Annotated in this window: 56 protein-coding genes (1 of these 56 running past the window's edge); 29 read left to right on the top strand and 27 right to left on the bottom strand. The window is 67.5% G+C overall.

Annotated elements, in window-relative coordinates; translation table 11 throughout:
• The 6 genes from P3H15_RS15255 to P3H15_RS15230 all read left to right on the top strand — a co-directional run.
• Positions 1-1,216, top strand: partial view of an MFS transporter gene (locus tag P3H15_RS15255; RefSeq protein ID WP_276138012.1) — the 3' portion only. 134 nt of this gene lie to the left of the window's left edge; the window shows 1,216 of its 1,350 coding nt (coding positions 135-1,350); its start codon lies off the left edge, out of view; its stop codon occupies positions 1,214-1,216.
• Positions 1,217-1,305: 89 nt separating this feature from the next.
• Positions 1,306-2,061: an SDR family oxidoreductase gene (locus P3H15_RS15250; RefSeq protein ID WP_276138011.1), complete on the top strand. Its 756-nt coding sequence runs from the start codon at positions 1,306-1,308 to the stop codon at positions 2,059-2,061.
• 8 nt (positions 2,062-2,069) lie between these two features.
• Positions 2,070-3,134 carry an L-idonate 5-dehydrogenase gene (locus tag P3H15_RS15245; protein WP_276138010.1) on the top strand — a complete coding sequence of 355 codons (1,065 nt, stop codon included), beginning with the start codon at positions 2,070-2,072 and terminating at the stop codon, positions 3,132-3,134.
• Positions 3,135-3,274: 140 nt separating this feature from the next.
• Positions 3,275-4,483, top strand: coding sequence for an aspartate transaminase (locus tag P3H15_RS15240; protein WP_276138009.1), 1,209 nt, complete (start codon positions 3,275-3,277; stop codon positions 4,481-4,483).
• A gap of 33 nt (positions 4,484-4,516) precedes the next feature.
• A complete protein-coding gene (locus P3H15_RS15235) occupies positions 4,517-5,188 on the top strand; it encodes a 4-carboxy-4-hydroxy-2-oxoadipate aldolase/oxaloacetate decarboxylase (protein WP_276138008.1) in 672 nt (223 codons plus the stop codon).
• Between the two features lie 56 nt (positions 5,189-5,244).
• Positions 5,245-6,540 (top strand): Glu/Leu/Phe/Val dehydrogenase, encoded by a 1,296-nt coding sequence (locus tag P3H15_RS15230; protein ID WP_276138007.1) that lies wholly within the window; start codon positions 5,245-5,247, stop codon positions 6,538-6,540.
• A gap of 48 nt (positions 6,541-6,588) precedes the next feature.
• Here the strand turns inward: P3H15_RS15230 and P3H15_RS15225 are convergent, their stop codons facing one another.
• From P3H15_RS15225 to P3H15_RS15210, 4 genes are all read right to left on the bottom strand, one after another.
• On the bottom strand, positions 6,589-6,756 hold the full coding sequence (locus P3H15_RS15225; protein WP_276138006.1) for a hypothetical protein: 168 nt from the start codon (positions 6,754-6,756) through the stop codon (positions 6,589-6,591).
• Positions 6,757-6,893: 137 nt separating this feature from the next.
• Positions 6,894-7,190: a putative quinol monooxygenase gene (locus P3H15_RS15220; RefSeq protein WP_276138005.1), complete on the bottom strand. Its 297-nt coding sequence runs from the start codon at positions 7,188-7,190 to the stop codon at positions 6,894-6,896.
• Complete coding sequence (locus P3H15_RS15215) at positions 7,187-7,552, bottom strand: hypothetical protein (protein ID WP_276138004.1); 366 nt, start codon at positions 7,550-7,552, stop codon at positions 7,187-7,189. The genes P3H15_RS15220 and P3H15_RS15215 overlap by 4 nt, the downstream gene beginning before the upstream one ends.
• On the bottom strand, positions 7,549-9,096 hold the full coding sequence (locus P3H15_RS15210; protein WP_276138003.1) for an amidase: 1,548 nt from the start codon (positions 9,094-9,096) through the stop codon (positions 7,549-7,551). The genes P3H15_RS15215 and P3H15_RS15210 overlap by 4 nt, the downstream gene beginning before the upstream one ends.
• Before the next feature lie 281 nt (positions 9,097-9,377).
• Here P3H15_RS15210 and P3H15_RS15205 point away from each other — a divergent pair, with 281 nt between their 5' ends.
• The 10 genes from P3H15_RS15205 to P3H15_RS15160 all read left to right on the top strand — a co-directional run bounded on the left by P3H15_RS15205 (position 9,378) and on the right by P3H15_RS15160 (position 20,283).
• Positions 9,378-10,340 carry a helix-turn-helix domain-containing protein gene (locus P3H15_RS15205; RefSeq protein ID WP_276138002.1) on the top strand — a complete coding sequence of 321 codons (963 nt, stop codon included), beginning with the start codon at positions 9,378-9,380 and terminating at the stop codon, positions 10,338-10,340.
• Between the two features lie 79 nt (positions 10,341-10,419).
• Complete coding sequence (locus P3H15_RS15200) at positions 10,420-11,352, top strand: helix-turn-helix domain-containing protein (protein WP_276138001.1); 933 nt, start codon at positions 10,420-10,422, stop codon at positions 11,350-11,352.
• Between the two features lie 153 nt (positions 11,353-11,505).
• Complete coding sequence (locus P3H15_RS15195; RefSeq protein ID WP_276138000.1) at positions 11,506-12,561, top strand: phenylacetaldoxime dehydratase family protein; 1,056 nt, start codon at positions 11,506-11,508, stop codon at positions 12,559-12,561.
• A gap of 40 nt (positions 12,562-12,601) precedes the next feature.
• Entirely contained in the window at positions 12,602-13,225 is a 624-nt protein-coding gene (gene nthA / locus P3H15_RS15190) for a nitrile hydratase subunit alpha (protein WP_276137999.1), read from the top strand.
• 25 nt (positions 13,226-13,250) lie between these two features.
• Complete coding sequence (gene nthB / locus P3H15_RS15185) at positions 13,251-13,892, top strand: nitrile hydratase subunit beta (RefSeq protein ID WP_072944370.1); 642 nt, start codon at positions 13,251-13,253, stop codon at positions 13,890-13,892.
• 105 nt (positions 13,893-13,997) lie between these two features.
• The gene (locus P3H15_RS15180) at positions 13,998-15,224 is read left to right on the top strand and encodes a GTP-binding protein (protein WP_276137998.1); all 1,227 of its coding nucleotides are present in this window, start codon (positions 13,998-14,000) and stop codon (positions 15,222-15,224) included.
• 167 nt (positions 15,225-15,391) lie between these two features.
• The gene (locus P3H15_RS15175; protein WP_276137997.1) at positions 15,392-16,501 is read left to right on the top strand and encodes a ring-opening amidohydrolase; all 1,110 of its coding nucleotides are present in this window, start codon (positions 15,392-15,394) and stop codon (positions 16,499-16,501) included.
• Positions 16,502-16,601: 100 nt separating this feature from the next.
• Positions 16,602-18,107, top strand: a complete 1,506-nt coding sequence (locus P3H15_RS15170) for an amidase (RefSeq protein ID WP_276137996.1) — start codon at positions 16,602-16,604, stop codon at positions 18,105-18,107.
• A 9-nt stretch (positions 18,108-18,116) separates the two neighbouring features.
• A complete protein-coding gene (locus P3H15_RS15165) occupies positions 18,117-19,811 on the top strand; it encodes a PucR family transcriptional regulator (RefSeq protein WP_276137995.1) in 1,695 nt (564 codons plus the stop codon).
• Positions 19,812-20,010: 199 nt separating this feature from the next.
• Positions 20,011-20,283: a hypothetical protein gene (locus tag P3H15_RS15160; RefSeq protein WP_276137994.1), complete on the top strand. Its 273-nt coding sequence runs from the start codon at positions 20,011-20,013 to the stop codon at positions 20,281-20,283.
• Positions 20,284-20,299: 16 nt separating this feature from the next.
• Here P3H15_RS15160 and P3H15_RS15155 read toward each other — a convergent pair whose 3' ends face one another.
• Both P3H15_RS15155 and P3H15_RS15150 read right to left on the bottom strand, forming a co-directional pair.
• Positions 20,300-20,458, bottom strand: coding sequence for a hypothetical protein (locus tag P3H15_RS15155; RefSeq protein ID WP_276137993.1), 159 nt, complete (start codon positions 20,456-20,458; stop codon positions 20,300-20,302).
• Positions 20,459-20,466: 8 nt separating this feature from the next.
• The gene (locus P3H15_RS15150; RefSeq protein ID WP_276137992.1) at positions 20,467-20,667 is read right to left on the bottom strand and encodes a hypothetical protein; all 201 of its coding nucleotides are present in this window, start codon (positions 20,665-20,667) and stop codon (positions 20,467-20,469) included.
• Between the two features lie 31 nt (positions 20,668-20,698).
• Between P3H15_RS15150 and P3H15_RS15145 the strand changes: the two genes are divergently transcribed.
• Positions 20,699-21,520, top strand: a complete 822-nt coding sequence (locus P3H15_RS15145) for a hypothetical protein (protein ID WP_276137991.1) — start codon at positions 20,699-20,701, stop codon at positions 21,518-21,520.
• Here the strand turns inward: P3H15_RS15145 and P3H15_RS15140 are convergent.
• The gene (locus P3H15_RS15140) at positions 21,495-21,908 is read right to left on the bottom strand and encodes a VOC family protein (RefSeq protein ID WP_276137990.1); all 414 of its coding nucleotides are present in this window, start codon (positions 21,906-21,908) and stop codon (positions 21,495-21,497) included. The two genes, P3H15_RS15145 and P3H15_RS15140, sit on opposite strands and share 26 nt — an antisense overlap.
• A gap of 135 nt (positions 21,909-22,043) precedes the next feature.
• Positions 22,044-23,276: a CHAT domain-containing protein gene (locus P3H15_RS15135; RefSeq protein ID WP_346348781.1), complete on the bottom strand. Its 1,233-nt coding sequence runs from the start codon at positions 23,274-23,276 to the stop codon at positions 22,044-22,046.
• A 189-nt stretch (positions 23,277-23,465) separates the two neighbouring features.
• On the opposite strand from P3H15_RS15135, the gene P3H15_RS15130 reads away from it, so the two are divergent.
• On the top strand, positions 23,466-23,942 hold the full coding sequence (locus tag P3H15_RS15130) for a hypothetical protein (protein WP_225858052.1): 477 nt from the start codon (positions 23,466-23,468) through the stop codon (positions 23,940-23,942).
• On the top strand, positions 23,939-24,301 hold the full coding sequence (locus P3H15_RS15125) for a hypothetical protein (RefSeq protein ID WP_276137988.1): 363 nt from the start codon (positions 23,939-23,941) through the stop codon (positions 24,299-24,301). The genes P3H15_RS15130 and P3H15_RS15125 overlap by 4 nt, the downstream gene beginning before the upstream one ends.
• Before the next feature lie 179 nt (positions 24,302-24,480).
• On the opposite strand, the gene ahpF is transcribed toward P3H15_RS15125, so the two are convergent.
• From ahpF to P3H15_RS15100, 5 genes are all read right to left on the bottom strand, one after another.
• On the bottom strand, positions 24,481-26,073 hold the full coding sequence (gene ahpF / locus P3H15_RS15120; RefSeq protein WP_276137987.1) for an alkyl hydroperoxide reductase subunit F: 1,593 nt from the start codon (positions 26,071-26,073) through the stop codon (positions 24,481-24,483).
• Between the two features lie 173 nt (positions 26,074-26,246).
• Positions 26,247-26,810 (bottom strand): alkyl hydroperoxide reductase subunit C, encoded by a 564-nt coding sequence (gene ahpC, locus P3H15_RS15115; RefSeq protein WP_072944388.1) that lies wholly within the window; start codon positions 26,808-26,810, stop codon positions 26,247-26,249.
• Positions 26,811-27,053: 243 nt separating this feature from the next.
• The gene (locus P3H15_RS15110; protein WP_276137986.1) at positions 27,054-28,568 is read right to left on the bottom strand and encodes a tetratricopeptide repeat protein; all 1,515 of its coding nucleotides are present in this window, start codon (positions 28,566-28,568) and stop codon (positions 27,054-27,056) included.
• 1 nt (position 28,569) lies between these two features.
• Complete coding sequence (locus tag P3H15_RS15105) at positions 28,570-29,604, bottom strand: hypothetical protein (RefSeq protein ID WP_276137985.1); 1,035 nt, start codon at positions 29,602-29,604, stop codon at positions 28,570-28,572.
• The gene (locus tag P3H15_RS15100; protein WP_276138093.1) at positions 29,601-30,926 is read right to left on the bottom strand and encodes a hypothetical protein; all 1,326 of its coding nucleotides are present in this window, start codon (positions 30,924-30,926) and stop codon (positions 29,601-29,603) included. Before P3H15_RS15100 ends, P3H15_RS15105 begins: the two co-directional genes overlap by 4 nt.
• A gap of 208 nt (positions 30,927-31,134) precedes the next feature.
• Here P3H15_RS15100 and P3H15_RS15095 point away from each other — a divergent pair, with 208 nt between their 5' ends.
• Positions 31,135-31,668, top strand: coding sequence for a lipoprotein LpqH (locus tag P3H15_RS15095; RefSeq protein ID WP_276137984.1), 534 nt, complete (start codon positions 31,135-31,137; stop codon positions 31,666-31,668).
• A gap of 103 nt (positions 31,669-31,771) precedes the next feature.
• Complete coding sequence (locus P3H15_RS15090) at positions 31,772-32,575, top strand: hypothetical protein (RefSeq protein ID WP_276137983.1); 804 nt, start codon at positions 31,772-31,774, stop codon at positions 32,573-32,575.
• Between the two features lie 16 nt (positions 32,576-32,591).
• Here P3H15_RS15090 and P3H15_RS15085 read toward each other — a convergent pair whose 3' ends face one another.
• Entirely contained in the window at positions 32,592-33,032 is a 441-nt protein-coding gene (locus P3H15_RS15085; protein ID WP_276137982.1) for a MarR family winged helix-turn-helix transcriptional regulator, read from the bottom strand.
• 99 nt (positions 33,033-33,131) lie between these two features.
• On the opposite strand from P3H15_RS15085, the gene P3H15_RS15080 reads away from it, so the two are divergent.
• The gene (locus P3H15_RS15080; protein ID WP_276137981.1) at positions 33,132-35,273 is read left to right on the top strand and encodes an MMPL family transporter; all 2,142 of its coding nucleotides are present in this window, start codon (positions 33,132-33,134) and stop codon (positions 35,271-35,273) included.
• A 34-nt stretch (positions 35,274-35,307) separates the two neighbouring features.
• Positions 35,308-35,814, top strand: a complete 507-nt coding sequence (locus P3H15_RS15075) for a DUF664 domain-containing protein (RefSeq protein WP_276137980.1) — start codon at positions 35,308-35,310, stop codon at positions 35,812-35,814.
• Here the strand turns inward: P3H15_RS15075 and P3H15_RS15070 are convergent.
• Positions 35,799-37,028: an oxygenase MpaB family protein gene (locus tag P3H15_RS15070; RefSeq protein WP_276137979.1), complete on the bottom strand. Its 1,230-nt coding sequence runs from the start codon at positions 37,026-37,028 to the stop codon at positions 35,799-35,801. The two genes, P3H15_RS15075 and P3H15_RS15070, sit on opposite strands and share 16 nt — an antisense overlap.
• Positions 37,029-37,167: 139 nt before the next feature.
• Here P3H15_RS15070 and P3H15_RS15065 point away from each other — a divergent pair, with 139 nt between their 5' ends.
• Complete coding sequence (locus tag P3H15_RS15065; protein ID WP_276137978.1) at positions 37,168-37,794, top strand: TetR/AcrR family transcriptional regulator; 627 nt, start codon at positions 37,168-37,170, stop codon at positions 37,792-37,794.
• A 99-nt stretch (positions 37,795-37,893) separates the two neighbouring features.
• Here the strand turns inward: P3H15_RS15065 and P3H15_RS15060 are convergent, their stop codons facing one another.
• The 7 genes from P3H15_RS15060 to P3H15_RS15030 form a co-directional block, all read right to left on the bottom strand.
• Entirely contained in the window at positions 37,894-40,194 is a 2,301-nt protein-coding gene (locus P3H15_RS15060) for a serine/threonine-protein kinase (RefSeq protein ID WP_276137977.1), read from the bottom strand.
• Positions 40,195-40,294: 100 nt separating this feature from the next.
• Entirely contained in the window at positions 40,295-41,569 is a 1,275-nt protein-coding gene (locus P3H15_RS15055) for a glycosyltransferase 87 family protein (RefSeq protein WP_276137976.1), read from the bottom strand.
• Between the two features lie 151 nt (positions 41,570-41,720).
• A complete protein-coding gene (locus tag P3H15_RS15050) occupies positions 41,721-42,530 on the bottom strand; it encodes a sugar phosphate isomerase/epimerase (protein ID WP_276137975.1) in 810 nt (269 codons plus the stop codon).
• A complete protein-coding gene (gene aroQ / locus P3H15_RS15045; RefSeq protein ID WP_276137974.1) occupies positions 42,527-42,994 on the bottom strand; it encodes a type II 3-dehydroquinate dehydratase in 468 nt (155 codons plus the stop codon). The genes P3H15_RS15050 and aroQ overlap by 4 nt, the downstream gene beginning before the upstream one ends.
• A gap of 43 nt (positions 42,995-43,037) precedes the next feature.
• Positions 43,038-44,129: a Gfo/Idh/MocA family protein gene (locus P3H15_RS15040; RefSeq protein ID WP_276137973.1), complete on the bottom strand. Its 1,092-nt coding sequence runs from the start codon at positions 44,127-44,129 to the stop codon at positions 43,038-43,040.
• Positions 44,130-44,176: 47 nt separating this feature from the next.
• Complete coding sequence (locus P3H15_RS15035) at positions 44,177-45,508, bottom strand: MFS transporter (RefSeq protein ID WP_276137972.1); 1,332 nt, start codon at positions 45,506-45,508, stop codon at positions 44,177-44,179.
• Positions 45,509-45,722: 214 nt separating this feature from the next.
• The gene (locus P3H15_RS15030; protein ID WP_276137971.1) at positions 45,723-46,409 is read right to left on the bottom strand and encodes a TetR/AcrR family transcriptional regulator; all 687 of its coding nucleotides are present in this window, start codon (positions 46,407-46,409) and stop codon (positions 45,723-45,725) included.
• 100 nt (positions 46,410-46,509) lie between these two features.
• On the opposite strand from P3H15_RS15030, the gene P3H15_RS15025 reads away from it, so the two are divergent.
• A complete protein-coding gene (locus P3H15_RS15025; RefSeq protein WP_072944441.1) occupies positions 46,510-46,842 on the top strand; it encodes a helix-turn-helix transcriptional regulator in 333 nt (110 codons plus the stop codon).
• On the top strand, positions 46,839-47,327 hold the full coding sequence (locus P3H15_RS15020; protein WP_276137970.1) for an SRPBCC family protein: 489 nt from the start codon (positions 46,839-46,841) through the stop codon (positions 47,325-47,327). The genes P3H15_RS15025 and P3H15_RS15020 overlap by 4 nt, the downstream gene beginning before the upstream one ends.
• 10 nt (positions 47,328-47,337) lie before the next feature.
• Here P3H15_RS15020 and P3H15_RS15015 read toward each other — a convergent pair whose 3' ends face one another.
• Positions 47,338-48,360: a LacI family DNA-binding transcriptional regulator gene (locus tag P3H15_RS15015; protein WP_276137969.1), complete on the bottom strand. Its 1,023-nt coding sequence runs from the start codon at positions 48,358-48,360 to the stop codon at positions 47,338-47,340.
• Between the two features lie 181 nt (positions 48,361-48,541).
• Here P3H15_RS15015 and P3H15_RS15010 point away from each other — a divergent pair, with 181 nt between their 5' ends.
• Both P3H15_RS15010 and P3H15_RS15005 read left to right on the top strand, forming a co-directional pair.
• Entirely contained in the window at positions 48,542-49,942 is a 1,401-nt protein-coding gene (locus P3H15_RS15010) for an adenylosuccinate lyase family protein (protein WP_276137968.1), read from the top strand.
• 1 nt (position 49,943) lies between these two features.
• Positions 49,944-51,485, top strand: a complete 1,542-nt coding sequence (locus P3H15_RS15005) for a DASS family sodium-coupled anion symporter (protein WP_276137967.1) — start codon at positions 49,944-49,946, stop codon at positions 51,483-51,485.
• 21 nt (positions 51,486-51,506) lie between these two features.
• Here the strand turns inward: P3H15_RS15005 and P3H15_RS15000 are convergent, their stop codons facing one another.
• The 3 genes from P3H15_RS15000 to P3H15_RS14990 form a co-directional block, all read right to left on the bottom strand.
• Positions 51,507-52,676 (bottom strand): NADH:flavin oxidoreductase, encoded by a 1,170-nt coding sequence (locus tag P3H15_RS15000; protein WP_276137966.1) that lies wholly within the window; start codon positions 52,674-52,676, stop codon positions 51,507-51,509.
• A gap of 135 nt (positions 52,677-52,811) precedes the next feature.
• Entirely contained in the window at positions 52,812-54,233 is a 1,422-nt protein-coding gene (locus P3H15_RS14995; RefSeq protein ID WP_276137965.1) for an amino acid permease, read from the bottom strand.
• 16 nt (positions 54,234-54,249) lie between these two features.
• A complete protein-coding gene (locus tag P3H15_RS14990) occupies positions 54,250-55,476 on the bottom strand; it encodes a Glu/Leu/Phe/Val dehydrogenase dimerization domain-containing protein (protein ID WP_276137964.1) in 1,227 nt (408 codons plus the stop codon).
• On the opposite strand from P3H15_RS14990, the gene P3H15_RS14985 reads away from it, so the two are divergent.
• A complete protein-coding gene (locus tag P3H15_RS14985) occupies positions 55,475-55,675 on the top strand; it encodes a hypothetical protein (RefSeq protein ID WP_276137963.1) in 201 nt (66 codons plus the stop codon). The two genes, P3H15_RS14990 and P3H15_RS14985, sit on opposite strands and share 2 nt — an antisense overlap.
• 8 nt (positions 55,676-55,683) lie before the next feature.
• Here the strand turns inward: P3H15_RS14985 and P3H15_RS14980 are convergent, their stop codons facing one another.
• Positions 55,684-56,211: an Lrp/AsnC family transcriptional regulator gene (locus tag P3H15_RS14980; RefSeq protein ID WP_276137962.1), complete on the bottom strand. Its 528-nt coding sequence runs from the start codon at positions 56,209-56,211 to the stop codon at positions 55,684-55,686.
• Positions 56,212-56,447: the final 236 nt, after the last annotated feature.

The following is a 56,447-nucleotide window of genomic DNA, read 5'->3' as shown; positions in this document are numbered from 1 at the left end:
CTTCATGGCGACCGCCCTGGCCATCGTCTTCTTCGACGTCTCCAAGTCGAGCGACGCGCTGATGCTCGTCTTCGCCGGTTACGCGATCTCGTTCTTCGTGCGACCGCTCGGCGCGGTCGTCTGCGGCATCCTGGGTGACAGGATCGGCAGGCAGAAGATGCTCGTCTTCGTGATCATGCTGATCAGCGTCGCCACCGCGGGCATCGGTGTTCTCCCGACATACGCCGCGATCGGCGTCGCCGCGCCCGCGCTGTTGATTCTCCTGCGCATCCTGCAGGGATTCTCCGTCGGCGGTGAGGCGGCGGGCGCCATGACCTTCCTCGCCGAGCACGCACCGGAGGGCAAGCGCGGACTGATCACCAGCTACGCACAGATCGCGTCGTTCCTGGCCCTGCTCACCGGCACGCTGGTCGCGTTCGCGATGTCGCCCTGGCTCAACGAGGCCGCGATCGAGGGCGGCGGACCGGCGAGCTGGGCGTGGCGCGTCCCGTTCCTCGTCGCGATCCCGATGGGCGTCATCGGCTGGTACATCCGTCGGGCGATCAGTGACACCCCGAACTTCGAGAAGCTCAAGTCCGAAGGCGGACTGTCCCGCAACCCGCTGAAGGAAGCGTTCGCGACTCCCGAACACCGCAAGGCGATGCTGCTCGCGCTGTTCATCCCGTTGATGAACGGCTCCGGCTATTACGTGCTCTTCTCCTACATGCCGACGTTCCTCAAGGGCGAGAACATCGGCTTCTCCACCGGCACCGCCCTGCTCGTGACCGCGGCGAGCCTGGTGGCGATCTGCTTCGCCATTCCCTTCATGGGCGCACTCTCCGACCGGGTCGGCCGCAAGAAGGTCATCGCCGGTGCGGCGATCGCCATGGCCGTCGGCGCCATCCCCTGTTACGCCCTGATCGCGACCGGCAACTTCGCGCTCGCGGTGCTCGGAGCCTGCGTGATGGCCGTGATCTTCGCCGGCCACACCGCCGTCATCCACATCCTCATCGTCGAACTCTTCCCCACCCGGGTGCGGTACTCGGCGTACGGGCTGGGCTACAACATCTCCTCGGCAGTGTTCGGCGGCACCGCGCCCCTGCTGATGACCTGGCTGATCCCGCAGTTCGGGATCTACGTCCCCGCGGTCTACGCCGTCGTCACCGCACTGGGAACCCTCATCGCCGTCAGCACCGTCACCGACCGGGCGCACGTGCCGCTCCGTGACACGCTCTGACGGATCCAGACTCGGCCCGGTGGTCTCCTGACCACTCGAAGACCACCGGGCTGCACCAACTTTCACCACCAGCAAGGCAAGGGAGCGTCATGCCATTCAACGACTACCGGACCGCACTCGTCACCGGCGCCAACACCGGAATGGGTGCCGCGGTCACCGAGATCCTCACCAAGCGGGGTCTCACCGTCTACGGCGTCGCCCGCAACAAGGAGCGGCTCGACGAGGTGGCGGAGAAGACGGGCATGATCCCGCTCGCCGTCGACATCACCGACATCGACGCCCTCAGCGCCGCCGTCGAGGGCCTCGAGATCGACGTGCTGATCAACAACGCGGGAGTCTCGGCCACCGGCAACATCCTGGATGCGTCCGCCGACTCGGTCGACGCCATGGTCGACGTCAACCTCCGTGCGGTGCTGCACCTGTGCCGGCTGCTCATGCCGGGAATGGTCGAGCGGGACCTCGGCCACATCGTCAACATCAGTTCCATCGCCGGCCTGTACAACTTCTACGGCCACACCGCGTACCACGCCACGAAGGCCGCGGTGCACCAGATCTCGCGGCAACTGCGCAACGACACCATCGGCAAGCGCATCCGCGTGACCGAGATCTGCCCGGGCCGGGTCGAAACCGAGATCTTCGGACGCAACCTCGGCGGCTCCCCGGAGGCGATGAAGGAGGCGTGGGAGACGTACTACGAAGGCTTCGAATCCATCACGACGAAAGACATCGCCGACACGATCGAGTTCGCGATCGACGCCCCGCGCCACGTCAACCTCGGCCTGATCGAGATCATGCCCACCTTCCAGGTCCCGGGCGGTCTCGACTTCGTCCGGCGCAACGACTGAGGCCGGCCGTGACTACGACGCCGCACGAATCCTCCGCCCCGCTGCCCACCGAGACGCTCGGGGTGGTGGCGCACGCCGCAGGCGACCTGCGTATCGAATCGGTTCCCCTCCGGCGGCCCGAACCGTCCGAGGCGGTCGTCGAGATCGCCTACGGCGGGATCTGCGGATCCGACCTGCACTATTGGACGCACGGCGCCGCCGGCGAGTCGATCCTGAAGGCGCCCATGCTGCTCGGCCACGAAGTGGTGGGAACGGTCGTGCAGGCCGCCGCAGACGGGACCGGCCCGGCCCCGGGTGACACGGTGGCCGTGCACCCCGCGACCCCCGGCGGTCGCGGCGCCAGGTTCCCCGAGGACCGCCCGAACCTCTCGCCGGGATGCACCTATCTCGGCAGCGCGGCGCAATTCCCGCACACCGAGGGGGCATTCGCGAAGTACGCGGTGCTGCCGTCGCGGATGCTGCGGCGACTGCCGGCGAACCTGCCGCTGCGCACCGCCGCCGTCGCGGAACCCGCCGCCGTGGCGTGGCACGCCGTGGCGCGCGCAGGCGACGTGGCAGGCAAGAGTGCGCTCGTCGTGGGGTGCGGCCCCATCGGCGCCCTCGTGGTGGCCGTCCTCCGCCGGGCCGGTGCGAGCGAGATCACCGCGGTCGACGTGCACGACTATCCCCGCACGGTCGCGAAGGCGCTCGGCGCGGACACGACGCTGGACGCCGTCGACGCCGCGAGCATCGCCGCCGTCGACGCCGACGTCGTAATCGAGTGCTCCGGCAACCGCTTCGGACTCGAATCGGCCATTCGCGGCGCGACGCGCGGCGGCAGGATCGTCATGCTCGGACTGCTCCCCACCGGGCTTCAGCCCGCGCCGCTGTCGCTCGTCATCACGCGGGAACTCGAACTCGTCGGTTCCTTCCGGTTCAACGACGAGATCGATGCGGTGCTCGAGGCCCTGGCGGACGGCAGCCTGAACGTCGAACCGGTGATCAGCCACGAGTTCGGCATCGAGGACGGCCTCGAGGCGTTCGCCGTCGCAAAGGACGCGTCCGCGTCCGCGAAGGTGTTGCTGGCGTTCTGATCTCAGCCATGCCGAACGGCTATCACGCGACACACAATCGGTCTTGTACAGGTCTGGTCCCCACCCGATAGCGTGGGTGTGGAGATACCGCCCCGACTTCCCGGATTCTTTCGTTCCCATGCCCTCTACCAGGAGGAACTATGTCCACCTTCGTTCCAGCAGCGCGAGTCGACCAGATGCGTGAATCACCGAGTGTGGCAGCCGCGCAACGGGTTCGCGAACTCCGGGCGTCGGGGCGGGAGATTCTCGACCTGACGGTCGGAGAGCCCGATTTCGACACCCCGGAGCACATCAAGGCCGCGGCCGTGGCAGCGATGGAGTCCGGTCTCACCAAGTACACCCCCGTCAACGGCATTCCCGAACTGCGGGAGGCGATCTCGAAGAAGATGCTGGACCGCACCGGGGTGGAGTTCGCGGACAACGAGATCACCGTCGGCGGAGGCGCCAAGCAGGTCATCTTCCTCGCGCTGATGGCGACGGTGGAGGAGGGCACCGAGGTGATCGTGCCCGCCCCGTACTGGGTGTCGTACCCCGACATGGTGACCGTGCACGGCGGGACACCCGTCGTCGTCGACTGCCCGGAATCCGACCGGTTCCTGCTCACCGCAGAGAAGCTCGAGGCTGCCATCACCCCGGCGACGAAGTGGGTCATCCTCAACGCGCCGTCGAACCCGACGGGCGCCGTGTACAGCGAGCACGAACTGGCGGAACTCGCGAAGGTCCTCGACCGGAACCCGCACGTGAACGTGCTCTGCGACGAGATCTACGACGAGATCGTGTTCACCGACTCGCCCGTTCCGAACCTGCTGTCGTCCGCGCCGCACCTGCGCGATCGGATCCTGGTCACCAACGGTGTGTCGAAGGCCTACGCGATGACCGGCTGGCGCCTGGGGTACGGCGTCGGGAACAAGGGCCTGATCGGCGCGATCAACAAGCTGCAGTCGCAGAGTTCGTCCTGCCCGTCGTCGATCAGTCAGGCCGCCGCCGCCGAAGCCCTCACCGGGGATCAGAGTTTCGTCACCACATCCGTCGCGAGCTATCGCGCCCGGCGTGATGTCACGTTCGAATTGTTCTCCGGCATCGACGGTCTCGAACCCGTACTGCCGCAGGGTGCCTTCTACCTGTTCGTCGGATGCGCAGGCCTCGTGGGCAAGCGAACCCCCGACGGCACGCTGCTCGAAAACGACCAGGACGTGGTGCTGTTCCTCCTCGACCACGCGTCGGTGGCCACCATCCAGGGCTCTGCGTACGGGGCCGAATCCTATTTCCGGGTCTCCTTCGCCACGTCCGAGGACGTGCTCAGGAATGCGGCAGCCGCGGTCGAGAAGGCCGTCGCCTCACTCAGCTGACCCCACCCGCCATCACAGAATCACGGAGACATCATGGTTCACGTCACTACCAAGATCGATCGCGCCGACAAGGCCGCCATCGACAGCCTGGGCGCCTTCTCGGCCGCCACCATCCACGAGGCGCAGGGCCGCAAGGGCGCACTGGATTCTGGGATCAAGCCCATCGACCGCGACATGTCGTTCTGCGGATCCGCCTTCACCGTCGTGTGCCATCCGCGCGACAACATCATGCTCCAGGTCGCCATCAGCTACGCGCAGCCCGGTGACGTGCTCATCGTGTCCTCCGGCGACCAGCCGGCGGGGCAGTTCGGTGACGTGCTCGCCAATGCGTGTGTGGCGCGGGGCATCAGCGCACTCGTCACGGACGGTGGCGTGCGAGATAGCCGGGAGATCCGCGAACTCGGGTTCCCCGTCTTCTCCAAGCACGTGTGCATCGAGGGAACGGTGAAGGAATCCCTCGGTCCCGTCAATCAGCCGCTGGTGTTCGGCGGCCAGATCATCTACCCCGGCGACGTCGTCAAGGGCGACTGCGACGGTGTGGTCGTGGTCCGGCGCGACGAGGTCCAGTTCGCCATCGACGCCTCCCGCGAGCGGGACGCCGCCGAGGCCGCCTACATCGAGCGGTACAAGAAGGGCGAAACCCCGATCCAGGTCAGCAACCTCGCCCAGGTGCTCGAGGCGAAGGGTCTCACCGTCGACCAGTGAGCCGGCCGCTCCCCGCCGCAGATGTCCATCGGAGTTCGACGACGAAGGCGTAGGTCATGACCGTTGAAGAATTGGCTCCACCCGTTTCGGCGCCGGATCGCGCCGCCCCGGGAGCGTTGGCTCACCGCGCCGCCCTGTCGCAATTGCGGGACGCGACCGGCATCCTCGGCCTCGACGAGGGCATGTACCGGCTGCTGGCCACACCGCGGCGATCGCTGACGGTGTCGGTGCCCCTGCGGCGCGAAAACGGAAGAGTGGAGGTCTATTCCGGCTACCGCGTTCAGCACAATCTCACGCGCGGGCCCGGCAAGGGCGGGGTGCGGTTCCATCCCGACAGCGACATCGACGAAGTGACCGCGCTCGCCATGTGGATGACGTGGAAGTGTGCGCTGCTCGGATTGCCCTACGGCGGCGCCAAGGGCGGCATCGCGATCGATCCGCGGGGGTTGACGCTGTCGGAGAAGGAACGGCTGACCCGGCGCTACACGCAGGAGATCCTCCCGTTCATCGGCCCGGACAAGGACATTCCCGCCCCGGACGTGAACACGGACGAATCGACCATGGCCTGGATGATGGACACCTACTCCGTCAACGCCGGGTACTCCGTCCACGGAGCCACGACCGGCAAACCGCTCACCGTCGGTGGGTCCAACGGCCGCGCAGGCGCGACGTCCCGCGGCGTCGTGCTCGCCGCACTCGACGCGATGCGGCACAGCCACCTCGATCCCACGGGACGCACGGTCGCGGTGCAGGGGTTCGGCAAGGTCGGTGCCGGTGCCGCGCGGTTCTTCGCCGACGAGGGCTGCCGCGTCGTCGCGGTGTCCGACATCAGCGGAGGGTGCTACCGGGCCGGTGGACTCGACATCCCGGAACTCGAGGCGTGGGTCGCAGGGGGCGAGTCGCTCGCGTCGTACCCGAACGCGGACGCCATCACGAACCGGGAACTGCTGGGCCTCGACGTCGACGTTCTGGTTCCCGCCGCGATGGACGGCGTCCTGACCGCGGACAACGCCGGCGACGTCCGCGCCCGCATGATCGTCGAAGGAGCCAACGGGCCGACCTCACCCGAGGCCGACGCGATCCTCCAGAGCAACGGCGTCACCGTCGTCCCCGACATTCTCGCGAACGCGGGCGGCGTGGTCGTGTCGTACCTCGAATGGGTCCAGAACCTGCAGGCGTTCTCCTGGACCGGTGCCGAGGTGGACCGGAAGCTCTGCGTGTTCATGCAGAACGCCTCGCGCAGCGTGTGGGCCCTCGCCGGGGAGAAGTCCCTGACCCTGCGGCGCGCCGCTCACGTCATCGGTGTCGGGCAGGTCGCCGAAGCGCACGAGGCGCGGGGACTGTTTCCCTGAGGACGCTGTCGGGTCCCTGAGGGCGGCGTCGGTTCCCTGAGGGCGGCGTCAGGGGGCCGTCACTCCGTGGACACCTGCTCCCGAGGGGACTTCGTGGAGTCGATGGTCGTCCTCGCCGGGTGTGTCCGATCCTCCGGTCAGTTCGTCGAGGAGGATGTAACCGCCGTAGCCGAGGCCGGCGACGGCGAGGACAGCGGCGTACAGCCGGTCGAGCATCAGTTTCTCCGTATCGTTTTCGGAAACCCCCGAGCCGGGCAAGTATGCCGCGGCGCGGACAGTCGGGGCCCTACCCGATCGGGTAGGTTTACGGGCAGGATTCGACTGACCGTACGGTAGGAAACCCGGCGGGCGCCCTACTTGACGGCGACCACGTCGACCGGACGAATGTCGGGGTCCCTGGCCAGCAGGTCGGGGCCGACGTTGGCCAGAGCGGCGGGGATCGCTCCGCTCAGGTGCGCCTGCCTGCCGTCCTCGTTCTCGAAGGTGTCGAAGATGCCGTACGTGGTGTCGCCGACCTTGAACGCGTACCAGGTGACGGTGCCTTCCTCCGCCGCGGCCAGGGCGCGCCCCTGCTCCAGGAACGCAGCCAGTTCCTCGCCCTTGCCCGGCTTCGCCTCGAGCAGGGCCAGAATTCCTCTGTCGATCGTCACGATGTCTCCTCCTCGTTCGTTCCGACTCGCGTACACCCACCTACGACGCTACGAGCGTCGAGCGGCTGACCACCACCCCTCTGACACAAGTTGCGACCGGACCGGTCGTCACCTGGTGGTGACTGTTTCGGTCTCAGGGCTGTCAGCATCGACGTCTCGAAGAATCGGTCGAGTCGTGCGGCGGTTCTCGCGTTCGAGGACTGCAGGTAACGGTCGATGGCGCGCGCCAGACGCACGCGATATTCGGCCGGTTCGACGCCGAAGTCGCGCTTGATCTTGTCGGCCGGTGGATCCCCGATGGGAAGCCACATGACGGCGAGATCGAGAATCTCGTCGTCCAGAGACAAGCGTGGTGGTGTCATCGAGCCGAACTCATCACGGCCGGCGGGGTGGGGAAGCCGCCGACGGCCTGTTCATAGGTGTGTGCCACGCGCAGGACCGTGGCGTCGTCGAACGTGTTGCCGACGATCATCAGCCCGGTCGGCAGGCCGTCGACGAGCCCCGCGGGAACCGAGCAGGCCGGGTGACCGGTGACATCGAACGGGGCGGTGTTGCCGACCATCGACAGCGCGACGTCGAGGTAGTCGCCCAATGCCACATCGGCAGGCGGGATCTTCTTCGCGGTGTAGGGGACCGTGGGCATGACCAGCACGTCGTAGTCGGTGAGCGCGGCGTCGTAGGCCGCGCGCAGTTCCGGGACGAGCTGTCGCGCCATCGCGTAGTATTTTCCGCCGCCGACCTCGAAGGTGTACCGGCCCGACAGCCCCACCAGCTTGACCGTCTCGGACAACTCGTGACCGCGCTCGAGGCGCTGAGCGGCGAAATGCGCGATCAGTTCCGGGTCGTAGAATCCGTCGGTGTTCATGCCGTAGGCGTTGCCGTCGAGCATCTGGTACGCGGCGCCCTCGGTCGCGATCACGTTCCAGACGTGCATCGCGTCGAGGTGCCACGGAATCGACACCTGCTCCGCCGCGAGTCCGGCGCTGCGCAGCACGTCGATCGCGGCGTGGACGGCGGCGTCGACCCCCGGATCGGACACTGCGGTGCCGAAGCCCTCGGTCACGACGCCGATCCGCAGCCCGGAGGTGGGTTCGGTGAGCGCCGCCAGGTAGTCGACCGGCTCGACCTGGCGTGATTGCCGCGGATCGGCCCCGTCCGTACCGGCGAGCACACTCAGCATGGTGGCCGCGTCGGCGACGGTCCGGGTCATCGGGCCGAGATGGTCGATGGTCCTCTCGATCGGAAATGCGCCGGTGTAGGGGACCAGTCCGTGCGTCGGTTTGTGACCCACGATCCCGCAGAATGCGGCAGGAATGCGGATGGAGCCGCCCTGATCTCCGCCGACGGCCAGATCGACCTCACCGCCGGCGACCAAAGCGCCGGAGCCACTCGAGGATCCACCCGAATTGCGGGTCGTATCCCACGGATTGCGTACCGGTCCCGGCTGCGAGGTGAAACTCCCGCCCGAGAAACACAGATCCTCACATACCGATTTTCCTGTGATCGTGGCGCCGGCATCGAGCAGCCTGCGGACGACCGTGGCGTCCTGCCGCGGGACGAACCCCTCCACGGTGCGCGATCCGTTCATCATCGGAATACCCGCGACCGCGACGTTGTCCTTGACCGCCACGGTGCGGCCGGCCAGCGGACCCCCGGAGGAGCCGTCGATCGAGGTCGTGACGTACCACGCTCCGAGACGGTTGTGCTCCGGTGCCGGCGGCGCCCAGGATCGCTCGGGGGCCGGTGACGCCGCACGCCGATAGAGCTGCTCGACCGCGATCGGCGCCGCGAGGGTGGCCTCGACGGCGGGGGCGAACTCGTCGAGGTCGGCGGCGGACAACCCGAATCGGAAATGCTCGTTCAACGCCGCCAATCGGGCGGAATCGGGTGCAGGCAACGAAGTCATGAAGGTGCGCTCCTCAGCTGTGCAGTGGCGCCCGCGGGCACCTGGTCGAGGGCCGGCCGTCGGTCCGGATGCGACGCAGGACCCGCCGGTATTTCCCGGTGTTCAACGAACCGTAGAAGCCGCCGAACCGCAGCGTTTGTCTCAGAGTGACAGCCCGCTTTGCGCTCAGCGCCAACTTCGCCGCCGAGGCCTGTCTCCAGCGGAAACGGTGGCCAGCTGTCATTGACAGTGACGCCGGATTGCTCTTAGCGTGACGTGCAGGCGAGGGAAAGGGGCTGCTCATGCCGTTGTCGCTCGCACCGGGTGGCGAGCACCGCCGCACGGAGGTGATCCGGACAGCTGCTCTCCGAGACTGGGTCGAGGTGATCAGCGAGACCTTCGTGGCATTGAAGATCAGCCCGGGCGAATCCGATCGCTTCGCGGGGGCGGTCCACACCCGGCGATTCGCGCATCTGCTGGCCGCCGACGTCCTGGCCACGCCGCAGACCTTTCACCGGACGCCGCAGCTGACCGACCGGCATCCGCTCGACCTCATGCAGATCGGCATGGTCGTCGCCGGTGAGGGACAACTCGTCCAAGACGGGCGAACCTGCACACTGCGGCCGGGCGACTTCGCCATCTACGAATCCTCCCGCCCGTTCACCTGGAACCTGCGACCGGAATGGCATCTCCAGGTATTCACGTGGCCGCGCGGTGCCGTCTCGCTGACCGAGGGTGAGTCGCAGAAACTGACGGCCCGGACCGTGCGATCCAATTCTGCGGTAGGACAGCTACTGTCGCCGATGCTCGCCGGACTTCTCGCAGTCGAGAAGGAACCGTCGCCAAGCGGTGCGATGCGGCTGGCGGACGGAATCGCAGACCTGGCAATCACCGCCGCACAGGAAGAGAGTGAACCGGACGATCCCGATGTCACCGCACGCGATCTCTACGCGAACATGCTGCGGTACATCGAGCGGAATCTCGACGACCCGGACCTGTCCCCGCAGCGCATCGCCCACGCGTTCTTCATCTCCACGAGAACCGTCCACCGAGTGTTCGCTCGATTCGGAAACACCGTGGCCGCCACGATCCGGGCACACCGACTCGAGGTCTGCCGTGACGCGATGCTGTCACCGCGCAACGCCTCCCGTTCGCTGACCGATATCGCCGCGCAGTTCGGCTTCATCGATCTGTCGGTATTCAGCCGAGCGTTCGCCACCCGATACGGCGTCAGCCCGAGCAGATACCGGGAATTGCACCGGTAACCGAAAGCTCCCGGGGAGCATTGCGCGATCACACCGAAGAGAGGTACCGATGCTTGTCAGGTCCGGGTTTGCATTACCCGTGCGGACGACACGGGCCTCCGACTGGGAGGACATGCTGCGCGAGCACTTCGTCGCCCTCAGTGTCTCGGACATCGAAGACCGCCTCGGGTTCACCGGTGCGGTGCGGTCGTCCGAACTTGCTCATCTCAAGGTGTCCACAGTCCAATCGACCGAGCAACGGATCGCTCGCAGCGGCAGCCTGGCCAGAGCCGACCGTGCCGACTACCTCCAGATCGGGCGGATCCGCCGTGGGCGTGCCGTGGTCACCCAGGACGACCGGGAGTGCGTACTCGACCACGACGACTTCGTCCTGTACGACACGTCTCGCCCGTTCGATTGGCGGATCGACGGGCATCCGGATGACGGTTCCTGGGTGCTCGAGGTCTTCACGTGGCCGAGGAGCTCACTGTCGTTCACCGAAGCGGAGATTCACGACCTCACCGCAACAGCCTTCGACGGCCGTGCCGGAGCAAGTGGGCTCGTGGGCCGGTTCCTTCACGACATCGTGACGAGCCGGATCGCATCCGATGCCGGAGCGGGGAACGCAATCGTGGACGAGGTCGGCGACCTCGTCACTGCCGTCCTGCGGGCCGTCGGCCGGCCGGTCGGCGCGCCACGTTCGAGCACCTACCGCGCAGCGATCACGATGATCGACGAGAGTCTCGGAGATCCATCGCTGTCGCCGTCCGTGATCGCTTCGGCCCTCGGCATTTCCACCCGGCACCTGCACCGGGTATTCGCCGAGCAGGACACGACGGTGTCGCGCGTCATCCGCGTGCGGCGACTCGAGCACTGTCGCCGCGACCTGGCGCAGAGCACGACCACGGATCGCTCGCTGGGTCAGATCTCCCGCCGTTGGGGTTTCGCCGACCCCTCGCTGTTCAGCCGCACGTTCAAGAGCGAATACGGGATGAGCCCGCGCCAGTACCGGGCGACGACGGCCACACCCTGACGTCGGGACGCAACTCGGGTTGTCCCTCTCGTCCAAATACCTGTCCCTCTCCGTCAGATTCGCCGTCGATCGGGGAGGTAACTTCTGCGTTGCCGGGATTTTCAGCCGCCGACGCGGCGGCCCGCACGCGATGAACCAGAACCGGGAGCCCTCATGGAATCTGCAATCAGCGATCACCTCACCTGCCCTCGCACGTTGACCCGACGCGTCCCGGACGGCTACCAGCCACCCTTTCCGATGTGGGTGGGACGTGCCGACGAAGAAGTGCAGCAGGTGGTGATGGGATACCTCGGTGTGCAGTTCCGCGGTGACGCGCAACGCCCGGCCGCGCTGCACGCCATGCGCGACATGGTGGCTAGTTTTGATCTGCCAGACGGCCCGTTGCACTATGACCTGACCCATCACGTCGACAATCAGAACCATGAGAATCTGATGATCGTGGGCTATTGGAAAGATAGTGCTGCCCATCACCGTTGGCTCCAGTTGCCGGAGGTGGCCGGCTGGTGGGCATCGGACGAGAGGCTGTCGGAGGGGCTGGGGTACTTCCGGGAGATCGTGGCCCCGCGGGCCGAACAGTTCGAGACGCTGTATGCGTTCCAGGATGCCCTTCCGGGTGTCGGTGCCGTCATGGGCGGTATCAGCGGCGAGATCAACGAGCACGGCTATTGGGGCTCGATGCGCGAGCGCTTCCCGATCTCCCAGACCGACTGGATCCAGCCGTCGGGTGAATTGCGCGTACTCAGTAGTGATCCCGCCGCGGGTGGCCGCGTGGTGGTTCAGGGGCACGACAACATCGCACTGATCCGCTCCGGGCAGGACTGGGCCGACGCCGAAACGGCGGAACGCAACTTGTATCTCGACGAAATCCTGCCCACTCTGCAGGACGGCATGGACTTTCTGCGCGACAACGGACAATCGGTGGGCTGCTACAGCAACAGGTTTGTGCGCAACATCGATCTGGACGGAAATTTTCTCGACCAGAGTTACAACATCGGCCACTGGGGTTCGCTGGACAAGCTCGAACGCTGGGCGGAATCTCATCCCACCCACCTGCGAATCTTCACCACGTTCTTCCGCGTCGCCGCCAGCTTGTCGAAACTTCGTCTTTACCATGAAGTCTCGGTATTCGACGCGCGCGACCAGCGATACGAGTACATCAATTGCCATCCGCAGACCGGCATGCTGCGTGACGCGCAGCCGCTGCAGTAGAGCTATTCGCAATTTTCAGCCCCTACAGAGAAGGTGAAGAATGTCGGTAACGATCGAACACACACCAGAGAACGCGACTCCCGCACAGGCACCGGCCGCCGACCGCGCCTGGGCGCTGTTCCGGGCGCTGGACGGAAAGGGATTGGTTCCCGAGGGATACGTCGAAGGCTGGAAGAAGACGTTCGAAGAGGACTTCAGCCCCCACCGCGGCGCAGAACTGGTCGCCCGGGCATGGACCGACGACGAGTTCCGGCAACTTCTGCTCACCGACGGTACCGAGGCGGTCGGCAGCTACGGGTACCTGGGACCGCAAGGTGAATACATCGTGGCGCTCGAGGACACGCCCACACTCAAGAACGTGATCGTGTGCTCTCTGTGCTCGTGCACCGCCTGGCCGATCCTCGGCCTGCCACCGACCTGGTACAAGAGCTTCGAGTACCGCGCCCGCGTGGTTCGTGAACCGAGAAAAGTGCTGTCCGAGATGGGCACCGACATTCCGGAGGGCGTCGAGATCCGCGTGTACGACACCACCGCGGAAACGCGCTACATCGTCCTGCCCCAGCGGCCGGCAGGCACCGAGGGATGGAGCCGGGAGCAACTCCAGCAGATCGTCACCAAAGATTGCCTGATCGGGGTCGCGATCCCGCAGGTTCCGAGCGCCTGAGCACCCGAAGAGAAGGAACAGATCCATGGATGGAGTACACGATCTCGCCGGTGTCCAGGGGTTCGGTAAGGTCCCGCACACCGTCAACGCCGACATCGGCGGACCCTTTCACGCGGAGTGGGAGCACCTCCCCTACAGTCTGCTGTTCCTCGGCGCCGCAGACCTGGGGGCGTTCAGCGTCGACGAAGTCAGACACGTCGTCGAACGAATGGAACCACGCCACTACATGATGACGCCGTACTACGAGCGGTACGTCATCGGCGTCGCAACCCTGATGGTGGAGAAGGGAATCCTGACCCACGACGAGCTCGAGGCGCTCGCGGGCGGCCCGTTCCCGTTGTCCCTTCCTGCGGAGTCGGAAGGCCGGCCGGCGCGGACGGACGGCATCACCTTCGAGGTGGGTCAGCGCGTTCGGGTCCGCGACGAGCACGTGCCCGGGCACATCCGGATGCCGGCATACTGCCGCGGCCGGGTCGGAACGATCACCCACCGCACCACCGAGAAATGGCCGTTCCCCGACTCGATAGGCCACGGGCGCGACGACGCCGGTGCCGAATCCACCTATCACGTCCAGTTCGCGGCGGAGGACCTCTTCGGCGAGGACACCGACGCAGGCAGTGTCGTGGTCGACCTCTTCGAGGGATACCTCGAAAAGGTAGCCGCCTGAACGCATCCGACACGATGACCACAGACCGGCGGTGGAAAGCCACTCCGCGCCTCCGCCGCCGGTCTGTTGTCGAGTACACCCAGATTCTCCGGAAGGAACCGACCAATGAATGACACGCGTCTCCCCGTCACCGTGCTGTCCGGATTCCTCGGTGCAGGAAAAACGACACTCCTGAACCAGATCCTGCGCAACCGTGAAGGCAGGCGCGTCGCGGTGATCGTCAACGACATGAGCGAGATCAACATCGACAGTGCCGAGGTCGAACGAGAGATCTCGCTGAGTCGATCACAGGAAAAGCTCGTCGAGATGACCAACGGCTGTATCTGCTGCACGTTGCGGGAGGATCTCCTCGACGAGATCAGAACCCTGGCCGCCGACGGACGATTCGACTACCTCCTGATCGAATCGTCCGGCATCTCCGAGCCCCTGCCCGTCGCCGAGACATTCACGTTCATCGACACCGACGGGCACGCGCTGGCCGACATCGCGCGATTGGACACCATGGTGACCGTTGTCGACGGCCACAGTTTCCTCCGGGACTATCGGTCCGGCGGCCCCGTCGAGGCCGACGTCCCCGAGGACGAACGCGACATCTCCGATCTTCTGGTCGATCAGATCGAGTTCGCCGACGTGGTCCTGATCAGCAAAGCCGACCTCGTCTCCGCCGAGCACCTCGCCGAGCTGACCGCGCTGATTCGGTCGCTGAACAAGACCGCGGACATCCACGCGATATCGCACGGACACGTCCCACTCGACGCCATCATGGATACCGGCCTGTTCTCCTTCGACAGGGCAGCCCAGGCACCCGGCTGGCTGCAGGAACTGCGGGGCGAGCACACCCCCGAGACCGAGGAATACGGAATCGGTTCGGTCGTCTACCGCGAACGCGCCCCCTTCCACCCGGGGCGGCTACACCGGTTCCTCACCGGCGACTGGACGAACGGCAGACTTCTCCGCGCCAAAGGGTACTTCTGGAACGCCGGCCGGTTCACCGAGATCGGCAGCATCTCCCAAGCCGGCCACGTGATCCGACACGGGTACGTCGGCCGGTGGTGGAAGTTCCTCCCCGACAGCTACTGGCCGGAAGACGACTACCGCCGCCAGGGAATTCTCGACAAATGGGAAGAACCGGTCGGTGACTGCAGGCAGGAACTCGTCTTCATCGGCCAGGGCATCGACGCCGGCACACTCCGGAGCCAACTCGACGACTGCCTCCTCACCACCGAGGAGATCGACGCCGGCCCCGACACGTGGTCGGGGTGGCCCGACCCCCTCGGCGCCGGTCACTCCGATCACGTGACCAGCCAGGTAGCCCAGACGAGCACCATCTGATCCTGTGACCAGCGGCACTGGTCAACTCTGCCCAATGTGAGTTCTGGTTTGGGCAAACTTTGCCAATGTCCGAAGGTGCTCGCCCTCATAGCGTGGGCTGCGTTGGAGTTCCGATCGCCAAAAGCTGATCTCGACTACCCCGCAAGCCACGTATAGAGGAGATGTCAATGCCCGAAGCAATCGAGGTCCGCAAGGTTCCCCTGCACAGCGTGTCCGACGCCGGCGAGCTGGCGAAGCTCATCGACGACGGCGTGTTCGAAGCGGACCGCGTCGTTGCAGTCATCGGCAAGACCGAGGGCAACGGCGGCGTCAACGACTACACGCGCATCATCGCGGACCGGGCCTTCCGTGAGGTCCTCTCCGCCAAGGGCAGCCGAAGCGCGGACGAGGTGGCCGAGGTGCCCATCGTCTGGTCCGGCGGTACCGACGGTGTGATCAGCCCGCACGCAACGATCTTCGCAACCGTACCGGCGGAGAAGGCCGTGAAGACCGACGAGCCGCGACTGACCGTCGGCGTCGCGATGAGTGAGCAGCTTCTCCCCGAAGACATCGGTCGCACGGCGATGATCACCAAGGTGGCGGCGGCGGTGAAGATGGCGATGGACAACGCCGGCATCACCGACCCCGCCGACGTGCACTACGTGCAGACGAAGACGCCGCTGCTGACGATCCACACGATCCGGGACGCCAAGAGCCGCGGCGAGACGGTGTGGACCGAGCACACGCACGAGTCGATGGACCTGTCGAACGGTGTTACGGCACTGGGAATCGCCGTCGCTCTCGGCGAGATCGACATGCCGGGTGATGCCGATGTCATGCACAGCCGGGACCTCTACTCGTCGGTCGCATCCTGCTCCTCGGGTGTCGAGTTGGACCGGGCTCAGATCGTGGTGGTGGGCAACGCGCGCGGTGTCGGCGGACGCTACCGGATCGGGCACAGCGTGATGACGGATCCGCTCGATCAGGACGGCATCTGGTCGGCGATCCGGGATGCGGGACTCGAACTGCCCGAGCGGCCCCACACGAGCGACCTGGGCGGCCGTCTCGTCAACGTCTTCCTCAAGTGTGAGGCGAGCCAGGACGGGACGGTGCGCGGCCGCCGCAACGCGATGCTCGACGACTCGGATGTGCACTGGCACCGTCAGATCAAGTCGTGCGTAGGCGGTGTCGCATCGTCGGTCACCGGTGACCCGGCCGTGTTCGTGTCCGTGTCGGCCGCACACCAGGGCCCGGAGGGCGGCGGCCCCGTCGCCGCCATCGTCGACCTCGGCCAGTAGTTCCTGGTCGCACCGCGAACGAGGGTGCGTGGCCGCCACCGGGCCGCTGCGCACCCTCGATCGCCGGTCATCGCTTCCGAAATCGTCGAGAGGTTCACAAGTGTCACACGTCATCGATCCCGTCGACGCAGGCGATTCGCCCCGGACTGACGTCGAACCCTTCGGCGGTCCAGGAGGATACGACGATCTCGTCATGTGCGACGCGCTGACGCTCAGCGGCTTGATCAAGAGCCGCGAGGTGTCGTGTGTCGCCGTCATGACTGCCTATCTCGACCACATCGCACGGCACAATGGCAGTGTCAACGCCATCGTTGCCCTGCGGGACCGGGACGAGTTGCTGGCCGAAGCGCGCGAACGGGACCATCAGCTCGCCGACGGGCACTACCTCGGCTGGATGCACGGGTTCCCGCACGCCGTCAAGGATCTGTCGGCGGCCAAGGGGCTTCCGTTCACGTCCGGATCACCCATTTTCGCCGACCGGATCGCCGACGCGGACGATCTGTTCGTCGCGCGGATCAAGGCGGCGGGTGCCATCGTCATCGGCAAGACGAACACCCCCGAATTCGGGCTCGGGTCCCAGACGTACAACCCGGTGTGGGGTACGACGGCGACACCGTACGACACGTCACGCACCGCAGGTGGAAGCAGCGGCGGTGCCGCCGCGGCCCTGGCATTGCGGATGGTCCCGGTTGCCGACGGCAGCGACTACATGGGTTCACTGCGAAATCCACCGGCCTTCAACAATGTCGTGGGATTCCGTCCCTCCTGGGGACGCATCCCGGAGGCAGGCTTCATCGCTCAGGGCGCGGTGGTCGGCCCGATGGGACGGTCGGTGGCCGATGTGGCGCAGCTCCTGTCGACGATGGCAGGGCCCGACGCAGGCGCCCCGCTCGGCATCGGCGAGGACCCCGAGGTCTTCACGCGGAACCTCGAACGGGACTTCCGCGGAACGCGGATCGCATGGGTGGGCGACTGGGACGGGTACCTGGCGACGGAACCCGGAGTTCTCGAGCTGTGCGAATCCTCGTTCGACGCATTCCGAAACATCGGCTGCCGCATCGAGGCGGCGCTCCCCGATTACAAGCCCGAAGACATCTGGCAGCTCTTTCTGAGATGGCGCTGGTGGGCACAGCTCGGCTTGGTCGACCTCTACGACGACCCGCAGACTCGCGAGCAGATGAAGCCCGAATTCGTGTGGGAGATGGAACACGGAATCGCGCTGTCCGCGCTCGACGTCACCAAGGCTGCGACGGCCCGCAACGACTGGCAGGCCGCCCTCACGAAGATGTTCGAAACGTATGACTACATCCTCGCGCCCAGTGCTCAGGTATTCCCGTTCGACAAGTCCACACACTGGCCCACCGAGATCGCCGGCCGGCCCATGGACACCTACCACCGGTGGATGGAGACCGTCGCACCGTGGACGATGACGAGCCTCCCGGTTGCCGCGATGCCGGTCGGTTTCGATGGCCGCGGGCTCCCGATGGGAATTCAGATAATCGGCCGGCACGGCGCTGACCGCGCCGTCCTCCAACTCGCCCACGCGTACGAGCAGAAGACGAAGTGGACGCAGCGCGTGCGTCCGCCCGCACTCCTCTCGAGCTGAGCTGCACCCGTGGACGCAGTCGATCTGCCGTCACCTGCCGGCTACGCGTTGACGATTCGGGAGGTGCTGACCCTCCCCAGCTTGGCCGGCTCCACGCTCGTCGCGGGGGCGGGCGGACTGGAGCAGACCGTTCAGCGGGTCAACGTCATCGAGGTGCCGGACATCCTGCCGTGGGTGAAACCCAACGAACTGTTGATCACCACGGGGTTCCCTCTGCGACATGCAGATTCGGGCGAGCCGTTCGATCCCCTCGCATTGGTCGAACTCGTCGAGGGCCTCGCCCGGTGCGGCGCAGCCGCACTCGGCGTCAAGGAGGGCCGGTACCTCGGCGATCTCCCTGCCGCGATGCTCGAGGCATCGGATCGGCTCGACATTCCACTGTTTCTCATCCCGCACGACATCGGTTTCGACGAGGTGATGTCCGAGGTGTTCACACACCTCGTCGATCGGCAGGCGTTCGCCCTCGACGTTGCCGATCGCATGCACCGTGCGTTGACGAAGATCGTCCTCGAAGGTGGCGACCTGCCGCAGATCGCGGACGAGGTCGCCGCGCTGTTCGACGCTGCGGTGCTGATCTGCACACCGGACGGGCGGGTCAACGCGTCAGCGGGTACGACGGCCACCCTGCAGGTATTGGAGGGGCTGCCGCTGTTCGACCCGTCCGGCCGGCTTCGCACCGAGCGTCTGCACCACGGCCTGCAGTCGGCGCCGGGCACGGAGGCCGGCCAGATCGCCGTCGCGCCGGTTCACGCAGGCGGGACCGAACACGGCGTCATCGTCGCCTTCGTGGGCGACGGCGGGTTGGGCCCCGTCGCCGTGCAAGCGCTGGAGCGAGCCGCAACCGTTGTCGCGTTGGCGGTGACCAAGCAACTCGCCGTGTCGGCGGTCGAATCAAAGTTTCACGGCGACTTCCTGCGCGACGTACTCAACGGGAATGCCGGCACGGTTGAGCAGATTTCGGCGCACTGCGCGCAGCTCGAATGGGACGTGAACCGCGCCATGGTGGTCGTCGTCGCGGAGCTCGACCCGGACCCCGCTCGCTCGACCGCCGGCCCTGCGATTCGGCCGCCGGGTGCCGGACGGATGCCGCAACAAAGACTCACTGCTGCCTGGAAACAGGTGGTCCGGCGCAGGGACCGCTACGCACCGGTGGTCGGGTTCAGCCACGAGGTGGTGGTGTTGATGCCGGTCGGCGACGAGGGCTCGAGAGTGGTCGTGGACGATCTGATTGCTGCCGTCACCGGTGACCGTGGAGGCGGCAGGCATTCGTTCTGCACCGGCGTGAGTCGGGTCATCGACTCGGCTGCCGACCTTCCGCAGGCGTACGACCAGGCACGCAAGGCAGTGACGGTGGGGCGGCGCATGCGCGGGAACGGTTCTGTCGCACACTTCGACAGCCTGGGCGTCCACAGACTGCTCTCCCTGGTCGACGACAGCGCCGAGCTCCGGTCGTTCGCCACCGAGATCCTCGGGTCGCTGGCCGGCGACGCAGACGAGGCGATCGATCTCCGCCAGACGATGCAGGCACTCCTGGACACCAACTGCAACGTCGCCGAGACTGCACGCGTCCTGCACTTCCACTACAACACGCTGCGATATCGAATCGGCAAGTTGGAGAGCATCGTCGGCCCGTTCACAACGGATCCCATTCTGCGCCTGGATGTCGCGCTCGCATTGAGGGTAGTGGAGATGGAGGGCTTGTGACCGAGCACCACGATATTCGGGCCGGGCGGCGAGAGCATCGGCGATATTTGCTCAACTGGTGGGAAATCTTGGTAAATGGCTACCATCCCCGCACCCGGGCATCGGTGGAAAGCTGAGCGCAGCGTGCAGAAACAGCGCCGATGCAAAGTCCCGCGGATGAACTCGTCCTCTCCGACCACCGCTCTGTGATAGGACAGCAATGAACGCTCTGCTCTACCCAGGCATTGTGCTTCTCATTGTCTCCCACGTGCTGATCCCCCCGTCCCTTCTCCGTGTCCACACCGGAACCAGTCACCTTCTGAGCTGGAATGTCACCCTGTCGGTGACGGGTGCGGCGACGATGCTGGCGAGCGCGCTGACTTCCACGGATGCATCGATGGGGCAGCGTTGGGCCACAGCGCTTGCCGGAGTTCTGTGCGGCGGCGTCCTGGCTGTGACAATCGCAGTGTTGCTCAAACCTCGATCCGCCTGATCGGGCCGCGGCTCCGCTATTCGGCGCGCTCCGCGACGAGTGCGGCGAGGCCGTCGAAGATCCGGGCCAGGCCGAATTCGAGCGCGTCGTCCTGCCCGGACGAGGAGCGGGCGGAGGCGAAGGCGGCCGCCGCCTCGGGATAGCGTTCGGAGTTGTCGGTGAGGATTCCCGTCATGATCGCGTTCAGGGCGTTCTCGGGTGTGTCGGTTTCGGCGCCGGGGCCGTCGACTGCTGAGCGAGGCTGCGGACGTGGCCGGTGATCAGGACGACCGAATCCAGTCGTTCTCCGCCGGTGAGCCCGGTGCCGCTCAGTGCCGAGAGGCCGGTTTCGAGCCAGCCCAGTTCGTTCGGTCCCATCACGCGGGGGCCGACGGCGACGTCCACGACCCACGGATGCCGTCGCAGACCAGCCCACATGCGCAGTGCCCACTGTGTCGAGGTCACGTTCGAGAAGTCGCACGCACGCCGCTTCGATCTGGTGTTCGGCGCGGACGGCATCCATTCGGCCGTGCGCAAACACCGGTTCGGGCCGGAGCAGGACTTCGTCCGATTCCTCGGGTACTACTTCGCGGTCGTCGGCACCACGGACGCGGTGACTGCGGCGTCGCCCGACCGGGACCGCGCGACGGGATGGATGTACAACGAACCCGGAAGGATGGCCGTCGTCGGTGGACCGAAGGCTCCCGAATTGTTCGTCTTCGCCTCCGACCCGATCGACTACGACCGCGGCGACATCACCGAGCAGAAGCGACTGCTGGCCGCCGCGTACGCAGGTGCGGGCTGGCGCGTGCCCGGGTTGCTCGCGCACCTCGACGACGCACCGGACTTCTATCTCGACTCGATCGCGAGGGTCGAGGCCGATACCTACACCGCCGGACGCGTCGCCCTACTCGGCGATGCCGCGTACGGAAACACGCTGGGCGGCTTCGGAACCGGACTCGCCCTCGTCGGTGCGCATGTGCTGGCAGGCAGGCGAACTTGCCGCCGCGGGTGGCGACCGCGTGGCGTTCGGGCGCTACAACGAGCAGATGCACCGGTACGCGAAGGTCGCCCGCAAGGCCAGCGCTGGACCGTTTCTCGCGCCGAAGTCGCCGACTCGCATCAGGCTGCGGAATTGGACGTTCAAGTCCAAGGCCCTGTTCGGCCTGATGATGAAGCTGACCGACTCCTTCGCCACCGACATCGACCTGCAGGACTACCCGGCGCTGCGATCAGCTGGGTGTCCCGGCAATGTTGACCATCCATGAGATGCCGAATTGGTCGGTACAGGCACCGAATTCGTCTCCCCACATCTGCTTTTCGAGGGGCACCGACACGGAGCCGGCGTCCGAGAGCTTGGCCCAGTAGCCGCGGAGCAGGTCGCCGTCGTCGCCGCTCAGGCTCACCGCGATGTTGGTGCCCGGGTTGTGTTCCATGCCGGGCGGCGTGTCTGCCCCCATGAGGGTGAACCCGTTCTCGGATTCGAGCATGGCGTGCATGATCTTGTCGGCTCCCTCGGCGTCCGGGGCGCCGAACTCACCGAATGTGCTCACCGCCAGGGTGCCACCGAAGACGTCCTTGTAGAACTCCATCGCCTGCCGAGCGTTGCCGTCGAAGCTGATGTAGGGGTTGAGACGAGAGGTCATGAGGCATGCTCCTTCTAGGTGCCGGAACCGACAGCAACGACGGTACAACGACCGACCGACACGATGTGGGGAACGCAAACCTCGGCAGTGCACCAGGCAAAGCAGGGCACCAGGCGATTCAGGGCACCAGGTGTCTCAGCCCACCGCGACGGTCGCGAACGCCGCCCACAGCACCGGCGAATGCTCGATCGTCCGTTCGTCCCGCCAGACGGCGACCCGGTCGCGTTGCCACGCGCACAGCGCGCCGACCGCGTCGGGCAGTTCGTGCGCCGCGTCGATCGAGCAGATGGCGTCCTGCAGCGGGCGGGCGTGTGGTGCGGCGCCGGCGATGCGCTGGAACGCGAGGTCCGTCGGAAGGGCCCAGCGGCTCGCGGTGACGAGTTCCGCCCCGCCGGCGATCATCGCGGAGACCAGTCCGAGGGCCTCGCTGAACCGCAGGTCGCCGCCGCTCTCGCAGGCGATGAGCGCAACCCGGCTCGGGATCGGCCACAGGTCGGCGCCGCGGATCGGTTCCTCGGTGAGCGTGTGCGTTCCCAGCAGGAGGTCCTTCGCGGACAGCGGCCGGTGCGCGCGCGTCGGCTCCGCGAACCCGACGGCGTCGGCGGAGCAGGCGAGGTGCAGTTCCGCGTGCTCGCTCTGACCGGATTCGGGCGCCGCCGCCGTGACGTGCCCGACGTACACCAGCCGGCGTGCGCCCTCGCGCAACGCTGCGCCGAGCCATGCCCGGTCGACGTCTTCGCGGCGGAACACGTCCAGCGGTCCGTCCACGGCGGGAAGCAGCCGGTCCTCGCCGGCGTACGTCGCGACCCGCTGCGACAGCGGGCTGTCCGCGGCCATCCGCCCCAGGACGGAACCGAGAACCGAATCGGCGCGGAACCCCGGCACCCGGGGGTCGAGGACCGCGACGACGGGGAGCCGGTGGCCGTCCGTCCAGGTTCGGACCGGGCGACCGGGTGAGTGCACGATGCTGAGCGGGGCCAGCAGACTGACGTCCGCGATGTCGACGAGACGCAGGCCGGCGTCGGGGGCGATCAGTTCCCACGGCACCTGAGCGACCCGGGGTGACGGCTGGATCCGGAGATGGGGGCGCACGCCGCGGGTGAACAGCTCGTGCAACTGCCGGGCAAGGCCGAACGGGAGAAATGTGCGCGAGAGAAGTTGAGCCAGATCGTGTTCGGACTCGTAGCCGGAGAACGCGCCCGCGGTCAGTGAACGGTGCAGCCCCTGCGGGTCTGTGAGGTCGGGCAGGGCCCGGGCCAGCGCGGCGACGGCCTCGTCCACCTGCGCGGCGGGGGCTACGCCGACCCCGCCGGGGTGGGAGTCGTGGGTCCACCGCCACGACGTGTACAGGTCGCCGGCGTCGGCCATCCGCACGATCGCGGTGGGCTGCTCGGGCGAGGTCGGCGGGTGGGGCAGGTGAGTCGGCACCGCCCCAGCATTCCCTACCCGCCTGGCATCTTCACCGGCAAATAGATCGGCTCCCCGAGCAACCTCCGACTTCCGGTCGCCTGAACCTCGACGTGGAATATCTGAACTAGTTCTGATGTAATGGCGCGTATGAGCAAGTCGACCGCCACCACCACGTTCTCCGACTTCTTGAGGTCGCCGAAGGATGTACTCGGCGTCCTCGAGGACAACGGTGAGGTGGTGTTGACGCGTCGGAACGCGCCCGCTCTGCGGCTGACCCAGGAATCGGCGAGCCGTGCGGAATTGAGCACTCTCGGCGTCGTGGGACAGCTATTCGCCGCCTCTCTCGACGAGGCGGCCCTCGATCGTGTCGCTACCCGGCTCGCGGTGGCACTGCCGTGGATCGGGTTGCTGCCGGCGTCGTTGCACGCGGAGTTCGTCGCGGAGTTCCAGGACACGGCCCGGGCCTGCATCGCGGTTGCCCGCTTCGACCGGCTCGCGATTCTGCTCGAAGCGTGGAGGGCCACCGCGGAGGCGTATGCCGACCCGCGCCTGACTGCGGACGGTTCCGATCTGGAACATCTTGACGTCGCCGAGGTGGTCGCGGCGCCGGGCCGCGACGCGTGAGCAAGAAGGGCGGATCGGTCCCTCGTCCGATCGAACGTGCCGAGTGGCAGCTGGTGTTCGTTACACGTGACGCGGAGAAGGGCTGGACGGATCTGTTGGCGACCGCTCGCAATGCGACGGTCGATGCGTGGGACACCCTTACCCTTGAACCTGCAGTGGAGACACCGCGGCTGTACCAGCTCAAAGGTGACTATGCCTACGGCACGCACAACGGGCGGAACTACGCCCGCTACCAGTACAAAGTGACCAATGGTGGGCGTATCTGGTTCTTTCTCGACCCGGCTCCGAAGGGCGGCAAGGTCGACGGCCGGGTCCTGCTCGAGCGATACGAGCCCGGCCATCCGAAGGAAACCGAGTAAGCACGACCGCATGTGATTCTGCGGCCGCTGCGGGTCGGCGCTGTGGCTGGTTTCAGCGCCTCGAGTACTCCCCGCGAAGCGACTTACCCACACCGTGCCCGGCACGGTGTGGGTAAGAAGTCGCGTCTGTTGGACCGCAGTCGTGCTTCGTGAGTGCCTCTGACGCAGGGGCGACCGAACTAGCCGACGGTTGCGGCCGCGGAATCCTCGGCAGGCACACCCGTTCGGATGAGCCGATCGAATGCGCTCAGCGCTGCCGTGGCTCCGGCACCGGCGGCGATCACGATCTGCTTGTACGGCACGGTGGTGCAGTCGCCGGCCGCGAACACGCCGGGGACCGACGTCTGGCCGCGGTCGTCGATCGCGATCTCGCCGCGATCGGACAACTCGACGCTGCCGGCCAGCCACTCGGTGTTGGGCAGGAGACCGATCTGGACGAAGACACCCTCGACGTCGAGCGTGTGCGCGGTATCGGTCGTGCGGTCCTGGTACGCCAGACCGGTGACCTTGTTGCCGTCCCCGACGACCTCCGTCGTGAGCGTGCTCAGGAGGATGTCCGCGTTGGGGAGGCTGCGCAGCTTGCGCTGCAGCACCTCGTCGGCGCGGAGCACCGAGTCGAACTCGATGAGCGTGACGTGCTCGACGAGTCCGGCGAGATCGATCGCGGCCTCCACTCCGGAGTTGCCGCCACCGATCACGGCGACGCGCTTGCCCTTGAACAGCGGTCCGTCGCAGTGCGGGCAGTACGTGACGCCCTTGTTCCGGTACTGGTCCTCGCCGGGCACGTTCATCGAGCGCCACCGTGCGCCCGTCGACAGGATCACGGTTCGCGCGAGAAGCGAAGCACCGCTTTCCAGTTCGATCTCGACGAGACCGTTCTCGGTGGCGGCGGGCACGAGCTTCGCGGCCTTCTGGGTGTTCATGATGTCGACGCCGTACTGGCGGACGTGATTCTCGAGCGCAGATCCGAACTGGGGGCCCTCCGTGTAGGGGACGGAGATGAAGTTCTCGATCGCCATGGTGTCGAGCACCTGGCCGCCGAAGCGTTCGGCGGCGATGCCGGTGCGAATTCCCTTGCGCGCGGCGTACACCGCGGCCGCGGCACCGGACGGGCCACCGCCGACGACGAGCACGTCGAACGGGTCCTTCTGCGCGATCGCGGTGGCGGCGCGGTCGGCGGCACCGACGTCGAGCTTGCCGATGATTTCCTCGAGGCTCATCCGGCCGGAGCCGAAGAGTTCGCCGTTGACGAACACGGTCGGCACGGCCATGATCTGGCGGCCGTCGACCTCGTCCTGGAACAGGGCGCCGTCGATCGCGACGTGGCTGATGCGCGGATTGAGCACGGACATCAGGTTCAGGGCCTGCACCACGTCGGGGCAGTTCTGGCAGGACAGCGAGAAGTACGTCTCGAAGTGGAAGTCGCCGTCGAGGTTGCGGACCTGCTCGAGCAGTTCGGGGGACTCCTTCGACGGGTAACCGCCGACCTGGAGCAAAGCGAGTGCGAGCGAGGTGAATTCGTGGCCGAGCGGGATCCCGGCGAAGCGGACCTCGATGTCGGTGCCACTGCGACGGACGGCGAAGGACGGGCGGCGCGCGTCGTCGTCGCGGCGTTCGTAGGTGACCTTGTCCGACATCGCCGCGATCTCGGTGAGCAGTTCGGCGAGTTCGGTGGACTTGGGACCGTCATCGAGTGAGGAGACGAGCTCGATCGGCAGGGTCAGCCGTTCGAGCAGGGACTTCAGTTGGCCGGCGAGCGAGGCTTCGAGCATGCGGATCTACTCCATCGATCGGGGAGGAAAGGGATCGGAAACCGGAAACCAGCTGTGGGCGGTCCGGAAAGTGTTGGTGCGACACCGATTGCCCCTCACGGGAGCGGAGCACCGGGAACCGCGCGCACGGGCTCAGAAGTTCTGAGCCCGTGCCTACGGTCGACTGGGCTACGTCAGATCTTGCCGACGAGGTCGAGCGACGGAGCGAGCGTCTCTTCGCCCTCTTCCCACTTGGCGGGGCAGACCTCGCCCGGGTGCGACCGGACGTACTGAGCGGCCTTGACCTTGCGGACCAGCTCGGCGGCGTTGCGGCCGATGCCTTCCGCGGTGACCTCGGTGAACTGGATGACGCCGTCGGGGTCGACGAGGAAGGTGCCGCGATCGGCCAGTCCCTCGTTCTCGCGCAGAACCTCGAAGTTCTTGCTGATCTCCTGCGTAGGGTCACCGATCATGGCGTACTTGATCTTGCCGATGGTGTCGGACGATCCGTGCCACGCCTTGTGCGTGAAGTGGGTGTCGGTGGACACCGAGAAGACCTCGACGCCGAGACGCTGCAGTTCCTCGTGGTGATCGGCGAGGTCGCCGAGCTCGGTCGGGCAGACGAACGTGAAGTCGGCCGGGTAGAAGTAGAAGACAGCCCACTTGTCCTTGATGTCGTCCGCGGACACGGTGATGAACGCGCCGTCCTTGAAAGCGGACGCCGCGAAGGGCTTGATCTGCGTGTTGATCAGGGCCATTGGAACCTCTATTCGTAAGACTGGAAGCCGACAGCGACGAGGCTATCCAGCAGTTTGGAATAGGTCCAATCTATGAGACCTATTCCATAGATTGGATGGGGCTATCAATGACCGTCGAATCGGACACTGTGCAGGTCAGCGCGGGTATTCACCCACACGTCCGGAGGTGGTCGCCGGGGGCGCGGTGTGACCACCATGACACCCTTCCGCCCTGAATCTCCGCGCAGGGAACGGAAAGCGGGGTCACCAGGCCGGCACCACGCGGCTGTCGCGGACCTCGCGCCCATAGCGTTCCTCGGCGGCCGCGATCGCGGAGCCCAGCACGATCCGTCCGTCCGACGTCACGGTGAGCCGCGGGGGGAGGGGCACCGGCAGGCCGGCGCCGGCCGCGACTCCGGCCAATGCGGCGCCGAGCAGGAAGGAGCCGTCGGTGTCGGCGGCGCCGACCGGGGGAGGGTCGGGCAACTGCAGGGGCGGTCGCGGCGCGGTGCCGTGCCCGGCCCGGCCGATGTCCACCGTCGTCCCCGCGCACTGCGCCTCGACGAGATCGGCGACCAACCGGGCGTCGCCGGAGGCGTAGGCGAGACGGAATGCCAATTGCATCGCCGGATCGGCGATCTCGCGGTTCCACTGCTCGCGCTGTCGGCCGTTCGGAAGTGTGTATCGCACGGCGTCGATGGCGATCGCCGCAGGTACGGCGAGCGCGGTGGCCCGTGCCCGGGCCGCATCGTCCGGTGTGCCGGCGGCGGTCAGCGCGGATTCGAGGAGGGTCGCGTGCCAGAAGTCGACCTGCGCGCAGTGCAGTCCGAGCCCCAGTTCGCGGTACGTGGCGAACGCGGCGGCGAGCAGTCTCTCGCCCTCGCCCGGTCGGCCCTCGGCGAAGGCGACGGTGGCGAGGCGCGTCTCGACGTCCGCGACGTCGAGTACCGCGCCGGACCCCCGGAAGTAGTCGAGGCTGCGGCGGTAGAGCGCCGCAGCGCGTGCGGTGTCGCCGCGTCCCTCGGCGAGAAATGCCAGCACCTTCGATCCGATTCCCGCCCGGTGGCCGATCCCGGCCCGTTCGAAATACGACTGACTCGATTGCAGCAGCGGTTCCGCATCGTCGAGGCGACCCGCGCGGACGCGCATGATGCCCAGGTTCTGCTGCGTCTCGGCGACGGCGTTGACGTCACCCGCCGTCTCGAATGCGGCGAGCGCCTGCCCGGCGAAGTCGTCGGAAAGGTCGAAACGCCCGGTCTCGAACTGGATGGCAGCGAGATTCATCAGCGGATGGCCCGCGAGTCCCGGCGCGAAACGCACTGCCGCGTCGAGGGACTCGGTGGCCACGTCGGCCGCGTGCGCCCACTGCTGCCGATGCATCGCGACCGCGGTGAGCGACAACAGACACGCGACCCGCAGGTCACCCTGGTCTTCGCCGCCGGCCGCGAGCAGCTCCCGCGCCTGCTCGAGCGCGCCCTGCGCGCCGTCGAGATCGCCGACGTGCTGCAGTGCCTGCGACAGGTTGACCAGCGCCGCCGGACGCATCCGGATCGCGTCGGCAGGCATCACCGCGAGGGCCGCCCGGTAGAGGTCGACGGCCTTCGCGTGCTCGCCCAGTTCGTCGGACATGCTGGCCGCATTGATGATCGCGCTCGTCCGGAGATCACCGGTGGCCCCGGCGGCGACCTGCTCGAACGTCCGGAGCGCCTCGGCGACGTCGCCCCGTGAGTAGGCCGCGGCTCCCGCGGCAAGAAGGTCACGGCCCGTCTGGTCGTCCATGTCAATAGTCCGAATCCGAGGCGGCCGCGTCTATCTCGGCGAGCAGCGGCGCGTCAGGTGCGTCTTCCGGAGTCGGCTCCGCGGCCCGCCGCAGCCGCAGACGGGCCAGGGCCCGAACCCGCTCCCGGACGCCTGGACCTCCGACGTCCGCGGAACCGTTCACACCGAACCCGGGCAGATACACGTCCACGGACACTCCCGCTTCCGCACCGGGTGGTGCGTCCGACTCGCCGAACCAGACGTCGCCCGACAGGTGCAGCGCGACATCGACGGCGCCGGATGCGGTGCCGATCAGGGCGCGGGGGCGGACATGATCCGGCACGGGTTCGGAGACATTCGGTGCCGCAACGACACTCACGCGCAACGCGGTGTTCCCGGAGGTGCGCACCACCTCCCACGACACCGCGCGCTCGGAACAGTCGACGAGACCGGGTGGGTACCGGCGCCAGTCGGATCCCGTGATGCCCCGCGCCAGCACGAGGGTGCTCGGCCGGGTCGCGGTCGCGGCGCCCGCGGCGAGCGCGTAGTCCTCGGCCCGCCCGGGACGGTCGGCGGGCGCGGGTCCGCTCGGCGCGAGCGCGTCGTCCCCGTCGACGAGCAGATCGCAGTCCTCGACGAGTGTCGCGATCTCGCGGTTCACCAGCCCCGCGTCGAGCGCCGGGATACCGTCGACCGTCGACGTCGGCCACCACCGCGCCGCCCAGTGCGCGAACGCGAGGCGTCGGGCGCCCGCGGCCACCCGCGGCCGGGCCGGTTCGGCCGTGACCTCGCTCCCGGTCTCGCCCTCGGCCACGGCGAGTGCCACCTCCTCGCCGAACACCGCCCACATCCAGTTCTGCGCCGAGTGGACGTCGTCGATCACCGCGACCGGGACGGTGTGTTCGGCGAACACACTCCACGACAGGTGCCCGCCGAGCACCTCCAGCACGGTCACGTCGATGCCCGGGGCGTCGTCGAGGACGCTCGGTGCATTGTCGGGGGCGATGATCCAGACCCCGTCGGGGGCGCGGTCGATCCGCACGGTGCCGGTGGTCAACTCGCCCTCGATTCGGGAGCGTCCGCCGCATCCGCGAGCGGAATTACGCTGAGCGCCTGCTTGACCCGCATCCGGTGGTCGAGGATGACCGACCGAGCCACACCGTCCAGGACATCCCACAGTTCGCCTGGTTCGAGGACGGAGAACTCGCGGACGTCGCGACCGTGCAGGCGGACCCACAGGCGGCGGAGGTAAGGCCGCCACGGCTCGCGGAGTTCGGCGGCGATGGCCGCCAGCGGATTCGTGTCGGGCAGCGCCGCCGCGTCGACGTTCACGGTGAGGCGGCGCGCCTGCAGGACGTACGCCTCGCGTTGCCAGCGACCGTTGATCACTCGGACGGCGGTCGTGTCCGTGGCCGCGGGAGAGGGTGCCGTCCCGATCGGGCGGAGACCGGTCGCGAGTGCCGCGCCCGTCGTCGCCGCGACCCGCAACGACTCGTCGAGAAGAGCCCAGGGCGAGCAACTTCGGGCGATCTCGGTGGTGACCAGTTCGTGGATCGGCGGTAGCTCCGCACGGTCGGTCGACGCGCGGAGCACCGTGAAGACGCGTTCGTGGACGGAACGGTCGAAGGGCAGCCCGAGCGCCGAGGTGGACGCCGACGTTCCGAGGCGTGGCGGTCCGGGGACGGGATGCACCGTCAGGCCGAACCGGTGAGCCGAGACCTCGGTCGTCCACAGCGCAATCCCGTGGTGGGTTCCCGCGTGGCCGGCGATCAGGTCGTCGAGGGCGTGCCGTCCGTCGTCACCGTCCTCCTCGAGCCGCGCGCAGGGACAGGCGTCGAGGACCGCGGTCACAGCGTCGGCGTGGTCGCCCGTCGCGGCGCCCGACAGCGGTCGCCGCCCCCACGCGAGGTCGATGAGGGCGCTCAGTTCCCGTGCCCGGGCCGGGTCGGTGACGTGGGCCTTCAACGCCTGCGTGGTGCGGCCGGCGGCGACCTCGTGCACGTCGCGCAGCGTGTCCTCGGCGACGGACTCGTCGCGGAGCGGATCGGGTGCGCCCGAACCGGTCGCGAGTTCGAAACACCGCTGGAAGTACAGGTCCTGCGGATTGCCGTCCGTGATGCGCAGCGCCCGGCGGACCCGTTTGAGCAGGATGAACCAGGCGGCGGTGGCCCGCAGTACGTCGGCGGAGGCGTGCACCCGGGTGGCGAGCAGCTGCGCCCCGTCGGCCGTGACGATCGGACCGGCGCACAGCGGGTTCTGCACCGGACGGATGACCAGCGGATCGAGGATCAGTTTCACCGTGCGGCTCAGGGGTCCGCCGTCGGGCCCGCTGAGCGGTTCGACGCCGTCCAGTTCGCGCCACACCTCGTCGAGGACCATCGCCCGCGGTCGGCGAGCAGCCGCTGAGCCCCTCGGTCCCGTCCGCATTCGAGCAGGTTACCGCAGGCGCGGCCCGCCGACGCAGCGAGAAATCTGGGATCGGTAGGGCGCGAGACGTTCCTACCCTTCTCACATCGGCTCCAGTCCGCGAGCCGAGGGAATCGACGACGGGCGCCGAGCGCCCCTCACGAAACGTGAAGGACGGATCATGAACAAGATCGTTCGGACTCAGAAGCGCGTCTACACCGCGGGCATCGTCGCGGCGGCCGCCGTCGCCCTGCTCGTCTCGGGCTGCAGCGACACCGGCGACAACTCCGGCGGGGGAAGCTCCGAGCAGACCGTGGCGAGCCCGGCGGGTGCGTCCACGGCCGCGGTCGACGGCAAGGCGCTGGACGCGAACTTCGACGCGACCTGCGCCAAGCAGGGCGACACCCTGGCCCTGGCGCTGGCGGACACCGGCAACGCGACGTACGGAGACCTGGCGGTCTCCGCGACGATCACCGGCACCGACACCGTGCAGGCGGTCGGGATCGCCGGCAGCAAGGGTGGGTCGAACGGCCTCCCGTACGCACTCGGCTTCGGGCAGGGCATGCCGGGCGGCTCCGCGAAGGTCGTCAAGGACGGCGACACCTACACGGTCACCGGCGAGGGCGTCGGGGCGCCCGACATGAGCAACCCGGCCGCGCCGAGTTCGGCGAAGTTCGACATCACGTTCGCATGCTCGACCGTCGTGGGCGGCTGAGCCCCCGCCCACCCCGGGACGCGCGCGGAGCCACCTCGAGTTCGCGCGCGTCCCACCTCCCCCAGTTCAGGCACCCCCAGTTCAGGCACGGAAAGGACACCTCGTGAAGAAGATCGTGCGTACCGCCGCCCTGGTGTTTCTCGTCGGCTCGGTCGGCTACTACCTCTGGCACGGCCTCGGCGATCGGGGCCGGACGAACTACGGAATCGACGCGCTGTCGTGGGTCGGCCCGCAGATGATCTGGCCGATCGTCGCGGTCAGCGTGGTCGTGGTGTGTTTCGCCGTCACCGGCGACAGCGTGCTGGCGGCGTTCACGGGCCGCAACAGTGCCGCGTTCCGCAACGGAGCCGTCGGGATCGGGACGGTGCGGTCGGTGCGTCAGACGGGCATGACACTCAATGACCAACCGGAAGTGCGGATCGACCTCGCCGTGGAGGGCGACGACGGCACGATGTTCGAGTCACACGCCAGGATGATCGTGCCGCTGACCGAGTTGGCGCTTCTCCGTCCGGGTGTCGTGCTCCCCGTCCGCTACCTTCCGGGCCGCACCGACAAGGTCGAGATCGACCGCTCGGGAGACGTGGCATCGGCGCAGGACGCGTTGAACCGATCCATGATTCGGCAGGGTGTCACCACCCCGGGCAAACTCGACATCGCGGCCCGCGGCATCCCCGCGCAGGCGGTGGTGCAGTCGCTCAGTGTGCCCGGGGAGATCCGCAACGGGAATTCGAAGGTGGAACTCGGGCTGGCGGTCACCCGGCCCGACGGCACGACGTTCACCACCCGCGTCGAGAAGTTCATGCCGCCGCGCACGGTCGGGTACGTCCAGGTCGGCAGGGTGGTGACGGTTCACTATCTGCCGGGGAACGAGCAGGAGGTCGTCCTCGCCCTGCCCGCGAATGTGTGACGGGCCCGCAGCCGGGTCAGTCCTCGTCCCGGGGCGGAAGTCCCAGCGACCGGACGAGGCGGAGGAGTTGTTCACGCAGCGGCCCCACGTCGCCGACGGCGGCGGTGAGGGCCGCGTCCTCCTTCTCCAGGGTCAGGAGGTGCTGGTAGATCGCGCGTCCCGGCTCGGTGATCGCGACCCGTTTGCGGCGCTCGTCGTTCGGATCGGTCTCCCGGGTGACGTACCCGCCCCGTTCGAGGCGGTCGATGGTTCGGCTGATGGTCTGATCCGTCACCCGCGAGGCCTTCGCGATGTCGCGTTGTGAGGCCGGCCGGCCGGCGATCGTGTGCAGGCAGATCAGTCCCGCGTGGGTCATGTTCTGCGATCGGAGAATGTCCTCCCACGAGTGCTCGACCAGGCGCGCAGCCGTGGACAACAGCCGTCCGGTGGGCCATTCGTCCATGCCGTCGCTCGTCATTTCTTCGCCTCCATTTGCAATTTGCTCAGCAGGCTGAACAAAATAGGATCGTCGCAATCCGGACATCCGGTCGTCGAACCGTCCAGCATTGGAGAGCACGTGACCACAACTGCCCGCCCACGCCCGGTTCGTCGCCTGCGGTGGATTCTGCCAGCCGTGCTGGTGATCGTCTGGCTCGCCGTCGGCGGGTTCGGGGGGCCGTTCGCCGGCAAATTGTCCACGGTTCAGCAGAACGACAGCACGTCGTTCCTGCCCGCATCGGCCGAGGCCACCGAGGTGTCCGCCCTGCAGAAGGGCTTCACCGACACCCGGTTCGTGCCCGCGATCGTCGTCGCCGAACGGACGTCGGGGATCACCGCCGCCGACACCGAATTCCTCTCGGGCACCGCGGCCGCCTTCGCCGGTTCGGAGGGATTCGGCGAGGAGGTGTCGCCGCCGATCCCGTCCGCCGACGGTCGGGCACTGGAGATGTTCGTGCCCGTCGACAGCACCGGGGAGGTCGGCGACAGTGTTACCGAACTCCGGGACGCGCTCGGTGCCGCACCGGACGGTCTCACCGTCCTCGTCACCGGGCCCGCCGGTCAGGTGGCGGATCTGTCGTCGGCGTTCGCGGGAATCGACGGACTGCTGCTCCTGGTGGCGGGTGTCGTCGTGATCCTCATCCTCATCGTCGTGTACCGCAGCCCGATCCTCCCGTTCGCCGTGATCACGTCCGCCGTCTTCGCGCTGGGACTGTCGAGTCTGCTCGTCTATCTGCTCGCCGACGCCGGTGTGATCGCGCTGAACGGTCAGAGCCAGGGGATCCTGTTCATCCTGGTGTTCGGCGCCGCGACCGACTACGCCCTGCTGCTCGTGTCCCGCTACCGCGAGGAACTGCGGATCGAGCAGGACAAGTACCGCGCCATGCGAACCGCCTGGCGGGCGACACTCGAACCGGTCGCCGCCTCCGCGGGCACCGTCATCGCCGGTGTGCTCTGCCTGCTGCTGTCCGATCTCAACTCCAACCGCGGACTCGGACCGGTCGCGGCCATCGGCATCGCGGCATCGTTCGTCGCGTCCATGACGTATCTCCCCGCGGTGCTCGTGCTCCTCGGCCGCGCGGCGTACTGGCCGACCAGGCCCGCCTTCGACGCGAAGCATGCCGAGAAGGACGAGGCCGCCGACCACAAGTTCTGGGCCGCGCTCGCCGCACGGATCGGCGCACATCCGCGCCGGTTCTGGGTGGCATCCAGCCTGGTGCTGGTGTGCTTCGCACTCCTGATGCCCCAGTTCGAGGCGAGTGGGGTCGCGGAGTCCGAGACGTTCCTTCTCGACGTCGATTCCGTTGCGGGCCAGCAGATCCTCGGCGACCACTTCGACGCCGGCTCCGGTTCGCCGGCGGTGATCATCGCGAACGAGGGCGCTCTCGATGCGGTACTCGACGCAGGTCGGGTCGACGGCGTCGGCAACCTCACCGTGCTGACCGCCCCCGGCACGCAGGACGTATTGGTGGTGGACGGCCGCGTGGCGATCGAAGCGACCCTGACCGATCCGGCCGATTCGGCCGCAGCCGAGGACACCATCGTCCGCCTCCGCGACGCCGTCCACCCGATCGACGGCGCCGATGCCCTCGTCGGCGGCACCACCGCCACGGACCTCGACACCAAGACGACGTCGACGCGGGACCGCACCCTGATCATCCCCGTCGTGATCCTCGTGGTGTTCGCGATTCTGTGCCTGCTGCTGCGGTCACTGCTCGCGCCGCTGCTGCTGATGGGGACGGTCGTGCTGTCCTTCGCCGCGACACTGGGTATCTCGTCCCTCGTCTTCGAGCACGTCTTCGGATTCCCGGGCGCCGACCCCGTCGTCCCGCTGTTCGCGTTCGTGTTCCTCGTCGCCCTCGGAATCGACTACAACATCTTCCTCATGACCCGCGTCCGGGAAGAAGCCCGGCGCATCGGCACCCGGCGCGGAGCGCTGCGCGGCCTGACCGTCACCGGCGGCGTGATCACGTCGGCGGGAGTGGTTCTGGCGGCAACCTTCTCGGCGCTCGCCGTCATTCCGCTGATCTTCCTCGCTCAGATCGCCTTCATCGTGGCGTTCGGTGTGCTCCTCGACGCGCTCCTCGTGCGGTCGCTCCTGGTGCCCGCCCTCACCGTCGACATCGGGCAGAAGATCTGGTGGCCGAGCACACTCGCATCGGCGCCGGAGCCGGACGAGACCGTCCAGAGGCATGCCGAACGCGTCCGCCTGGGGTCATAGTGGAACGTGATGTGAACACGACGAAAGGAAGATCGTGGACCATAGCGCGCTGTTGACCGACGCCTTCGATCGCATTCAGGAGACCGTGCATTCGACGCTGGCCGATCTGCCCGCCGGCGCCCTCACGTTCCGGGTGGACGCGAACGCGAACACCATCGCCTGGCTGATCTGGCATCTCACGCGGGTGCAGGACGATCACGTCGCCGGAGTCGCGGGCACCGAGCAGGTGTGGACGTCCGGAGGGTGGGTGGAGCGCTTCGGCCTCCCGTTCCGGGTCGCCGACATCGGGTACGGGCAGTCTTCGGACGAGGTGGCTAGGGTGCGCACCGGGGCCGAACTGCTGCGGGAGTACCACGACGCCGTGCACGATCGCACCGTCGATTACGTCCAGACGATCGGCACGGACGACCTCGACCGGATCGTCGACGAGAATTGGGATCCGCCGGTCACTCTCGGGGTCCGCTTGGTCAGCGTCGTCTCCGACGATCTTCAGCACGCCGGGCAGGCGGCGTACGTGCGCGGCATCTACGAGCGCCGCTGAGTTGCGGCACCCTCGTTGGCCAAGAGCCAGGCCTCCACTCGCAGCCGGGAGCGGCGGCCGACACGGTCCCGGATTGCCGGACTCACCCGCGCCGCACCGTGCATCGTCCCGTTCCCGGCGAGTGCCAGCGGAACGAACCAGGCAGGCACGACCGGCAGTCCGAGTTCCTGCATGCCCCTCTTGCCGGAGAACATCCGCTGGATGCTGAGCAGACGCTGGCGGTTGAGCCTGCGTCGCAGGGCCTCCGCGTGCGGGTAGTGGAACGTGGCCCACGACTTCTGCAGTGAGTCGGCCAGCACCCGGGAGTTGTCGTCGGGGCCGGGAGCGAACATCCCGATCTGGCACATGGTGCGGCGTCCGGTGTTCTCGTCGTCGACCAGCCAGTGGTCGTCGATGCCCATCAGCCAGCCGATGTACCGCCACAGGTGCATCACGTCCGCGCCCTCGTCGGCGGAGACCCACACCCCCAGCGAGCGGAGGCCGACGAGGAACGTCGTCGAGAAGAGCGCGAGCGTCCCCGCCTGATCCGACTGGTTGATCGGCATGCCCCAGTCGGAGACATCCCAGTCCTCGTCCTGCAGCAGCGTCAGATTGACGAAAGCGTGCATCAACCGGACGTGGACCGACAGTTGCCAGCCGCGGCGGTCACGCTCCAGGCCACCGGGGACGACGCACTCGTACCACCACCGCACCGTCTCGGCGACCCGCTGACCCGCGCCGTCCCCGACGAGCCTGCCGGTGGCCACGAGTTGGCGGGAGGTGGCGGCGCTGCGGTAGCCGTTCATCAGCGAACCGGTCGCGAGGAGGTCGAGTCCGGTCATCCCGCTGCGCAGGCAGACGGCGGCCCCGCGGTCGAGGCGACGGTCGTCGACCCACGACGGCCGGTGGTCCACCGCGTCGAAGAAGGCAATCAGCGGCGGCGCGGGGTCGGGCACGCTGCCGATGCCGTCGGAGAGTGCCCGGGAGAACTGGGCCATCGTCACGGTCTTGTCGACGAGCACCGCCCGCGCCAGCGCGGCACCGATCTCGTCCTGACTGACGACCGCCCGGGCGTGGAGTTCGCGCTCCGCCGCGGTGGGTGTCGGATCGCCGTGCACGAACCGCGACAGCGTCCGCATCGAGCGGCGACCCCACTCCGAGTCCATGTCGAAGCGTCGCGGCGGCGTGAAATCGGAGAAGCCGGCGGCGGATTCCCGAGGCTGGGTTTCTGTCATTTTCGAGGTACTCGATTCGGTCGTCGAGAGGGGCGTCGTGGTGCCGCAGCCCCGCTCGAGTTGCTGTGAGTTACAGTTCACTCCACCGGATCGGACGGGTACAAGTCGCATTGTGGGACAGATCGGGAAGGCTGCGCGAATGGGCACTGGCCAGCGGAAAGACCCCTCCCAGCAGCGTTCGCAGGCGACGGTCGCACGCATCCTGTCGGCAACTGGTCAGGTTTTGCGGGCGAAGGGGTACACCGGTTGCAGCACGAATGCGATCGCGGACGCGGCGGGCATCTCGAAAGGATCGGTGTATCAGTACTTCGCGAACAAGGACGAGATCATCGAGGTCCTGATGGACCGGATCATGGAGGAAACCACGGCCGCGTTCGGGGCGCAGCTCGAGCAGTCGGTCGCGGAGGGCACATTCTTGGCGGACGCCGCCCTGCAGTCCCAGTTCCTCGCCGTCCTGGACGAGTACCGCGACATCCTCGGTTCGCTGCTCAACGATGCCCCGCACCTGGCCCTGGCGGCTCACCGTTCGGTTCGCATCGAGGAACGGTGCCGCGACCTGTTGCGTACGTATGTGACGTTGAATCCGTCCGTGATCGGTCCCGGTGTCGACCTCGACGCGCTGCTCCTGGTGCTCACCGTCAGCTACCGCGAGGTCGGCCTCGAGTACCTCCGCCGGGACCTGCGCGACCGGCGAAACCAGCTGGCCACGGCCCTCTACGACATGACGATGGGCGGCCTCGCCGGGACCTCGACACGCGGGGTGTAACGCGGAGGGGGCTTCGGGAGAAATACTTGTTGAGCCCATGGTGCTGTCGGACCCCGACCCGGCAGCACCAGGGGCCTTCTCTTTTCCACCGGGCCGCTCCTACCGACGCCGACGGGTCGGAGATCCCGGCACCTCCAGCGACACGACCCGCGCGAGTGCGCGCAGATCGCTCTCGATCCTTCGGAACAGCTGGTACACGGCGATGAAGGCGAAGATGCCGCCCAGGCACAGCGCGCGGACCGTCGCGTTCACGGCATCGCCGGTGCTCCCGCCGACGAAGCTGAGCCCGGCGACCCCGATCAGCGGGACGGCCGCGGCGACGGCGAGGTACCGCGGCATGCCCCGGCCGAGGGCCCGGATGTTGCGGCCGTCGCTTCCGCGCAACTCGCCGTGCGACAGCAGGATCGGGCAGAGGCACCGCACCGCGTAGAAGGTGAGGATGAAGAACGGGTAGGCGAGGGCGACCGCCCCGCACACGGCGAGGGACGCGAGGAGTTGCGTGTACGCGCGCAACGGGATGCCGCCGGCCGTGAGTTCCAGGGCGATCGGGTAGGCGACCCCGGCGACGACCCACAGCCCGAAGCTGACCACCACCGCCCGATTCCCGAGCCCGAGCGTCGTGGCCCGTGCCTTCTCCAGCACCTCGGAACTGTAGGTTCGGCCGTTGCGGAGACCACGCGGCACCGTCAGCGACAGCCGACACCAGTAGACGATGAGAACCGCGCCCAGCGGAAACGCGATCCCACCGATCACCAGGTGCACGAATTCGAGATCCTGCTGCGCCTCGGCGGGCAGCGTCGCGATGATGAGGACCTTGTTGTAGTAGTAGTTGTATCCCGCAGCCAGCAGATTCGGGATGCCGACCGCGGCGAGCACGATCGGCAGCGCCCACCGCCACATCGTCGACCGGACGCTGCCCGGGGCCGGGTCGACCAGGTCGCGGGCGTGCGGGTCGAGGCAGAGCGCGAACTGACGCGTCAGCTTCCGGCCACTCGACCACCGGTCGTCCCGATCGGGCGCGAGGGACTTCACCAGGATCCGCCGCATCGCGGCCGGACAGTCGTCGGGGAGCGCGGACCGCTCCGGATCGACGCCCCGGCGCCGTGACTCGAGAAGTACCTGCGGCGACGTGGTCCCGTCGTCGTCCGGGAACGGCCGCGCCCCGGTCAGCAGTTCCCACAACATGACCCCCAGCGCGAAGATGTCGCTGCGGGTGTCGAGGTCGGAGGCCGTCCGGCGGGTGTCCGGGTCGATCACCTCCAACTGTTCGGGCGACATGTAGGCGACAGAGCCGCCGATGAATCCGCCGGCGCCGCGATTCTCGACGCTGTCGCTCGAACTGACGTTGAAATCGGCCAGCTTCGGGATGCCCTCGAGGCCCAGCAGCACGTTCGCCGGTTTGATGTCGCGGTGCAGGACGCCGTGCGCCCGCGCGTAGTCGAGTGCGTCGGCGAGCCGCAGACCGATCCAGGCGACGGTCTCCGGCCACGACAGCGCGGCGATCTCGTCCCGCACACTCGAGTACTCGGGCCGGATCTCGCCCCGCGCCTCGAGGACGCGGTCGACCGAATCGAGCAGCAACTGTCCGGAGCGTTGCTCGGGTGGGGTCTTGCGGACCAGCCGCACCACGTCGAGGAGTGTGCCACCGGGGACGTACTCCATGAACAGCACCCGCAGGCGGCGATCCTCCAGCACCCGCTGGTCGTAGACACGGACGATGTACGGGTGGTCGAGCTGCGCGAGGGTCTGCGGTTCGTTGCCGATGTTCCGGGAAATCTTCAGCGCCACCCACCGCTGCATCGACCGCTGCCGGGCCAGGAACACCCGCGCGAACGCGCCGTGGCCCAGTTCCATCATCAGATCGAAATCGTCGAGGCGCCCGCCGACGTCGAAGTCGTCGTCCGGGCCGAGTGCCGCGCTCGCCGAGCGCCGGTCCATGCGCCGGTCGTCCTCGAGCAGGGTCTCGAACCGGTCCGCCTGCTGCGGGTACTCGGCGAGATACTCCTCGGGATCGACGTCGGCGCCGCTCCGACTGCGGACCCGGTACTCCAGGTAGACGAGTTCCGGCGGCAACGGTTCGGCCAGCAACTCCGGGAATTCGAGGCAGTACTCCGGGATGCGTTTCGGGCAGCCCGAACGCAGCCACCGATACTCGAGGTCCACCTTGATCAACTCGATCAGCGCCGCCCGCCGGATCGCGGCGGTGTCGGGCAGGTACTCGGTGAGCTCCGCCGGCGAACCCGACGACTCCCAATCCGCGACGAGGCGTTCGACGCCACTGTCGACGACGAACACCGGCTCGGCGCCCGACGTCGTCGACGGCGGCAGCTGGGTTTCCTCGCCCAGTTCGGTGGGCGGCCCAGTCGCGACCGTCGAATCACTCGGCGGGCGCTCGGTCATGGCGGTTCGATTCCGGGGGTGCAGAGTCCAGGTTGTGCAGGGCGTGCACTTGCCAGGGTATTCCCGACGGTGCGTCGAGGGGTGCGGAAAGGCGGTGCCGTCACGCGCTTCGCAGCGACATCTCCGACGGTTCCGGTGCCGGCGGGTACGTCACCACCGAGGTCAGGATCGGCCGATGGCGGGTGCGCCGGGTGACCATCCGGATCGCCGAGGCGAGGACCGGGACGTACACGAGCACGTAGATGTTCTGCAGCCCGAACGCGACCGGCCACGACGGCGGGAACAGGAACAGTCCGACGACGGCGAAGTCCGGGCTCCACCAGTACGGCCACGCCACCGTCGACGCGAACAGTGCGGCGAACGCGAACCACCACCGTCCGGTGTCCGAGACCGCGCGGTGCATCAGGTAGACCATCAGCGGCACCAGCCACACCCAGTGATGGCTCCACGAAAACGGCGACACCACGGCGGCGGTGAGCCCGCCGAGCACCACCGACAGCAACCGCTCGCCGCGTTCATACAGGCGCACCGACACGACGAGGCCGACGACGGCGACGGCTCCCGCGAGGATCAGCCACAGCCACGGCGGCGCCTGTCCGTCCGTGAGCCGGGTCAGTGTTCCCCGCAACGATTGATTGGACGGGTGCGCGTCGTCGGCGATGCGGGTGGAGTCGAAGAACGTGCTGGTCCAGTACCGGTGGGAGTTGTCCGGCACGATCACCCAGGCGAGCGCCACCGTGCCCGCGAAGACGGACGTCGCGGCCGCGGCCGCCCGCCACTGGCGCAGGGCGAGGAGCTGGACGACGAAGAAGCCGGGGGTCAGTTTGACGGCCGCGCCCAGCCCGATCCCCACCCCGCGCAGCACGCTGCGCTCCGGTCGGGAGAAGTCCCAGAGCACCCACAGCATCAGCACCAGATTGATCTGGCCGTAGAACAGCGTCGTCCGCACCGGTTCGACGAACGTGCAGGTCACCGTTGTCAGCGCGATGACCGGCAGCAGGTAAGGGGTGATCCGGTATCCGAGGATGCGCCAGCACAGGAGGATGCAGCCTGCCAGCACACCCAGGTTGAACGCCATCCACAGGTTGTCGACGTACGCGCCGGGTATGCGTTCGAGCGGCACGAACGCGATCGCCGAGAACGGCGTGTAGGTGTAGAGCAACCCCAGCGCGACGGGTCCGCTGTACAGAGGCAGGCCGTGCAGAACCCGCCAGCCGCCGTCGCGGTAGACGTGCAGATCGGCGCCGCCGGCGAACAGCCCGATCTTCGGCGTCCACGGGTCGACGGTGCCGAGCACCGCGACGACGGCCAACGTCGCGCACACCGCGAGCGCCACCACGATCGCCGGGCGGCGAGGAAAGACGCGTGATTCCATCTGCGCCCCCTCGGTGTGCGGACGTGTCCCGACGTCGTTCGACGCTAACGGCGCCCGCGAGATGCCCAGGGCGGCGACAGGCGGGTCGTCCGGATTCGTTACCGATCCGTACCGGCGCCGAGATGCCGCGGGCACCGGCGCCGGCCGGGGCCTACGCCGCGGACACCGTGTCGCGCAGGGCCCGGTACGCATACTCGGCTCGGTCGCCGACCGCCCACCCGGTGTGAGCGAGGACCGGGGCCTCCACGGAGAAGACGGTGCCGGCGGGAAGGGCACCGACCAAGTCGCGCAACGGGAGTTCGCCCTCGCCGGGCAGCAGCCGGTCGGTGCGCGCCTCGGTGATCAGTCCGGCGTGATCGGTCGGCGCCTCTTTCGGGGCGTCGCACAGCTGGGCGTACGACAGCCAGCGGTCGGGAACAGCCCGGACCTCGTCGGCCGTGCTGCCGGTCCGAGCCAGGTGCAGTGCGTCGACGACCAGCACCGCGGCGGGACTGGCAGCGTGCGTCAGCACGGCGGTGGCGTCATCGAGGGTCCGGATCCGGCTGAAGGCCATGAACTCCAGCGCCAGCGACACCCCTCGTTGTTCCGCCTCACGGCACAGGTGTGCGAAGGTATCGGCTTGCCGGGTGGGCTCCGGGTCGTTGCCGTTCACCAGCACATAGCTCGCACGCAGTGCGTGCGCTGCATCGAGGACCCGCAGGGCGACCTCCACGTCGTCGGTGCCGGTGATCCGCAGGACCTCGACGTCCAGGATCTCGATGCCCAGGTCGTCGGCACGGCGGCGCGTCTCCCGGACCATCGGGCCGTTGTCGAGCATGGGCCATTGAGTGTCGGTGGCGGCCGCTCTCGCCCGGATTCCCACACAGTCGAAGCCGGCGTCGGCGGCCGCGGCCACCAGATCCGGTGGTGAGGCGTCGACGGCAGTGAGCGGCGAGAGGGACAGCAGTGGTCTGTCGGTCATGGCCGGATCACGTCCCCTTCTGCCGGGGCCAGCACGGCCGCGAGGTGTTCGATCGCGAACTTGTACCCGGTGATCCCGGCACCGGCGATGACGGCACTCGCGATCGGCGAGACGAAGGAGCGATGACGGAACTCCTCGCGGGCGTGAATGTTGCTGATGTGCACCTCGACGACCGGGATCTCCGGGACCACCAGCGCGTCGCGAAGGGCCACGGACGTGTGGGTCCACGCGCCGGGGTTGATCACGATCGCGTGTGCGGATCCCCGGGCCTGATGGATGCGGTCGATCACCGCGCCTTCGTGATTCGACTGGAAGAACGTCAATTCGACGTTCAGGGGTTCGGCGGTCCGCTCGCACAGTGTGCGGACGTCGTCGAGGGTGTGGTGACCGTAGTGTTCGGGCTGCCTCGTGCCGAGCATGTTGAGGTTCGGTCCGTTGACGACCAGGAAGGTCGGTGAATGCATCGTGTCGTCCTCGCCTGACGGAGTGAAAAATGTTGCGGTGCAGTTACTGCAGTCCGGCGAGGGCGCCCGAGGTGAGTGCGACGGGTTGCCCGGTCCGGGAGGACTCGTAGATGGCGAGGACGATCTCGAGCGCGCGACGTGCGTCGCGTCCGGAGACCGCGGGCGCGCGGTCGTCGACGATGGCGTGGACGAAGTCCTCGATCTGCATCTGATGGAACGGCGCGAGACCGACATGGATCTGCGAGAGCGGCGGATCCGATTCGATGTCCGTCGAGTGCATCTGCAGGTACTCCTCCTCGCCCTCGACGGTCCAGATGTCGTTGACCGCCGGCATTCCCTCGGGAAATTCCGTCAGGCTCACGGTGCGCCCGTTGCGTCCACCGACCACGATCTGGGTACCGAGACCGGGTGTGAAAGTCGTGCCGGCGGTGATGGTGGCGAGTCCGCCCGACGAGAACTTCACGGTGGCCGCGACCGTGTCCTCCACCTCGATGTAGTCGCCGTGCACCAGGGTGTCGATATGACCACTCACCTCGACGGCGTCGCCCATGAACCACTGCAGCAGGTCGATGTAATGAATGGCCTGAGTCATCAGCACCCCGCCACCGTCGGTGTCCCAGCGGCCGCGCCACGGGTCGGAGGTGTAGTACTCGCGGTCGCGGCCGAGGCGTACGGTGCAGGTGGCGACGACGGGTTCGCCGCCGAGCGCGCCGGCATCGATGGCGGCGCGGATGCGCTGAGCGGCAGGCCAGAATCGGCGCTGGAACAGCACACCGAACTTCACCCCCGCGGCGGCCGTCGCCTCGACCATGCGGTCGGCCTCGTCGAGCGTGATCGCGATCGGCTTCTCGCACAGCACGTGCAGTCCGTGTTCGGCGGCCGCGAGGACGATCGCTTCGTGGGTCGGGTGCGGGGTGCAGATGGTCACGGCGTCGAGACCGCTGCCGAGCAGAGCCTCGAGGTCGTCGTAGGCGTGGGCAATTCCGTGTGTGGCAGCGAAGGATTCGGCTCTGGCCTGGTCGGTGTCACTGCAGGCGACCAGTTCCACCTCGGGCATGGCGTGCAGAGCCTTGGCGTGGTTGATGGCGATCTTGCCGCACCCGACGATTCCGATTTTCAAGCGTGTGGTGGTCATGGGTTCTTCCTTGTCGTCGTAAACGTGTGAAGGATGGGTGGCGACAGTCAGGCGATGGGCTTGCCGAGCTGCGCGAGCGGTGTCTTGTACGTCTCGCGTGCGGTGGAGGCCGCCGCTGCCGAGATCAGGCACGCCACGGCCACCAGGACGGCAACGGGGATCCAGTTCGTTCGGCTGTCGCCGACGATGGTCCATGCGATGGTGGGTGCGAAACCGGCAAAGGCGAACCCGATCTGGGTTCCGAGCGCCATCCCGGAGAATCGCACCTTCGTGTTGAACATCTCCGCGTAGAACGACGGGAAGATGGCATTCGGTGCGCTGTAGCAGATCCCGGTGAAGACGATCGCGCCGGCAAAGATGAGTACCACGTTCGCGGTGGAGATCGCCCAGAAGTAGAGGAAGATCGACAGCGCGAGACCGACGACGCCGCTGATGAATACCGGCTTGCGGCCGATGCGGTCGGCGAGGACGGCCAGCGTGGGTTGCATGAACAACGCGACGACGTTGGCGACGACGGCCGCCCAGAGCATGGTCGGGCGACTGATGCCGACCTCGGCGCTGGTCGCGAATGCGAGTCCGAAGACCGCGAAGATGGTGCCGCCGACCGACTGGAACGCGCAGAGAATCACTCGCAGCACGTCGGTTGCGTGGGTGCGCAGAAGTGTCGCGACGGGAAAGCGTTCGAGTTCGCCGTTCTCGCGATTCTCGGTGAAGACCTCCGGCTCCTCCAGCTTGCGTCGCGCGATGTAGGCGGCGAAGACGACGATGGCGCTGGCGAGGAAGGGGAGTCGCCATCCCCAGCTGAGAAGCTGGTCTTCGGGCAGGGTGGCGACGGAGAGGAACACCAGCGTGGCAAGGATGAAGCCGGCCTGCGTGCCGGTGAGGGTCCAGCTGGTGAAGAAGGCCCGCCGGTGTTCCGGGGAGTGCTCGAGGGTCAGGGAATTGGCTCCGGACTGCTCGCCGGCTGCCGAGATTCCCTGACACACGCGGAGACAGACGAGGAGGATCGGCGCCCAGATTCCGATGTGCTTGTACTCGGGCAGGCAGCCGATGAGAAATGTTGCCGTGCCCATCAATCCGAGCGTGAACAGCATGATCTTCTTCCGCCCGACGCGGTCTCCGAGATGTCCCAGCAGGACCGCTCCGATGGGCCGGGCGATGTACGCGACGCCGAACGTTGCCAGCGACAACAGGGTTCCGGTGGCCGCGCTGGACGAGGGGAAGAAGACCTTGCCGAAGACCAGGGCGGCCGCGGAGGCGTAAATGTAGAACTCGTAGTACTCGAGCATGCTGCCGAGAAATGCGGCGGTGGCTGCTCGTTTGACCTTCTGCAGGTCTGTCCGGGGACCGGTGCCCGTGGCATCGATAGTCGTCGTCATTCGGTCTCTCCTCTGTGCGTGCATGACACCGCCCGACTGGCGTTCGTATGGCGAACGGAAGTTCGTCCTGCGCAGGTCCTGAATCTAGCGCACTGGATGTGACGGGCGCAATAGCTTTGTACCTCGTAGACCAAAAAGTGTCCAGTAGGTACAAAAGGCGCGACAAACCCGCTCTCAGCAGGCGCGAAGGGTGTGTGGAGGGGCTTGTGGGCCGTCAGATACAGACGTAGCGAACCGTGACGTCACCGATGACGGTGCGCAGGTGCGATCGCAGCTCGTCGGCGGCGAGATCGCGCTGGAACAGCGCGTCGAACGTGTACTGGTTGGAGATGCGGAACAGCGACACGCTGTTGATGAGCATGTGGACGTCGATGGCCTCGACGTCCCGGCGGAACACGCCGGCCTCCTGACCGCGGCGCAGCACGTCCTCGAGTACCGCCAGCACGGGCATGCCGAGTCCGGCCACCTCGTCGGACTGCCGAATGTACTTGCCTTTCATCATGTTTTCTCCGCTGACGAGGCGGACGTAGGCGCGATGCGTGTCGTGGTGGTCGAATGTCAACTCTGCGATCAACCTCAGCGCATCGACCGGTTCGGCGTGTTCGAGGTCCACCTCGTGTTCGAGTTCCCGGATGAGTTTGTAATTGCGCTCGAGGACGGCGGTGTACAGACCTTCCTTGCCGCCGAAGTAGTAATAGATCATGCGTTTGGTGGTCTGCGTCTTCTCGGCGATCTCGTTGACGCTGGCGCCGGACAGGCCCTTCTCGGCGAACTCCGCGGTCGCGACCTCGAGGATGTCGGCCTGAACGAGTGCGGGATTGCGCCGCGCTCTCGCGGGCGTGGCGCGACTGTGCGGGCGATCGCGGATCGCCTCTTCGTGTTCGTCGGGCGACGCTGTCATCGGTGGACCACGGCCCAAGCTTATCCGAGCGCCCGAAACGTTCGTGGGTCCCTCGGCGCCGGTCTTGACCGGGGCGGGGGTTGGTGCAACACTGAACTGGATGGTTCAGTATTCGGCTCTCGACGCTACGTTCGCCGCACTCGCAGACCCCACGCGACGTGGGATTCTCCGCCGGCTCGGTGACGGCGCCTGCTCGATCAGCGACCTCGCCGAACTCTTCGAGATGACCCTCACCGGCATCAAGAAGCACGTTCGACTGCTCGAGGAGGCCGGGATGGTCGTGACCGAGAAGCGTGGCCGGGTGCGGTACTGCATGCTGGGGACCAATGCCCTCGAGCGTGAGGTGGCCTGGATCCGCGACTACCAACTGTCGCTCGAAGGGCGCCTGGACCGTCTGGACGAATTCCTCAATCGAACGGAAGGCACGTCATGAGCACCTCGCAGACTCCCACGACCGCGACCGTCTCGACGCCGACGGACCGGGAGATCCACGTCGAACGCATCTTCAACGCTCCCCGCGAACGCGTGTGGGCCGCGTTCACGAGACCGGAACTGCTCGCCCAGTGGTGGGGTCGCGGAAACGAACTCGACGTCGAACGCTGGGAATTCGAACGCGGCGGGCACTGGCGCTTCGTCGAACACGCGGACGGCGAGACCCACGGTTTCGAGGGCAGATTCCGGGAGATCACCCCGGAGGAGCGCCTGGTGTACACGTTCGAGTGGGACGGCATGCCGGGCCACGTCATCGTCGAGAACAACACCTACACCGACCTCGGTGACGGACGCACCAAGCTGTCCGTCGTCAGTCAGTTCCACACCCCCGAGGAGCGCGACGGCATGCTGCAGTCCGGCATGGAGGGCGGCATGAACGAGAGCTACGCGGCACTGGATGCGGTGCTGGCGCAGACGAGCTGGTGACCGGAGTCGGTCACGGCGTGGGGGCGGAGAGGCTGCCACCGATCGAATGACGGTGGTGGACTTCTCCTCTCAGTCTCGTCGTGGTGGGGGCGCCGTCCCCGGTGCCGGCCTCCATCTTGGCGAGGATCCGTACCGCCGCCTCCTGCCCCATCTCGGCCAGGGGCGGCGCGTAGGACGTGATTCCGGGCGGAAACACCTCGTACCATTCGGGGTTTCCGTGCGCGGCGACGGACAGGTGGCCGGGCACCGACAGGCCGAGATCGGAGCAGGCGTGCAGGACGCCCAGCGCGATCCGGCTACTGGCGGCGATGACGACGCCCGGCAGGTCGCCGGCGATCGCGTGCATCGCGTTCCGCCCCCATTCGGAGGTGAAGTCGCCCTCGAGAATGCGGAAGCGGTGGCCGGCGGTTCCCTTGGGCGCCTCCGGTATTCCCGCACGGTCGACGGCGTTGCGGAACCCGCGCATGCGGTCGGCGGTGGTGCTGTGATCGGCCCCGCCGATGACGAGTGCGAGATCGGTGTGTCCCGCCTGCAGGGCCAGGTCGGTGATCGCTTCGATGCCGAATTCGTCGTCGCTGACGACTGCATCGGTCTGTAGCGGGACCGAGTGACGGTTGAGTTGCACGATCGGCACGCCGGCCGGCAGTGCGCGCCGAGCGTCGACGGGGACGTGGATGATTCCGTCGACGCGGTGATCGAGCAGGGAGCGCAGTCCGCGTTCCTCGGATTCGGGATCGTTGCCGCTCGCGCTGACGACGAGCTGGAATCCGGCCTCGAACAGGACGGACTGCAGCACGGCGGCGCTGTCGGTGTAGAACTCGTTCGAGATGTCGGGGAGCAGCAATCCGACGACGCGCGTCTTGTTCTCGCGCAGTGCCTGGGCGACCTTGTTGGGCCGGTAGCCCAATGCGTCGGCCGCCTCGAGGATTCTCTTGCGCGTATCGGGATCCACGTAGCCACGCCCGCTCATCGCGCGTGAGGCGGTACCCACCCCCACCTTGGCCAGCGCGGCGACGTCCTGAAGTTTGGGCACAAACCCACCATACCCAACATATTCGCAGGTAAAGCCGTCGAGGGCGGAGCCGACGGCGGGTGAACTCACCTCTCTTGACAGAACGAGTGGCTTGCCCCACAGTGGTGTGGAACCGATTCCACATGGCGTGAGTCACAGTCGCGGATGTGGGTGATCCACTACGTCAGGCGAAAGGCCCTTCGTGTCCATTCAGGCAAAAAACCCGTTCTCCCTCCTCACCCACCTGGCAGGAGACGAGGCGCAACTCGACATCTTTTCCGCCGACAGCTGCATCGAGAGCTGGCTGGCCACCGAGCGGGCCCTTGCCATCGCGCAGGGTGAGCACGGGGTGATCTCGGCGGACGACGCCGCGGCGATCGCCGCAGCCGCCCGGATCGACACCATCGACCGCGACGCCCTGTGGGAGACGTCCAAGAACGTCGGCTACCCGATCCTCGGGCTGGTGCGGCAGATCTCCGCGGCGCTGCCGGACGGGCCGAACGGCCGAGTCCACTACGGTGCGACCACGCAGGACATCATGGACACCGGGCTCGCGCTGCAGCTCGCGCGGTCGCTGGCCGCGCTCGACTGGCAGCTCGGTGAACTCGGCGATGCGCTCGCGGTCCAGGTCGAAGCCCACGCCGGCACCGTGATGCCCGGCCGCACCCACGCCCAGCAGGCGGTGCCGACCACGTTCGGCGCCACCCTCGCGACGCTGCTGGGTCAGTTCACCCGCCACCGCGAACGGCTCCAGCAGGCGGTGCCGCGGATCGCCGTGGTCTCCCTGTTCGGGGCGGGCGGCACGTCCGCGGCGCTCGGAGCGAAATCCGCGGACGTCCGGACCCGCGTCGCCGATCTGCTCGGCCTGCAGGACGCCGACATCCCGTGGCACGTCGACCGCGACGGTGTCGCCGAATACGGCTGGCTCTGCGCCACTGTCGCGGCGACGTGCGCCAAGCTCGCCCGCAACATCGTCGACCTCTCCCGCACCGAGATCGGCGAGGTCTTCGAGCCCTACAACAGCCACCGCGGTGCGTCGTCGACGATGCCGCAGAAGGTCAACCCGATCTCGTCGGAGGCCATCATCGGACTGTCCCAGACCGCCGGGGCGCTGCTGTCGTCGCTGAGCCGCATCCAGGAGGCCGGCCACGAACGCAGCGCCGGCGAGTGGCAGATCGAATGGCAGGTGATCCCGCAACTCGGGGTCCTGGCCGGCAGTGCCCTGTCCGAGGCGCTGGTCATCGTCACGGGCATGCGGGTCGACGCCGGCAGGATGCGCGCGAACCTCGACCTCGACGGCGGGCTGGTCATGGCCGAGGCGCAGATGATCCAACTCGCCGAAGCCCTGGGCCGCGAACGCGCCCACGACCTGCTCTACACCGCCGCGACCCGCGCCCGGACCACGCATCGCGTGCTCGCCGACACCCTGCGCGAGGTCGCGGCGGAGGCCGGCGTCGCCGAACTGCTGCCCGCGCAACTCGTCACCGCCGACGATTACCTCGGTGAGGCGAAGGACATCGCCGCGAGCGCCGTCCGCGGATGGCACAGCGGTGCCGTCGTCGACGAAGCCCTGCCCTCCATTCCTCAGCTGGCAAGGATCTGACATGAGCACTCTCGCCCCCGCGACGGAGCAGCCACCGAAACTCGTTGGAGAGGAACGCTTCGACTACATCCGCGGACGTCTCGGACTGATCGCCGCGCTGCCCCTGCTCATCGGCATCCTGGTGCTGCCGATCGACATGCCGAATTCCCAGCAGGCCATGCTCGCGGTCCTGACCGTCGTGGTCCTGCTGTGGATCACCGAACCCGTCCCCATCCCGGTGACCGCGCTGATCGGCATCGCCCTACTCGTGGTTCTCGGCGTCGGCACACCCCAGGAGGTGTACGGGTCGTTCGGCTCCGCGACGGTGTTCCTGGTGATCGGCGCATTCATCCTGGCTCGCGCGATGACGGTGCACGGGCTGGACCGACGCTTCGCGCTCAAGGTGCTCTCGTTCCCGGGAATCGGCAACAGCACATACCGCACCGCAGCCGCTTTCGGTGTCGTCGCCTGCATCCTCTCGATGTTCGTGTCGTCGTCCGCCACCGCCGCGATGCTGCTTCCCATCGGCATCGGCGTGGTCAAGACGATCGGCGATCTCATTCAGGAACAGAACCCGGGCATCAGGACCAACCGCACCAAGTTCTCCTGCCTGCTCATGCTGTCCATCGCCTACGGCGCGAGCATCGGTTCGGTCCTCACGCCGATCACCGGCATCGCCAACGTCATCGGCCGCGGCACCATCGAGCGGATGACCGGCTACCAGGTCGAACTGTTCGACTGGATCTCGATGTCCGCGCCGTACCTCCTGGTGATGGGTGCGGTCATGTGGGTCGCGCTGATCCTCGTCAACCGACCCGAGGTGAAGCACATCCGCGGCGGCCAGGACTACTTCCGCGCCCACTACGCGGACCTCGGCCCGATGAACCGCGGCGAACGCAACGTCCTGGTGATCTTCCTCGTCACCGTCGTCCTCTGGGTGTTGCCCTCCCTCGTCACCACCTTCGGCGTCACGAGCCCGATCGTCACCGCCTTCACCGATCACCTCAACGAGGGATCCGTCGTCGTCCTCACCGCCGGTCTGCTGTTCTTCCTGCCCCGCGGGAACGGGAGCGGCGAATCCACCCTCACCTGGTCGGAGGCCGCCAAGATCGACTGGGGCACAGTTCTCCTCGTCGGCGCCGGCCTGACGATCGGCACCATGATGAACGCCACCGGACTCGCCGAAACCCTCGGCACCGCCATCGCCCGGGCCACGGGTGTGCAGAGTTCCTGGGTCCTCGCCCTGATCGCCATCGTTATGGGGCTGGTCATCTCCGAGACCACCAGCAACACGGCCAGCGTCGGCATCGTCGTCCCGATCATCATCCCGATCGCCCTCGCCATCGGCGTCGACCCGATCATCCCGGCCATGGCCGGCGTGTTCGGCGCGAATGCCGGCGCCATGCTCCCGGTCTCGACGCCACCGAACGCCATCGTCTACGGATCGGGCTACGTGCCGATGATCAAGATGATCAGCACCGGCATCTTCATCGACATCATCTGCATCCCACTGATCTTCGGCGCCGTCGTCGGGATCGGATCCCTCCTCGCGCTCCACGTGTGAGCGGGCCGACCGTGCCGCGAATCAGTCGACGAGCACGCAGCGCGCTCCGCTGAAAATGGTGGGCATGCATTTGTTGCAGTGGATGCACAACGATTCGGTGCGAGGCTCGGACCGGATACGGTTCACCAGGTCGGGTTCGCGCAGCAACGCGCGGGCCATGGCGACGAATTCGAAGCCCTCGGCCATGGCGGTGTCCATCCCCGCCCGGTCGGTGACTCCGCCGAGCAGGACGAGCGGCAACGCCACCGCCGCACGGATCTGGCGGGCGTGCTCGAGCATGAACAGGTCGCGGTACGGGTAGGCGTGGAGCATCGACTTGCCGACCAGGTGCACGCCGAGGCGGACGGGCTGCGGCATGGCGGCGGCGAACTCCCGCACCGGCGCCTCACCCTTGAACAGGTACATGGGATTGAGAAGCGAACTGCCCATGGTGAGTTCGAGGGCGTCGACGCTGCCGTCGTGCTCCAGCAGTCGGGCGACCTGGATGGCCTCGTCGAGCCAGAACCCGCCGGGGACGCCGTCGTCCATGTTCAACTTGGCGAGGATCGCGATCCGGCCGCCGACGGCGTCGCGCACGGTGCGGGCGACGTCCCGCACCACCCGGGCCCGGTTCTCGAGCGATCCACCGTAGGAATCGTTGCGCCGGTTCAGCTTCGGGCTGAGGAAGGAACTGGCGAAGTAGTTGTGGCCGAAGTGGATCTCGACGGCGTCGAAGCCGGACTCCACGGCGAGCCGTGCCGCGGTGCCGTGGGCGGCGGTGATCCGGGTGATGTCGGCGGTGGTGGCGCCGCGGATCATCCGCATGCTCAGCGGATTGAACGACCGCGACGGTGCGAGCGCGGGCAGTCCGGTGGACTTCTCGTTCGCGACGGGTCCGGCGTGCCCGAGTTGGGCGGATGCGGCCGCACCCTCGGCGTGGATGGCGTCGGTGAGTCGGCGCAGCCCGGGCACGGCGTCCGGGCGCATCCACAACTGCCCGCGCTCGGTGCGGCCCTCCGGTGCCACGGCGCAGTAGGCCACCGTCGACATCCCGACCCCGCCCGCGGCGGGGCGGCGGTGGAATTCGATCAATTCGTCGGTGACCAGGGCGTCGGGGGTGCGGCCCTCGAACGTGGCCGACTTGATGATGCGGTTGCGTATCGTGATGGGGCCCAGCGTGGCTGGAGCGAAAACGTCTGGAGGTGTGGTCATTCCCGGCCCTTCGTCGCGTGCAGCCGACGGTAGGCCGCGGGGACGTTCGGCGACCGGGAGGTGTCCGCTGAGCGGGACACCACCGCACTCTCGCGGACGACCCCTCGACGTCCGTGAGCGTGCGGCGGTGGCCTCTCAGCCGACGGTCTCGGGCAGCTTCTCCGGCGCTTCACCGCCGGTGGTGTCGCGTTGCCTGCGCCCGAGCACCCAGCAGGCGAGCGTGATCGCACACGTGAACGTGAGCGTCGCGAACAGCTGGTTGCGTGCCGCGTCGTCGAACAATGCCAGCACCGCGACCGCGGCCAGCAGCGCGAGGGCGACATACGACAGGTACGGGAAACCCCACATCTTCAGCGGCAGATCCGTCCGGCCCGACTTCTCGGCGCGCCGCCGCAGCACGATCTGCGAGACCGTCACGAACGTCCACAACACCAGGATCGTCGAGCCGACCGCGTTGAGCAGCAGCGGGAGCACACGATCCGGTGCCAGGTAGTTGAGGACGACGGTGACGAAACCGAACGCCACCGACGCCAGCACCGCCACGCGGGGAACGCCGTTGCCCGACACCCGGCCGAACACCTTCGCGGCCGCCCCGCGCTCGGACAGCGAGTAGATCATCCGGGAACCGCTGAACAGCATGGCGTTCAGCGACGACAGCAGCGCGATGACCACGACGACGGTCATGACGGCGCCGGCGCCGGGCACGTGCGCGGCGTTCAGGACCGCGACGAACGGACCCGTCGCGAGTTCGTCTGCGGTCCACGGCAGCACCGTCACCATGATCAGGACGGAACCGATGTAGAACACCAGGATCCGCCACACGATCGACCGCACCGCGCGGCTCACGTTGCGCCGGGGCTCCGACGTCTCGGCGGCCGCGATGGCCATCACCTCGGTGCCGCCGAACGCGAAGACCACGATCAGCAGGCCGGCCGCGATGCCGGTGACTCCGGTGGGGGCGAAACCGCCGTGGCCGGCGAGGTTCGACAAACCGGGCGCGTCGAAGCTCGGAATCCAGCCGAGGATCATCGCGCAGCCGACCGCGAGGAACGCGACGATCGCCACGATCTTCAGTGCGGCGAACCAGAATTCGAACTCACCGAAGCGGGAAACGCCCGCCAGGTTCACCGCGGTCAGCACACTCATGTACGCCAGGGCCGCCACCCACTGCGGCACCGCCGGGAGGGACGCGGCGGTGATCGCCGCCGCCGCGGTCGCTTCCGCGGCGACCACGATGACGACCTGCACCCAGTAGAGCCAGCCGATGGTCCGGCCGGCGATCGGGCCCATCGCCTTCTCGGCGTGCACGGAGAACGCGCCGCTGTCCGGGTCGGCGGCCACCATCTCGCCCATCATCCGCATGACGAGGACGACGAGGAACCCGGCGATGAGGAAGGAGACGAGGACGGCGGGCCCGGCGACGGCGATGCCCGCGCCGGAGCCGACGAACAGTCCGGCACCGATCGCGCCGCCCAGACTCATCATCACCAGCTGCCGCGGTTTCATCGCCTGCTGCAGGCGCGTGGTGGAGGCCGATGGGTCGTGAACTGTGTTCATGGGGTCTCCCGTGCCGTCAGACGAGCTGATCGAGTGCGATCTCGAACGCGGTACCGGCGATTCCGGTCGGCTGCGACGAACGCGCGAAGCAGCGCTCGAGCGCCGTCGCCACGGTGACGGAGACGTCGCCGAAGATCGCCTCGTCCGACACCTCGATGTCGCCCTCCATCAGCAGCGCGAACGCCCGGGCCATGCCGCAGTTGGCAATGAAGTCGGGGACGACGGCGACGCTCTTGTCGGCGTATTCGTAGGTGGGGCCGTAGAAGATCTCGTCGTCCGCGAACGGCACGTTGGCGCCGCTCGCCACCACCTCGAGACCGCCCGCGATCAACCGGTCCACCTGCTCGCGGGTCACGAGACGGGATGCGGCGCAGGGGAGGAAGATCTCGGCGCCGGAACTCCAGATCGTCTCGTTGATCTCCTCGAACGGCGCCATGCCGGCCGCGCGCAGTTCGTTGCCCTGCTTGGCCAGGAACAGCGCGCGGATCTGCTCGAAGTCGTAGCCGTCGGTGTTGTTGAGTCCACCGTTGCGGTCGAGGATGCCGACGATCCGGGCACCGGACTGCGCCAAGTAGTACGCGGCGGCGGCGCCGACGTTGCCCCAGCCCTGCATGATCACTCGCTTGCCGGCCAGTTCGCCGCCGTAGACCCGGTAGTAGTGCCGCACCGATTCGGCGACACCCCACCCGGTGATCAGATCCGACACCGTGTACTTCGCCTGCGGATCGGGTGTGAACCGCGCATCCTCGACGACCTTCGCGACACCCAGGCGCAGCTGTCCGACCCGCTGCACCCGCTCCCGATCGGTGGCCGCGAAGTGCCCGTTGACGACGCCTTCCTGCGGATGCCACAGCCCGTAGCTCTCGGTGATCGGCACGACCTCGGCCATCTCGTCGACGTTCAGGTCGCCGCCGGTGCCGTAGTACGACTTCAGCAGCGGGGTCACGGCCTTGAACCAGCGGCGCAGCACGTCGTCCTTGCGCGGGTCGGTCGGGTCGAAGTCGATGCCCGACTTCGCGCCGCCGATGGCCGGACCCGACACGGTGAACTTGACCTCCATGGTCTTGGCGAGCGACTCCACCTCGCGCCGATCGAGACCGCGGCGCATCCGGGTGCCGCCGCCGGCAGCACCGCCGCGCAGGGAGTTGATCACCGTCCATCCGCGGGCGGAGGTCTCCGTGTCGTGCCACTCGAAGACGATCTCGGGGGCCTTCTCTTCGAATCGGGTGAGCAGATTCTTCATGGCTTCTCTCGGTTTCTGGACGGCCGGGGGTCGGGGCGATCCGGCCGGTGTTCCCGGCCGTGCCCGCGCTGTTACGGCGATCACTGTGGTGGGCACCACTCGTGCGCCGCAACCGGCTGTGCAGCAGATAGCCACGGTGAACATCACCGAGAAAGAAGTTCGTCGATTTTCTATTCAGTTTGTGCAGCAGAAGCGGTGATCGCGTTGCTAATCCGCGTCAACGGGCGCGGTGCGGTAGGCCGGTGCCTTCGCCGGACGCGGTCGGTCGAGCGTCCGCAGGAGTGGCATCGACCGGTACGGGACGATCACCGACAGCACCATCACGCTGGTGGACCGGGCGACGACGCTCGACTTGTTCAGATCGATCAGCGTCTGCTGCAGCCCGAGATGGGAGCCGGCTGCGATGCGGCACAGGATGTCGCCGGAACCGGTGGTCGCGAAGGCCTCGAGCACCCCGGGAATCGATTCGAGTTCCGATGTCACGGAGTCGAGTGCGCCCTGCGCCGTCTCCAGTGTGACGAACGCCTGCACGTCGAATCCCGCGGCGGCGATGTCGAGGCGCGGCTCGTACCCGGCGATCACGCCCGACTCCTCCAGTTTGCGCACCCGCGCCTGAACGGTGGCCCGCGCGACCTTGATCCGGCGCGACAGTTCCAGCACGCCGGCCTTCGGGTCGTCGTGCATGGCGTCGAGGAGGGCGAAGTCGAGCTCGTCCAACTGCACTGCGTCCTTCATGGCCAGACCTCTCCGAAAGGATTCAACTAGTCCGACTGTATAAGAAAACCGTCCTCGAGGCGCCCGAAGGTGGCACCGAGGCTAGCTTCTGCTGGCTCGGTTGCCTATGTGGCCGGTCTGGGTTTTCGTAGTGACCCACACAACAGGCCAAGCCCTCCGTCCCCGAAACAGGAAGACAGCGATGACGATCGAGCAGACTCTCACCGACAAGGAACGCCTGGCAGGTCTCGACCTCG

Source organism: Rhodococcus sp. T2V, assembly GCF_029269925.1.
In the GTDB taxonomy this organism is placed as follows: domain Bacteria; phylum Actinomycetota; class Actinomycetes; order Mycobacteriales; family Mycobacteriaceae; genus Rhodococcus_F; species Rhodococcus_F koreensis.
This window is presented reverse-complemented; position numbering and strand designations above follow the sequence as displayed.

Excerpts from the sequence above, each read along its gene's own strand:
- P3H15_RS15050 (WP_276137975.1), bottom strand. The coding sequence starts at position 42,530 with ATGACCGACAGACCACTGCTGTCCCTCTCGCCGCTCACTGCCGTCGAC.
- P3H15_RS15180 (WP_276137998.1), top strand. The coding sequence starts at position 13,998 with ATGAATGACACGCGTCTCCCCGTCACCGTGCTGTCCGGATTCCTCGGT.
- nthA (WP_276137999.1), top strand. The coding sequence starts at position 12,602 with ATGTCGGTAACGATCGAACACACACCAGAGAACGCGACTCCCGCACAG.
- P3H15_RS15240 (WP_276138009.1), top strand. The coding sequence starts at position 3,275 with ATGTCCACCTTCGTTCCAGCAGCGCGAGTCGACCAGATGCGTGAATCA.
- P3H15_RS15040 (WP_276137973.1), bottom strand. The coding sequence starts at position 44,129 with ATGACCACCACACGCTTGAAAATCGGAATCGTCGGGTGCGGCAAGATC.
- P3H15_RS15215 (WP_276138004.1), bottom strand. The coding sequence starts at position 7,552 with ATGACACCACCACGCTTGTCTCTGGACGACGAGATTCTCGATCTCGCC.
- ahpF (WP_276137987.1), bottom strand. The coding sequence starts at position 26,073 with ATGCTCGAAGCCTCGCTCGCCGGCCAACTGAAGTCCCTGCTCGAACGG.
- P3H15_RS15250 (WP_276138011.1), top strand. The coding sequence starts at position 1,306 with ATGCCATTCAACGACTACCGGACCGCACTCGTCACCGGCGCCAACACC.
- P3H15_RS15025 (WP_072944441.1), top strand. The coding sequence starts at position 46,510 with ATGGTTCAGTATTCGGCTCTCGACGCTACGTTCGCCGCACTCGCAGAC.
- P3H15_RS14990 (WP_276137964.1), bottom strand. The coding sequence starts at position 55,476 with ATGAAGAATCTGCTCACCCGATTCGAAGAGAAGGCCCCCGAGATCGTC.
- P3H15_RS15035 (WP_276137972.1), bottom strand. The coding sequence starts at position 45,508 with ATGACGACGACTATCGATGCCACGGGCACCGGTCCCCGGACAGACCTG.
- P3H15_RS15235 (WP_276138008.1), top strand. The coding sequence starts at position 4,517 with ATGGTTCACGTCACTACCAAGATCGATCGCGCCGACAAGGCCGCCATC.
- P3H15_RS15205 (WP_276138002.1), top strand. The coding sequence starts at position 9,378 with ATGCCGTTGTCGCTCGCACCGGGTGGCGAGCACCGCCGCACGGAGGTG.
- P3H15_RS15055 (WP_276137976.1), bottom strand. The coding sequence starts at position 41,569 with ATGGAATCACGCGTCTTTCCTCGCCGCCCGGCGATCGTGGTGGCGCTC.
- P3H15_RS15020 (WP_276137970.1), top strand. The coding sequence starts at position 46,839 with ATGAGCACCTCGCAGACTCCCACGACCGCGACCGTCTCGACGCCGACG.
- P3H15_RS15135 (WP_346348781.1), bottom strand. The coding sequence starts at position 23,276 with ATGGCCGACGCCGGCGACCTGTACACGTCGTGGCGGTGGACCCACGAC.
- P3H15_RS15195 (WP_276138000.1), top strand. The coding sequence starts at position 11,506 with ATGGAATCTGCAATCAGCGATCACCTCACCTGCCCTCGCACGTTGACC.
- P3H15_RS15130 (WP_225858052.1), top strand. The coding sequence starts at position 23,466 with ATGAGCAAGTCGACCGCCACCACCACGTTCTCCGACTTCTTGAGGTCG.
- aroQ (WP_276137974.1), bottom strand. The coding sequence starts at position 42,994 with ATGCATTCACCGACCTTCCTGGTCGTCAACGGACCGAACCTCAACATG.
- P3H15_RS15000 (WP_276137966.1), bottom strand. The coding sequence starts at position 52,676 with ATGACCACACCTCCAGACGTTTTCGCTCCAGCCACGCTGGGCCCCATC.
- P3H15_RS15070 (WP_276137979.1), bottom strand. The coding sequence starts at position 37,028 with ATGACAGAAACCCAGCCTCGGGAATCCGCCGCCGGCTTCTCCGATTTC.
- P3H15_RS15085 (WP_276137982.1), bottom strand. The coding sequence starts at position 33,032 with ATGACGAGCGACGGCATGGACGAATGGCCCACCGGACGGCTGTTGTCC.
- P3H15_RS14985 (WP_276137963.1), top strand. The coding sequence starts at position 55,475 with ATGGCTTCTCTCGGTTTCTGGACGGCCGGGGGTCGGGGCGATCCGGCC.
- P3H15_RS15145 (WP_276137991.1), top strand. The coding sequence starts at position 20,699 with ATGCGCAGTGCCCACTGTGTCGAGGTCACGTTCGAGAAGTCGCACGCA.
- nthB (WP_072944370.1), top strand. The coding sequence starts at position 13,251 with ATGGATGGAGTACACGATCTCGCCGGTGTCCAGGGGTTCGGTAAGGTC.
- P3H15_RS15110 (WP_276137986.1), bottom strand. The coding sequence starts at position 28,568 with ATGGACGACCAGACGGGCCGTGACCTTCTTGCCGCGGGAGCCGCGGCC.
- P3H15_RS14995 (WP_276137965.1), bottom strand. The coding sequence starts at position 54,233 with ATGAACACAGTTCACGACCCATCGGCCTCCACCACGCGCCTGCAGCAG.
- P3H15_RS15005 (WP_276137967.1), top strand. The coding sequence starts at position 49,944 with ATGAGCACTCTCGCCCCCGCGACGGAGCAGCCACCGAAACTCGTTGGA.
- P3H15_RS15100 (WP_276138093.1), bottom strand. The coding sequence starts at position 30,926 with ATGGTCCTCGACGAGGTGTGGCGCGAACTGGACGGCGTCGAACCGCTC.
- P3H15_RS15225 (WP_276138006.1), bottom strand. The coding sequence starts at position 6,756 with ATGCTCGACCGGCTGTACGCCGCTGTCCTCGCCGTCGCCGGCCTCGGC.
- P3H15_RS15210 (WP_276138003.1), bottom strand. The coding sequence starts at position 9,096 with ATGACTTCGTTGCCTGCACCCGATTCCGCCCGATTGGCGGCGTTGAAC.
- ahpC (WP_072944388.1), bottom strand. The coding sequence starts at position 26,810 with ATGGCCCTGATCAACACGCAGATCAAGCCCTTCGCGGCGTCCGCTTTC.
- P3H15_RS15095 (WP_276137984.1), top strand. The coding sequence starts at position 31,135 with ATGAACAAGATCGTTCGGACTCAGAAGCGCGTCTACACCGCGGGCATC.
- P3H15_RS14980 (WP_276137962.1), bottom strand. The coding sequence starts at position 56,211 with ATGAAGGACGCAGTGCAGTTGGACGAGCTCGACTTCGCCCTCCTCGAC.
- P3H15_RS15155 (WP_276137993.1), bottom strand. The coding sequence starts at position 20,458 with ATGACGGGAATCCTCACCGACAACTCCGAACGCTATCCCGAGGCGGCG.
- P3H15_RS15030 (WP_276137971.1), bottom strand. The coding sequence starts at position 46,409 with ATGACAGCGTCGCCCGACGAACACGAAGAGGCGATCCGCGATCGCCCG.
- P3H15_RS15060 (WP_276137977.1), bottom strand. The coding sequence starts at position 40,194 with ATGACCGAGCGCCCGCCGAGTGATTCGACGGTCGCGACTGGGCCGCCC.
- P3H15_RS15175 (WP_276137997.1), top strand. The coding sequence starts at position 15,392 with ATGCCCGAAGCAATCGAGGTCCGCAAGGTTCCCCTGCACAGCGTGTCC.
- P3H15_RS15160 (WP_276137994.1), top strand. The coding sequence starts at position 20,011 with ATGAACGCTCTGCTCTACCCAGGCATTGTGCTTCTCATTGTCTCCCAC.
- P3H15_RS15230 (WP_276138007.1), top strand. The coding sequence starts at position 5,245 with ATGACCGTTGAAGAATTGGCTCCACCCGTTTCGGCGCCGGATCGCGCC.
- P3H15_RS15065 (WP_276137978.1), top strand. The coding sequence starts at position 37,168 with ATGGGCACTGGCCAGCGGAAAGACCCCTCCCAGCAGCGTTCGCAGGCG.
- P3H15_RS15140 (WP_276137990.1), bottom strand. The coding sequence starts at position 21,908 with ATGACCTCTCGTCTCAACCCCTACATCAGCTTCGACGGCAACGCTCGG.